We start from the raw sequence: 54,988 nt of genomic DNA, 5'->3' as shown, positions 1-54,988 counted from the left end.
CTATCTCGGCCATCAGAACGCAATGAAAACGGCGCTCAGCGTGACGGAAAACCTGCGCTTCTGGCGCGACTTCAACGGCGGTGGATCCTTCGGCGTCGAGGAGGCGCTGGAGACGGTCGGACTGGGCGGCATCGGCCATCTGCCGTTCGGCTATCTCTCGACCGGGCAAAGACGACGCGCGGCGATTGCGAAACTGCTGGTCAGCCACCGACCGATCTGGCTGCTCGACGAGCCGACGGCGGGTCTGGACAGGGATTCGGAGGCGCGATTCGCGGGATTGATGAGGGGGCATTGTGCGGATGGTGGGATGATCGTCGCGGCAACGCATCTGCCGCTCGGGATCGAGGGGGCGCAGACGTTGAGGATGGGGCAGGCCTTTTGATGACGGCACTCTACGGCGCCCCCCTCTGTCCTGCCGGACATCTCCCCCTCGAGGGGGGAGATCGGCTGCCAGCTTGGCTTTCGCCAATTACAACGGTTGAAAGATTGGCGCGCCACCGAAGCTGCCAATCTCCCCCCTCGAGGGGGAGATGTCCGGCAGGACAGAGGGGGGCGCTCAAGCGCGAGTATCTCATATCATGCTAGCCCTCCTCCTCCGCGATATCCGCCTTTCGATTCGGGCCGGCGGCGGGGCGCTGACGGGCGTGATCTTCTTCCTCGCCGTGATCGCCACCATTCCCTTCGGCGTCGGGCCGGACCTGAGACTGCTAGCCCGCATCGGCCCGGCGATCCTGTGGATCGGAGCACTGCTCTCTTGCCTGCTCGGCCTCGACCGGTTGTTCCAGGCCGACCGCGAGGACGGCTCGCTCGATCTCCTGGTGCTTGGCAACGACCGCCACATGCTGGCGCTGACGGTGCTCACCAAATGCCTGGCGCATTGGGCGGGCAGCGTGCTGCCGCTGGTGGTCGCCGCGCCCCTGCTCGGCCTGTTCATGAACATGGAGCCGGTCGCCATCGGCGCCACGGCGCTTACGCTGCTGGTCGGCACGCCGGCGATCACCTTCATCGGCGCCGTCGGCGCGGCGGTGGCGGTGGCGCTGCCGCGCGGCGGGCTCCTGATTTCGGTGCTGGTGCTGCCGCTGACCATCCCGGTGCTGATCTTCGGGGTTTCGGCGAGTTATGGCGCGACGGCCAATCCCGATCCGTTCCTGCAACCTTTCCTCATTCTTGCCGCGCTGACGTTGTTTCTTGCCGTGCTCGGACCGCTGGCGGCGGCGCTGGCGCTGCGCCATGGCACGGATTGAGGCGGCCATGACCGGCAAGGGCTGCGGCGCGGCGGCCAATTGCGCGGTCACCGGCGCGGGGCTAAGGGAAGGCATGATCGAGCACGGCGGAAGGATCGAATTGGCGGGCGGCATGCCGACGAGGTGGACGGCATGAGCCCGCATGCGCTCTACGTCACCGCCGCCTATGCCGTCACGGCGATTGCGCTGGCCGGGCTGATTGGCTGGATCCTGCTCGATCAACGGGCCCGCAAGCGCGAACTGGCCGAACTCGAGGCGGCGGGCGTGCGCCGACGCTCCGACAAGGGCGGGGAGCGCGTGTCATGAGCACGGATATGCCAACGCCGGCGCCGGCCCGGCGCCGCCTGTTCGTGCTGTTGCCGCTGCTGGTCTTCCTCGGGCTGGCGGGGCTGTTCCTGGCGCAGCTCCTGTCGGGGCGCGACACTTCGGAGGTGCCGTCGGCGCTGATCGGCCTGCCGGCGCCGCCGACCAACCTGCCCCCGCTGGACGGCACGAACCTGCCGGGACTCGATTCGAAATCGTTTGCCGGCAAGGTGACGCTGGTCAACGTCTTCGCCTCATGGTGCGCGCCTTGCCGCGAAGAGCACCCGGTGCTTTTGGGGCTGGCGCAGGACAGGCGCTTCACCATGGCGGCGCTGAACTACAAGGACCGGCCGGAAAACGCCCGCCGATTCCTCGGCGATCTCGGCAATCCGTTCCAGGCGATCGGCGTCGACGAGGCCGGCCGCACGGCGATCGACTGGGGCGTCTATGGCGTGCCGGAAACCTTCGTCATCGGCAAGGACGGCAAAATAGCCTACAAGCATGTCGGCCCGCTGACGGCCGAGACGGCTCGGACGCTGCTGTTGCCGCAGATCGAGAAGGCGCTGGCCGCGCCGAACTGAGGCGACTTGCCGGCCTACTTGCCGGCCTACTTGCTTGCCTTGGCCCGCTCGATCGCGTCGACGATCATCTTCTTGGCGTATTTGGAATCGTGCCAGCCCTCGATCTTGACCCATTTGCCGGGTTCGAGATCCTTGTAGTGCTCGAAGAAGTGCTGCACCTGATCGCGGGTGATCTCGGGCAGCTGCGTGTATTCGGTGACGTTCTCGTAACGCAACGTCAGCTTCGGCGACGGCACGGCGATGACCTTCTCGTCCTGGCCGGCATTGTCTTCCATGATCAGCACGCCGATCGGCCGCACATTGATGACGCAGCCGGGCACCAGCGCGCGCGTGTTGCAGACCAGCACGTCGATCGGATCGCCGTCGCCAGACAGCGTGTGCGGAACGAAGCCGTAATTGCCGGGATAGCGCATCGAGGTGTGCAGGAAACGGTCGACGAACAGCGTGCCGGCCTCCTTGTCCATCTCGTATTTGATCGGCTCGCCGCCGATCGGCACCTCGATGATGACGTTGACGTCCTCGGGCGGATTCTTTCCGGTGGCGATGGCTTCAATACGCATGATTTATCCCTCTCTCGATTGGCAGACCGATAGCGGGCGGCGCAAAATGGTGCAATGCGGCGAATGGTGCTCAAGAACGCCCAGCAAGACGCAATGGCATTCAATGCGTTCAATCATTAGCAGAAGATGTTTCAGTGTCGTGATTGCGTAGGTTGCGCTTCGCGCCGCTTACGCGATCGTTCCTCGCCGGTCATTCCCAGACGAAAGCAACCTTCTTCAGCGCCTTCTGCTCGAATATCTCGACGCCTTCGGCGATATCGCGGCCGCCGGCGCCGGAATAGAAGGCGAGCGCGTTCTGATTGTCTTCCAGCGCCCACACCACCGTGCCCTTCAATCCGTGGTCGGCAAGCCGCGCCCGTGCCGCCTTGAAAAGCCGGCTGCCGAGCCCGATGCCCTGATATTCCGGCCGAAGGTACAATTCATAGATCTCGCCCTGCTGCTTGAGTTCGCGGGCCCGGTTCTTGCCGATCGTGGCGTAGCCGGCAACCGTGCCGCCAATCTCGATCACCAGGACGGTGGCGGCGCGGCGGATGGCATTGGCCCACCAGTCGGCGCCGCGACGGTTGATCATCGATGTCAGGGTGCGGTGCGGGATGATGCCGCTATAGGCGCCGCGCCAAGCCTGCAAATGCACGTCGGCGATCGCCGCGGCGTCGCGCGATTCGGCTTTGCGGATATCGATGCTCAGCGTATTCATGATTTGTTAACCATAAACCCGCATCGCTCGAATGCAAGAGTCCGGGCAGTCCGGAGGACGCTTTCTCACAGGCCGTCATCGCCTGCGCAATGCGCGTTCGAGGCTGTCGGTTGAGCTCAAATCTCGACCAGATGATCGTCGAGCTCGTTGGTGTCGCCCGACGTGACCGGGAAGTGCTCGGCGAGCACCGCTCCAACCGATCGGATCGCCTTGACGAAGCCGTCGGCAAGCCGGTCGTCGCCGGCATGTGCGGTAAGCTCGCGCACCACATCGTCCCAGACATGCTGGCCGACCTTGGCGTCGATGCCTGAATCGGCGACCACCTCGGCGTAGCGCTCGGTGACCGAGACGAAGACCAGCACGCCGGTGCGCGCGGTCGTGCGGTGGACGTTGCGGGCCAGGAACTGCTTCAGTGCGTTGTCATGCGCGGTCTGATAGCGCAGCCGTCTCGGCACCATATGGATGCGCAGCCCCGGAAAGGCCCATAACAGCAAAAGAAAGCAGGCCAGCGCCAGAAGCTGGGCAATGACGAAGTGCGGCAGGCGGATGGTGAGCCACCAGGCCTCGAGCCCATAGGCGACGGCGAGGCTGACCAGCAGCGTGGCGAGAGCCGCCACGAAGGCAGCCGGAAAGAAGTAGTTGCCGCTGGCATGCGCCACCACGCAGTAGATTTCGCCGTCGGTCCTTGATTCGGCGGCGCGGATCGCCCCGGCGATGCGTTCATGGTCCTGCGGACTGATCGGTCGTATCGCCATGATCCCTCTCACCAGCTTCCCGAAGAGCCGCCGCCGCCGGAAGAGCCCCCACCGCCGGAGAAACCACCGCCGCTACCGCCCGAGGACCAGCCGCCGCCGCCCGACCAGCCGCCGCCACCTGACGACCAGCCGCCACCTGACGATCGCCGGCTCGGCTCGAACGTCATGCCGAGCCAGCGGTAACGGCCGGGACCGATCTTCTGGCCGAAGATCGGCGGCAACACCGAGGCCGCTATGCTGCCGAAGAAAATGAGCGCCCAGATGCCGATGAAGATGGCGAAGAACAAATCGTCGGAATTGAACGGCGCCTGCTGGTTGCGCTTGCCGCGTGCTTCCAGCTCCTCGGGATTGCCGTTGAGCACCATGATCATGTCGTCGACGGCCTTGGTGATGCCGCCGGAGAAATCGCCGGCACGGAAGGCCGGCACCATGTCGTTTTCGATGATCAGCTTGGTGTGCAGGTCGGTCAGCGTGCCTTCCAGCCCGTAGCCGACCTCGATGCGCATCTTGCGGTCGTTCGGCGCGACCAGAAGCAGCACGCCGTTGTTCTCCTTCGCCTGGCCGAGTTTCCAGAACCGGTACAGCCGGTTGGCATAGGGCTCGATCTCCTCGCCGCCGAGACTGGGAATGGTGGCGACGACGATCTGATCGGAGCCCTTCGTCTCGAAATCGGCAAGCTTCTGCGTCAGTGCCGCCCTGGTCGCCGCATCGATGATGCCTGCATTGTCGACGACACGGCCGGTCAGCGCCGGGAGCTCGGCGGCGAGGGCCGCAAATGGCACCACGAGAACGAGGAGCAGGACAGCGACGCGATACATGGCGCGTCGTCCCTCATTGGCGAGCAGGATCACCACGTCGGAATCCGGCAATCATCCGCCCTGTTTCGTGCCGAAATCGACCTTCGGCGTCTGCAATTTGTCCTCCTCGACCGTGAAATTGGCGAAGGGCTCGTTGCCGCGGAACCAGAACGTCGCCCACAGCACCGAGGGGAAGGTCCGCAGCGTCAGATTGTAGTCCCTGACCGCCTGGATGTAGTCACGCCGCGCCACCGCGATGCGGTTCTCGGTACCTTCGAGCTGCGCCTGCAGCGCCAGGAAGTTCTGGTTGGCCTTCAGGTCCGGGTATGCCTCCGACACAGCAAGCAGCCGCGACAGCGCGCTGGTCAGCCCTGCCTGGGCATCCTGGAACCTCTTGAGGGCTTCGGGATCCTTCAACGTTTCTGGCGTTACCGTGACCTGCGTCGCCTTGGCGCGCGCCTCGACCACCGCGTCAAGCGTGTCCTTTTCGTGCGAGGCGTAGCCCTTGACCGTCTCGACCAGGTTGGGGATGAGGTCGGCGCGGCGTTGATACTGGTTCAGCACCTCACTCCACGCCGCCTTGGCGTTCTCCTCCGCCGTCGGGATGGTGTTGTAGCCGCAGCCGGCAAGCAGCGGCAGCATGACGGCCATCACCAGCAAGGCGGGCAGCGTGCGGAATGTCGGGAAAGCAAGGCGCTGGGCAAACATGATCGGTCCCCTCGGTAGAAGTTGCATGCGAAGCATTACCACAATCGGCGCGCAAGAAAACGACCTCGGCGCAGACGGTTACCGATGGGGTTACGGTCGGTCGCAAGGCGCTGTAATTGACGGAGCGAACGCGGTAAGGTCGCCACGAAACAGGACAGCATCATGGTGCAGCGCCAGGACAGCGACACCGAATCGCGCCGCATCCTCGAGCGCGTCGCGCGCGAAACCGATCCGGCCGCCACTTCGCTCGCGGCGCGGACCGCGAAGGCCGTTCGCGACCACGTCGCGGCGGCCGATGCCGACCGCGCGGATCCGATCGAAGTCTGGGGCACGCGCATTGGCCGGATAATTGGGCTGCTGCTGGCGCTGGGCCTGATGGTCTGGCTCGTGCTTTTCCTCACCCGGGGCAGTTAGGATTCCAATGAGCACCGAGCAAGCCGACGCGCCGCGCGCGGTCATCGTCATTTCCAGCCATGTCGCACGCGGCTCGGTCGGCAATCGCGCCGCCGTCTTTGCGCTGGAATCGCTGGGTTTCCCGGTATGGGCGGTGCCGACAATCCTCCTGCCCTGGCATCCCGGCCATGGGCGCGCGACCCGCATCGTGCCGCCGCTCGATCAGTTCAAGGCATTGATGGCCGATCTGGAGCGCGCGCCGTGGCTGGGCGAGGTCGGGGCGGTGCTGTCGGGCTATCTCGGCGAGGCCGGCCAGGCCGAAGCCGTCGCCTCGCTGGTCGCCGCGGTCAAGGCGAGGACGCCCGACGCCGTCTATATCTGCGATCCGGTAATGGGCGATTCGGGCGGGCTCTATGTGCCGGAGCCGACGGCGATCGCCATGCGCGACCGGCTGATGCCGATCGCCGACATTGCTACCCCTAACCGCTATGAGCTGGAATGGATGGCCGGCGTGCCGTTGCCCGACCTGAAGTCGGTGATGGCCGCGGCGCTCCATGCGGGGCCTTCAACCATGCTGGTCACCTCGGCGCCGTCGATGATTTCAGGCGGCACCGGGAATCTTCTGCTCGACGGCAGCCAGGCGCTGCTCGCCGAGCACCGCGTCATCGACAAGCCGCCGAACGGTTTGGGCGACCTGACAGCGGCGGTCTACCTGGCGCGCATCCTCTCCGGCCAGCCGGCGATCAAGGCGCTGCAATCGACGACGGCGGCGGTCTACGAGATCCTGGCGCGCACGGCCAAACGCGGCGGCGACGAATTGCAGCTCGAAACCGATGCGCAGAGCCTGTCGCACCCGATGGCGATGGTGCAGCTTCGCCGTCTCACGCATCCGGGGCGGGACCGCCGCGCGTGACATCGGCCGAAGTCGTTGTTGCCGGCGTCGACGGCTGCAAGGCCGGCTGGATCGTCGTTCGACGTGCACCCGGCTCATTGCCCTCCGTCGAAATTTTCGCCAGCTTCGCCATGCTGCTCGCTGCGGTTCCCGACGACGCGATCGTCGCCGTCGACATGCCGATCGGCCTGCCTGAATTTTCGAGCAAGGGCGGGCGCGGACCGGAGGCGCAGGTCAGGTCGCTGCTCGGGCCACGCCAATCCAGCGTCTTCTCGATCCCCTCTCGTGCGGCACTCTACGCCGATACCGCCGAGTTCACTTCGATCGAAGCCTGGTACGCCGCGCACCGCCGGGCGAGCGACGTGGCCAGGACGACATCCGATCCGCCGCGCGGCGTTTCGATCCAGGCATTCGGCATCTTTGGCAAAATACGCGAGATCGATACGTTGCTGATCTCGCGGCCCGAACTGCGTGGCCGCGTCTTCGAATCGCATCCGGAAGTGGCTTTCTGTCGGCTCAACGGCGGGCAGGCCATGCTGCTGCCGAAGAAGGTCAAGGGCAGCATCAATCCGGCCGGCATGGCGGAACGCAAGGCGCTGCTTAGCCGGCACGGCTATGCCATAGACTTCCTCGATCAGGCGCCGCCGCGCGGTGCGGCCGCTGACGATTTCCTCGATGCGGCGGCGATGATGCTGATCGCCGGCCGCATCGCCGCCTGCACGGCACGGCCGTTTCCCGACCCGCCACTTACCGACGGCTTTGGCATACCGGTCGCCATCTGGGCGTGACAACATTGCCCAGCTTTGCGCCTGACGCAGGGCATTTCTCACCAACCCCACAATTCTGCATTGCTCGCGACGGGCTTTTACCGCTAGAGCGTTTTCTCGACCGCAACGAGCTGCCGCCTCCAACCCGGAAAGCCGCCCATGCCTCACCTTCCCGACCACCTTCTTGCCGGCTACCGCAATTTCATGAACGGTCGCTATCTCACCGAGAGCGGCCGCTATCGCGAGCTCGCCCGGGAGGGGCAAGCGCCGGAAACCATGATCGTCGCGTGCTGCGATTCCCGCTCGGCTCCCGAGGCGATCTTCGACGCAGGGCCCGGCGAACTCTTCGTGCTGCGCAATGTCGGCAATCTGGTGCCGCCTTACGAGCCGGACGGCGAGTTCCACTCGACCTCGGCCGCGCTCGAATTCGCGGTGCAGAGCCTCAAGGTCAAGAACATCGTTGTCATGGGCCATGGCCGCTGCGGCGGTATCCGTGCCGCGCTCGACGCCAATTCCGCGCCACTGTCGCCGGGCGATTTCATCGGCAAATGGATGAGCCTGATCGCGCCGGCCGCCGAGACCGTGTCGGCCAGCACCTTCATGACTGCGACGGAGCGCCAGACGGCGCTGGAGCGCATCTCGATCCGCTATTCCCTCGCCAATCTCAGGACCTTTCCCTGCGTCTCGATCCTTGAGGGCAAGGGGCGGCTGTCGCTGCACGGTGCCTGGTTCGACATTTCGACCGGCGAGCTCTGGGTGATGAACAAGGAAACCGGCGATTTCGAGCGCCCGGTGCTGGAGTGACCGAAACGGCACGCCAGGCAATGAACATCCGGCCGGTCATGTTCACCGCCGCCGCACTGCTGATGGCGATAATGGCCGCCCGCGCCGATGACGGCGCCATCATCAGCCGGTGGTATTCGGCCCTGCTGGTCGCCGACCGCACCGAACTTTCCGACCTGCTCGCCGACAATGTGCGCATCGAACTCGATGACCTCGGCATTGTGCAGGGAAAGCAGGAGTTCATCGCCTCGCTCGACGAATGGAAAGGTGCGGTTGCGGGTGCCGCGATCCGACACCGGATCGAGAAGAACGAAGGCGGCGTCACCACGGTGATCGCCTGCTACGACTTCCCCGACAATGACATGCTGATGCATGAGACGTTCGCCATAGCGGGCGACCGCATCACGGCCAGCACGCAGAAAGCGCTTGCGGAAAGCTGCGAAGCCTACTGACCGGCAGCGCTGTTGCGCGCGCCGGACGAGCGCCCTACATCGGTGATTTCAGCCCCTCCCGACCTGCCAGCCCGAAAGACAATCCATGCCCGCCACGAAAGCCGTCGACCTCGCCGCCCATCCGCTGACCACGTGGCAAGGGCCACTCGGCCTGCCCGATTTCGCCCGATTTGGCGACGACGAGTTCGCACCCGTCTTCGACGCGGCGCTGAAGGCGCATGAGGCCGAGATCGAGGCCATTGCCGCGAACGAGGATACGCCGACCATCGAGAACACGCTTCAAGCCCTGGAGCTCGCCGGCGAGGCGCTCGACCATGTCTCGTCGATCTTCTGGTGCCGCGCCGGGGCCCACACCAACGAGGATATCCAGACGCTGGAGCGCGACATCTCGCCAAGAATGTCGAGGCATTTCTCGGCGATCTCGATGAATGAAAGGCTCTTTGCCCGCATCGACGATCTTTACCAGCGCCGCGAGACGCTCAAGCTCGATGCCGAGACGCTGCGGGTGCTGGAAGAGACCTGGAAGGGTTTTGTCCGCTCGGGCGCGAAACTCGACGCCGAGGGCAAGAAGCGGCTGGCAGGGATCAACGAGGAGCTGTCGTCGCTCGGCACCAGCTTCGGCCAGAACGTGCTTGCCGACGAGCGCGACTGGGCGCTGTTCCTGGACGAGGCCGACCTGGCCGGACTGCCGGATTTCGTGAAGAGCTCGATGGCCGAAGCCGCCGAGATGCGCGGCCAGAAAGGCCGCTACGCCGTCACCTTGTCGCGCTCGATCTACGAGCCGTTCTCGACCTTCTCGGAGCGCCGCGACTTGCGAGAGATCGCCTTCCGCGCCTTCACCATGCGCGGCCAGAATGGCGGCGCGACCGACAATACGGCCGTGGTGCGCGACATGCTGAAGCTGCGCGCCGAGAAGGCGAAGCTGCTCGGCTACGGCTCCTTCGCGGCGCTGAAGCTCGACGACACCATGGCCAAGACGCCCAAGGCGGTGCACGACCTGCTCGATCCCGTCTGGGAAAAGGCGTTGGAAAAGGCCGCCGCCGACCAAAAGGAGCTGGAACGGCTGGCGGCGGAAGCCGGCAGCAACGAAAAATTCGCCGCCTGGGATTGGCGTTTCTACCAGGAGAAGCTGCGCGCGGAGAAATTCGCCTTCGACGAGGCGGAATTGAAGCCCTATCTCCAGCTCGACCGGATCATCGATGCCTGTTTCGACGTCGCGACAAGACTGTTCGGCATCACCTTCGAAGAGAGGAAAGGCATTGCCGCCTGGCATCCGGACGCGCGTGTGTTCGTGGTGAAGAATGCCGATGGCAGCGAGCGCGGCCTGTTCCTGGCCGACTATTTCGCGCGGCCGTCGAAACGCTCCGGGGCCTGGATGAGCGCACTGAAATCAGGCTACCGCCTGGGCCCCGGCGCGAGCCCGATCATCTACAACATCATGAATTTCGCCAAGCCGCCCCTGGGCGAGCCGGCGCTGCTGTCGGTGGACGAGGCGAAGACCTTGTTCCATGAATTCGGCCATGCCCTGCACGGCATGCTGACCGACGTCACCTGGCCTTCGGTGTCGGGCACTTCCGTCAGCCGCGATTTCGTCGAACTGCCCTCGCAGCTCTACGAACACTGGCTGACCGTGCCGGCGGTGCTGGAAAAGCACGCTTTGCATGTCAAGACCGGCAAGCCGATGCCGAAGGCTCTGCTCGACAAGATGCTGGCGGCACGCACTTTCGGGGCTGGCTTTGCCACGGTGGAATTCACCGCCTCGGCGCTGATCGACATGGCCTTCCATGCAAGGCCCGACGCGCCTGAGGAGCCACTTCGTTTCGAGGCCGAAACGCTCGAAAAACTCGACATGCCCGACACCATCGCGATGCGCCACCGCACGCCGCATTTCGGCCATGTCTTTGCCGGCGAGGGCTATTCGGCCGGCTACTATTCCTACATGTGGTCGGAAGTACTCGACGCCGACGCCTTCGCCGCTTTCGAGGAGACGGGCGACCCCTTCAATCCCGCGCTGGCCGAGCGGCTGAGAAAGAACATCTATGCCGCCGGCGGCTCGAAGGATCCGGAAGAACTCTACACCGCGTTTCGCGGCAAGATGCCGTCGCCGGAAGCCATGATGGTGAAGCGGGGGCTGGTGTAGGGCGAGCCTTCCCTTCTCCCCTTGTTGTGGGAGAAGGTGGATCGGCGCGCAGCGCCGAGACGGTTGAGGGGTGTTCCAGCGGAGTGAGGCGTGGGTGTTCCCTGGAACGCCCCTCATCCGTCGCCTTCGGCGACACCTTCTCCCACAAGGGAAGAAGGGGGAGCCTTGTCCTTCCACGGATCCGCCACCCTTGGCCAGATCGCCCGCTTCAGTTTCCTGTAATCCGTCACCGCCGGATTGCTGGGATACGCGCTCGGCGCCGAGAGATAGATGATCTCGGCGGCGATCGGTTCGAAGCCGGCGTAGAAATGGTTGGTCGATTTGATCAGCAGCATGTCCTTGGCCAGCGGATCGACGCCGATGTTGGAAAAAATGTCCGGTTCGAAGGTCTGCGTGCGGTTGGTGTTGAGGATGATGTCGACCTCGGTGCCCTCGATGCGGATCAACGCGGCGGGCCCGAGCGTCACCCGGCTCGGCCCGAAGCTCTGCCAACCTTCGGCGAGAACTTTCAGCACCATGACGCGGGCGTCGATCGGCTCGCCGGCCTGGGGACCGGCCTTGCCGCCGAAACGCAGGTCGATGACGGCGCCCTCGCCCGCGGCCCGGCAGAAGGTCACGGCGACCGGATCCCAGATCGTCGCCACGCCGACATTGTCGATGCCGCGGGCCAAAAGCTCCCGCAGCACGATGGTGCCGTCACCCGGCACGCCGCCGCCCGGATTGTCCCAGATGTCGGCGATGACCACCGGCCTGCCGCGCTTTTCAGCGTGCACCGCCAGCGCCCGATCGATGCCATCGCCGGCGCTCAGCATCGTCATCGCCGTCTTTTGGCGCATCGCGTAGAGCTCGCGTCCCAGCGTTTCGGCCAGCGCGTCGCCCTTGGCCTTGTCATTGTCGGTGACGACGAGGATACGCGTGCCCATTTCGGGCACATCCGCCGCCATGAAGCCATGGATGACCGAAACCGACAGCACGCCGTCCCTGCCGTGCAGCGCCTTGATACGGTCGACGAAGGAGCGCATCGGTTCGCGGCTGGTCGGCAGCACCTGGATCATGCGGCAGTCGAAGGTCGAGATGACGGGCTTGATCTCGCCACGCGCCGCGGCGAGGCCAAGCTCGACGACATGTTCGCCGCGTTCGTAGAAATCGGTGTGCGGGAATTCTAGGAAATAAGCCATGACGTCGCACGCTGCCACGCGCTTCGGCGTCAGGTGGCTGTGCGGGTCGAACTCGCAGGCGATCACCACCTTCGGGCCGACGATCCCGCGCACGCGTTCGAGAAGGTCGCCTTCGCAATCGTCATAGCCCTGCGCCACCATTGCGCCGTGCAGTCCGAGGATAACCGCTTCGACCGGCAGTGCCGCCGTGAGCTGGGCGAGGATCTCGTCGCGCAGCTCCTCGTATGTCTGCCGCTGCACCAGGCCGCCGGGTTCGGCCCAGGTGGCGGTGCCCTCGATGACGTCGAGCCCCTCGCCGGCCGCGCGCCGGCGCAGGGCGACGATCGGCGAGGAGCACAGCGTCGGCGTCTCCGGATGCTTGCCCGGCCCGGCATAGAAGGCCATCTCGAACGATGCCCTGTCGGTCGGCACCGGCGAAAAGGTGTTGGTTTCCGTCGCCAGCGAGGCGGTGAAGATGCGCATGAAAGCTCCGTGGACAGGTTACTCTTCGTTCTCGCAATTCCGGACGGAAAACCGCCACACACTTTTTCAATGGAATTGCTATTTCAATGGAATTGCTATTTGACGGCCCCGAGCGCCAGCCCCCGCACGAGGTAGCGCTGCAGCCAGATGAACAGGATCGCCACTGGCAACGTCGCCAGCAGCGTGGCGGCCATGACGTGATGCCATTCGATGGTGTAGCGCCCGGCGACCAGCGAGAACACCTGGATCGGCAGCGTATAGCTCTCCTGGCTGCGCAGCATGGTGAGCGCCACGACGAATTCGTTCCAGGCGTTGATGAAGGTGAAGATGGCGGTGACGGCAATGGCCGGCAGGCAGAGCGGCAGAAACACTTTGCGCAGCGTCAGCCAGCGGCCGGCGCCTTCCATCCAGGCCGCCTCCTCGAGATCGCGCGGGATGGTGTCGAAATAGCTCTGCAGCATCCACACGGTGAAGGCGACGTTGAAGGCCATGTAGATGAAGCCGAGCGCGGTCGTCGATTCGACCAGCCCCCAGGCGGCCATCAACCGGAACAGGCCGAGCACCAGCACGATCGGCGAGATCATCTGCGAGATCAGCAGGAACTGGCGGAAGGCGCTGTAGCCGGCAAAACGAAAGCGCGACATGGCATAGGCCGCCGGCACGGAGATCAGGATAGCCCCGACGGTGGCGATCACCGAGACATAGAGCGAATTGGCGAGCGCCCGGCCGAAGCCGGTCGCCACCCACATGTCGGCAAAATTCGACCAGCGGAATTCGCTCGGCCACCATGTCGGCGACAGCACCTCCTGCCGCGGCTTGACCGCGGTCAGGAACATCACCGCGAAGGGGAAGACCGTCACCACGATCAAAGGCGCCAGCAGCAGCCAGGCGATGACGGTACGTTTCAGCTTGCTCCTCATACGCGCTGCTCCCGCATGGCGAGGCGCACATAGATCATGGTGAAGACCAGCAATATGGCGAACATCACCAGCGACACGGCGGAAGCCTCCCCCAGTTTGCCGATGCGGAAGGCAAGCTTGTAGAGGTGAGTGACCAGGATGTCGGTCGAGTTGGCCGGCCCGCCCTGCGTCATTACCCAGATGATCGGGAAGGAATTGAAGACGTAGATGGTGTTGAGCACGATGGCGATGTTGATGAACGGTTTCAGGAGCGGAAAGGTGATTTCGCGGAACTGCTGTGCCGGCGTCGCTCCTTCGAGCGCGGCGGCCTCGTAGAGATCGTCCGGAATCGAAGACAGGCCGCCGAGGAAGATCGTCGTGGTGAACGGCACCGTCACCAATATGCCGATCAGCACCTGCATCGGGAACGCCGTCTCGGCGCTGGCCAGCCATTGGACATTGTGATCGATCAGGCCGAGGCCGAGCAGCGCCGAATTCAGCATGCCGCTTTCGCCGCTCAGCGCCCAGCGCCAGACCACCGCCGTCATGGTCAGCGACACCGCCCAGGGCAGCATGATGATGACGCGGGCAAGGCCGCGGCCGTAAAAATCGGTGTTGAGGATGATCGCGACCGGGATCGACAGAAGCAGCGCGCCGCCAACCACCAGCACGGTCCATATCCCCGTGCGCCACAGTGCCGCGACGAAATCGGGATCGGTGGTGAGGGCGGCGAAATTGGCAAGGCCGCTGAATTCGCGCAGCTGGCCGAAGCGGTTGACGTCATGCGTGGCGATCTGGATCAGGTCCCAGACCGGCCAGAAGATCACGATTGCCGCCAGGAACAGGCTGGGCAAGGTCAGCAGATAGGGCAAGAAGCGATTTTGCATCGGCTGGCCTGCAACCTCGGCGCACGGGATCGGAAGGTTCTGCTTATGCGGATTTCGGATCGGGAGACCAAAGATGTGGCGCGCCCCGCCTGAGTGGGGCGCGCCACGGGCGCAGGGAGATACGCCCTATTTCTTCAGCACGGCGTTGGCCTTCGCCGCCGCATCCTTCAAACCTGCCTCCGGGTCGCCGCCGAGGTATATCTTCTGGATCGCGTCCGAGGTGATCTGGGCGATCTCTTCCCAGCCCGGGATGACCGGCGCGAAGCGGGCATCGGGCAGAAGCGCGGTGAAGGCGGCGAGGTCGGCATTGTTGACGTAATAGTCCATCTTGGCCTCTTCCTTGTTCACCGGCAGGAAGCCCTCGCCTTGCGTGAACTTGGCGCGCTGTTCCGTGGTGAACAGGAAGTCGAGCAGTTTCCAGGCCTCGTCCTTGTTCTTGGAGTTCTTGAACATGATGATGGAATCGGTGACGCCATAGGTGCCGCGCTCGCCGGTCGGGCCGGCGGGTATAGCCGCCACGCCGTATTTCAGGCTCGGCGCCTCTTCCTTGATCTGGTTGGACAGGAAGGGTGCGGTGATCATCATGCCGACCTTGCCCTGCTTGAACAGGTTCTGAACGTCCTCACGGTTGTTGGAGGTGACGCCGGGCTCCGTCAGGCCCTCGTCGATCATCGACTTGTAGAGCTTGGCGGCTTCGAGCGCGCCAGGCGTGCTCAAGCCCGATGTGCCGTCCTTGTTGAGGATCTCGGTGCCGTATGACCACATCGCATAGTAATAGTAGACGTCGGTCTCGATCTCCTTGCCCTGCAGGCCGAAGCCGAATGTGCCGGACCCCAGCGCCTTGATCTTGCGGGCGTCCTCCTGCAGCTCGGTCCAATCGGCCGGAGGCTTGGCGATGCCTGCCTTCTCGAACAGCTCCTTGTTGTAATACATGGCGCGCGCCGAAGCGGCGATCGGCAGGCCGTAGGTCTTGCCGTCCATGATCGAAGGCGACAGGAACGTGTCGATGAAACGGCCCTTGAAGTCTGGCGTGATGTAGCTGTCGAGCGGCTCGGCGACGTCCTGCTGCACGAAGTCGATCAGCCAGCGCGTGCCGATGATCGAGAGATCCGCATTGGTGCCGGCGGTGATGTCGGTGGTCAGCTTCTGCAAGAGCACATCCCACGGCACCACTTCGAACTTGACCGTGATGCCGGGGTTCTTTGCCTCGAACTCCTTCTTGACCTCCTCGAAGTAGGGGCCGGTCTTGGCGCTGTATTCGGCGACGGTGACGCGCACCTCGCCGGCTTGCGCCTGTGCCGCGAAGGCCAGCATGCTCATTCCGGCCATCAAGCCGACAGTCCATTTCGCAATGCTCATCCGATCTCTCCCATTTTGTTCCGCGCTTTTGCGCTCCTCACGCCGATGTTGGCGCAGGATTATGTGACTTTCCTACATTATCGAGGATCTGGCCGCACGCAAGCAGATTATCGTGTTGCTTAATTACATTCCATTCACTAGCCTGCCGGCATCTACCTAGAGCAGTTCCCCGTTTCACAGAAAACGGAGAACCACTCTAACTCTTTGTTTTGACGCAATTCCGGACGGAAAACCGTATACACTTTTCTGGAATTGCTCTAACTGCCGGAGGAGCAAGCGCCGTGGTTTCGAAAGCCGAATTCGAAGGCCGCACTGTCGTTGTCACGGGCGCCGGCGGTGGCCTCGGCTCGGCGATCGTCGCGTTGCTGGCCGGAAGAGGCGCGCGGGTGGTCGGTTGCGATCAATCGGAGGAGGCGTTGGCAAGCCCGCACCTCGCCTCGCGCCATGTCTTCAACCTTCTCGACCGGGTTTCGGTCGAGGCAGCCGTCGCGGCCGTGCTCGACAAGGACGGCGTGCCCGACATCCTGATCAACAATGCCGGCTGGACGCGCGCGGAGACGCTCGGCGCATTGACGACCGACAGGATAGGGCAGGAAGTCGACCTCAACCTGACCGGCGTGATGACTTTTGCCGACCCGCTGGTCAAGGCGATGGCGGCGCGCGGTTCGGGCAGCGTCGTCTTCATTTCTTCCGTCAACGCCATCGCCCATTTCGGCAACCCCGCCTATGCCGCCGCCAAAGCCGGTATCAACGCCTATGCCAAGGCGATCGCCGTCGAGCTCGGCCGCAGCGGCGTTCGCGCCAATGTCGTCTGTCCGGGATCGATCCGTACCGCCGCCTGGGACCATCGCCTGGCCAAGAACCCCGACATTCTCGGCAAGCTCCAGCGGCTATATCCGCTCGGCCGCATCGTCAATGCCTCGGAGGTGGCGGAAGCCGTGGCGTTTCTTGCCTCCGACCGGGCGTCCGGCGTAACGGGCGTGGTGATGCCGGTGGATGCCGGCCTGACCGCCGGCTGCCTGCCGTTCATCGACGACATAGTGGGAGCGTGACCATGACCGACGTCCAGTTCCGCGGCCTTTCGAAATCCTTCGGCCAGCACAGCATCCTCGAGAATATCGACCTCGACATCGAGAGCGGCGAATTTGTCGTGCTGGTCGGCCCGTCCGGCTGCGGCAAGTCGACCTTGCTGCGCATGCTGGCCGGACTGGAAACGATAAGCTCGGGCGATCTCGTCATTGGCGGCGTGCGCGCCAACGACCTGCCGCCGCAGCAGCGCAACATCGCCATGGTCTTCCAGTCCTATGCGCTGTTTCCGCATCTCAAGGCCTCCGACAATATCGGCTTCGGGCCAAAAATCCGCGGCGAGAGCCGCGCCACGGTCGAGGACAAGGTCAAGAAGGCATCCGGCGTCCTCAACCTGTTCTCCTATCTCGACCGTTACCCCCGGCAATTGTCGGGCGGCCAGCGCCAGCGCGTCGCCATGGGCCGCGCCATCGTGCGCGAACCCTCGGTCTTCCTGTTCGACGAACCTCTGTCCAATCTCGACGCGCAGTTGCGGGTGCAGATGCGCACCGAGATCAAAGCGCTGCACCAGAGACTGAAATCGACGGTCGTCTACGTCACCCACGATCAGATCGAGGCCATGACCATGGCCGACCGCATCGTGGTGATGGATCGCGGCCGGATCCAGCAGGTCGGGCCGCCACTGGAGCTCTATGACCGGCCGGCCAACAAGTTCGTTGCCGGCTTTCTCGGCTCGCCCTCGATGAGTTTCGTTTCCGGGTCCCTCAAGACGACGGCCACGAACAGCTGGTTCGAATCGACCGGCGGCGGAAGGCTTGCGCTTGGCGGCAAAGAGGTGCCGACAGGCGGTGCGGTGGAGGCCGGCATCCGGCCCGAACATTTTGTCATCGGCGAAGCTGCCGACGCGATGACCATCAAGGTGGACGTCGTCGAGCCGACGGGCTCCGAAACCCATGTCTACGGCGCCATCGGCAGCGATACGGTGCGCGTCGTCTTCCGCGACCGGATGCAGGTGAAGCCGGGCGACCGCCTGCCGGTCTCGGTCGAGCCGCGCAACATCCATCTTTTCGAGAAGGCGACGGGCCTGCCTCTATGAAAGCACAAGCGTGAAGACAACGGCATGAAGACACCGGCCGACATCATCACCCGGTTGCAACTGATGTCGCAGGACGGCACCAAGTCGGATCGTCGGCTGGCGGGCCTGGTCCTGTCCGATCTCGATTTCGCCTCCAAGGCGGCGATCTCGGAGATCGCCGCGCGCGTCGGCGTCAGCGAGCCGACGGTGACCCGCTTCTGCCGCAATCTCGGCTGCGAAGGCCTGCGCGACTTCAAGTTCTACCTGGCGCAGGCGATCGCCATTGGCGGACAGTATCTGTCGCCTGAGCCGCTGAGCCGCGACGCCCGTGAGCAGCGCATCGCATCGGCCATCACCGAGGCGGCGATATCGGCCATCCAGCGCGCCAGCGAAAACCTCGACATGACGACGCTGGTCGATGTCGCCGCGCGCATTGCCACGTCAGGCAACGTGCTGTGTGTCGGCTCCGGCGGCATTTCCTCGATGATGGCGACCGAGATGCAGAACCGGCTGTTCAGGCTGGGCCTGCCGGTGCTGGCGCAGATCGACGGGCAATTGCAGCGCATGTACGCCGCCGTGGCCACGCCCGACACCACGCTGGTCGCCTTCTCGGTTTCCGGCTATGCACGGTCGGTCATCGAGGCGGTGCAGGTCGCGCAGCAATATGGCGCCACAACGGTCGCCGTCACCGCGCCGGACTCGGCATTGGCCAGGGCCGCCGACACCGTCATCCATTTGCAGCCGCTCGAGGACGGCAACATCTACAAGCCGACATCGTCGCGCTATGCGCTGCTGGCGATCGTCGACATGATCGTCACGTCGGTGGCCGAGACGCGCGGCCCGAAGGTGCTGGAGAATTTGCGCCGCATCAAGCAGAGCGTGAACACGCTGAAGGTCGACGATCCGCGTTTGCCGCTGGGCGATTGAACTTCAGGCCGAAGCACTGAGCGCCTCGATGCGCTGCATCAGCACCTGGGGTTCGCCCGTCACGCGCAGCGTCTTGAGCCGTGCCGTGCCGCCGACGACAACCGAAACGGCCGAGGCCGGCACTCCAAGCGTCTTGGCGGCCAGCTTCTCCAGCGCTCGATTGGCGGCGCCGTTTTCGGGCACGGCGCGGACCCGTGCCTTCAAATGGCTTCGCCCATCAGCCGATGTCTCTATGCTTTCGAACCTGTCGATGGAAGACTTCGGTGTCAGCCGGACGAACAATTCGATGCCGTTCTCGCGGATGCGGAACGGGGCACTCATGCGAGCATCGGGTTCACAGCACCAGCGGTGCCACGGTGGTGAGCAGGAACTGCCTGAGGAAGAACAGGATCAGCAGCAGGATGATCGGCGAGATGTCGATACCGCCAAGGTCCGGCATGAAACGTCGGATCGGCCTGAGCGCCGGTTCGGTCAGCCGGTAGAGCATATTGCCGATGCTGCCGACAAACTGGTTGCGCGAGTTGACGACGTTGAAGGCATAGAGCCAGGAAAAGATCGCCGAGATGATGATGACCCACCAATAGAGGTCGAGCGCCATGACGATTGTTTGAATGAGGGCGAGCATGCCGGTCTCCAATTGTTGCCGACATGTAGCCATTGCGCGCGAAACCGGCAAGGGCAGGCTTCGGCCGCCAGGATTTCGGCAAAACGTCGCCTTGACAGAAAACTGCCGTGCCCGATAAATGCGCCATCCGCTGGACGGGGCTGTAGCTCAGCTGGGAGAGCGCGTCGTTCGCAATGACGAGGTCAGGGGTTCGATCCCCCTCAGCTCCACCAGCGGGATAGTCGTTTTCTTCTCTTCGCTGCATTGCAACAGCCGAACCCACGTCGGTGGCTACGGTGCGAAATGTCACGACACTGGCGCCCTTTTCCGTCCATCATGAAGGATTGCGAGAGCCTTCCGGGGCAAACGCCTGTCAATTGGACTTATGGCGGTGATCGCTATGGAATCGCGCTATTTTTTTTGGAATCCACCCCATTAGAGTGACATTACCAAATCAGTTTTTTCTGTGTGTTGTAGCAAGGCGTTTCGGTGGGGGCGGCTGACGGCGCTATACGGATTTGGAAGTCGATATGAAGAACCCGCCCGCGGAAGCAAAACGTGTCAATTCGCGAGTATCTCGCTGCAAATCTCAGACGGCTCTGTAAGGAGCATGCCTCGGTAAGCGCGGTATGCCGGGAACTGGGCATCAATCGCACGCAGTTCGAACGCTACCTTCAGGGACAGACCGTTCCGAACAAGGCGACAGCCAAGCTGATCTGCGACTATTTCCGCATCGACGAAGCCGAATTGTACCGGGAACCGGGCGCGCCGAAGCCTGCGGTTCGTGGCCTGCCACCGATTTCCGAAAGCCTGTTCAACCAAATGATCCGGCCGCCCGCCCCGTCGATCGCGGGCGGCACCTACTTCACCTATTTTTCGATCCCGGCCCGCCCCGACCTGTTGATGCGGTCGGTGACCTTCGTGCGGCGCGACGCCGAGCTGGTGACGTTCCGAAGGGTTACCGGATGGTCGGAGCGCCGGGGAACGACATGGGCGCGGGCGCGCGGCAATCATTACGGCGTGGCGATCTCGCGCCTGAACTGGATCTACTTCAGCGGCGTCAATCGCCGCCAGACCGGTGAACCATCGCTGATCTCGGTGCAGTGGGCTCCCATCTCGGAACCGGTACTGATTGGCAAGGCCATGCTTCTGACGGAAGCCGGGCCGGCCTTCGTGTCGGTCATCATGCGGCAGGACGTATCCATCGGCCCGCGGCAGGCGATCCGCATGGCGCACGTCGTCAAGCTCGACGACCCGAGCCTCGACCAGCTCGTGGTCAGCCTCGCTCGGGAGGGGCTGGACTGATCGCGTCAGAATCTTCCCTTTTACGCTAAATAAGAATAACTCTATCCGGAAATAGCGTATGCCGGCAGTCATCTACTCCGTATGTGAGTAAAATCGATTTTTTGTACTTTAGTGCTAAGAAAGATAATTTAGATTAATGCAGTTTTACTACCATTTTAACAAACCATTAACTCTTTCGATCTTACCTTCCGCCCGTGGATCCCGTTTTTGGGGATCTTTTCAACAGATCCCATTTGGGGGTCAGGAAGGGATGAAAATGGCGAAGAAAGTGAACACTGCTCCGAAGCTGACGATTGCCGCAGGCACCCAGACCGTCTTCTTTTCGCAGGGCATGCACTACAACAAGCGCTGAGCTGCCCGAGGCGCCGGCGACGGTTGTTCGTCGGCGCCTCGCCTTCGCAATAACATTTCTGCATTCGGCTTTCGGCATCATGAAAATGCGCTCCGCAAAAACGCTTGTCTTCTACCCCGGCGCCAACAAGGTCACGGCGTGCAATTTCCTGACCAGAAGCGTCTTCGAATGCAGTTCCGAGGTGATCGGTCTTCTCGCATCCTGGGACAAATGGGCATCCGCCGCGGAGATCGCGCGGGACCACGGATGGTCGCGATCAGAGCTGGATGCCGTCATCCCCCAATTGCTCGATTTTTCCGCACTGGTGACCGCCGGGTCGCAACTGGCCGAACAGGAGAGCCAATTCTCGGGACAATGGAACTGGGGCATTCCGACCGCGCTGATGCATTTCTGCGTCCAGGACAGCGAGTTCATGACCATCGAACAGGCAGAGGCACGGCAGATCGAACGCGCCGGTCACACCGTGCAGCCCGACCTCGTGCTCAGGAATTCCGCGGCGGCCATCCGGCTGCCGGACGCGCTGGACGACAATGAACTCATTGCCCTGATGGCGCAGCGTCGCACGAACCGAACGGCGGCGGCGCCCACCATCACCGCGAAACAGCTTTCCGACTGTCTGTTCGCGGGCATGGGCATCACCGGCGAGACCAGCAACTGCGTTGGCGCCCTGCCGCTGGGCATGACCCCTTCCGGCGGCGCGAGAAACCCCTACGAAGCCTATGTGGTCGCGCCGGCGGTGGAAGGGCTGGAGCCCGGCGTCTATCACTACTCGGCTGTCGGACACGATCTTGAAAGGATTTCGGCGAACCACCTGCCGAAAGTCTCCGAGCTGGTCGGCGGACAGGAATGGGCCGACCCCATGCCCTGCCTGGTCCTGCTCTGCGCAAGGCTCGACCGCACCATGTGGAAGTATGAGGACGCCAACGCCTATCGTGTCGTGCTGATCGAAGCTGGCCATATCGGCCAGAACATGATGCTTGCAGCGACCAGGCACGGCCTGTCGGCCTGCCCGACCGCGGCGCTCAGCCACTCGGCGATCAAGCGCCTGCTCGGCCTCGACCGGCTCACCGACGCGCCCATCTACGCCTTGACACTGTCTATCCCGGAAACCGATCCGCGCCCGGCAGCGGGGTCGATCAATTAGCCGATTGATTATGTTCAGAGTGCCCGGTGAGGGGGTCCCCTGAATTCCACCACATCACAGGAGCAGCAAGTGGCCAACCAATCCCTACGCCAGTCCGAGATCGACAGTCTCCAATATATCGCGTCGATGGCCAATGAGCTGGTGCAGATGGCCGAAGCAAGCCGTTTCCCCATGATGTCCTATCTGCTGGGCATGGCTTATGCCGAGGCTTTCGACGTCCTTCGCGGCGCCCGGCCGGCGAGGCATCCGCAGCTCAGCGGCAATTCGATGCACCCCAGGACGCAGGCGAAAGACAATCGCGTCCAGCCGAGGAGAGCATAGCCAGATCCGGCCATCATCTCGGTGCGCAATGGCGTGCCCCGGGACGTGCGCGGCAAGGCCTGCTGCCGTCCTTGAGGAAGGCCGCCGTCGGCTTGACCGCATCGAGATGGCCTATTGGTTTGGTTGGAACACGCGGGCGCAGAGGCAACATCATCCAAGGCCGGCCGGCCGATGTCGCCGCGATCGCTGCAATGATCGCCCGCAGCCCGCCGAACCGGCCTTTATGCACGACGACCTGAGGGGAACCCACAAATGAACATGATCGCAGCCATCAAAAGCGCCGATGCCGGTGAAAGTGTCTTCAGCCGCCTCCATGCCCTGATCGCCAGCCGGCCGGCATCGCCGGATGCGGCGCGCCTTCAAGCGCGCCAACTGGTTTCCACGGCGATAGCCGACACCTGGCACGCCGACAGTCTCTGGGGGGCGGTGGATGCCTTCCATGCCCATTTCGACTTCATGATGCAGACCATCGAGATCAACGGCGCCGACGATCCGAACCTCAGGATCCTGCGCATGAGATGCCGCTTCTACCTCGAGCAGGTCGAGGCCCTGTGTCTGTCGATGAGCTATCGGTAGGCCGACCGTTCGACCTTGCTTTGATCCGTGTATGTCGTTTCTCCTGAACCGGGTTCAGTCTTGGGCGACATGCATCAGTTCCGAAGGCTGAATACGAATGGCGCCGTGCGGCTGACGCGCGAACCCAGCTCCGGCGGCGGCGGCGGCACGGTGGCGCCCTGCAGCACAGCGAGCGCGGCGCGGTCGAGGTCGGGATCGCCCGAGGAGCGGACGACGCGCGCCGACGTCACCCGGCCTGAGGCGTCCACCGTGAAGGTGACGTTCGCATTGCCTTGCGAGCGTCGCGATTTCGCGGCGCTCGGATAGCGCGTATGCCGCTTGATCCATGACAGCAGCCGCGATTCCCACTTGGCCGGGCTGACGCCGGACGCCCCGGACGCCGATTTCGGCGCCGCTGTCCTGGCGGCGGGCTTTGCTTCCGCGCTCGCGGCGGTTACCGTCTTCGGCGGCGGCGCCTTATCCTTCTTCGGCTTGGGCTTCTCGACGGGCTTTTTCACCTTGGCCTGGACGGATTTCTTTTCCCTGGGCGTCTCGACCGGCTTCGGCTGCGGCAGCGGCACGACGACGTCAGGCGCGACCGTCTCGACCATGTCAGGGACGATCTCTTCAAGCGGGGGCTGGTCGGCCGGCTCAGCCCGCGTCGTTTCAGTCGGTTCGGTCGTGTCAGGCGGCGTTGCATCCGGCTCGGCAACGGGCTCCGCTTGCTCGGCCATTTTCTCGGGCTCGGCTTCGGCGGCCTTTTCGGTGTCCTCGACCGGCTCGGCCTGGTCGGGCACAGCGGCGTCCAACATCGCGGCTTGTTCGGGCACGGCCGGCGTCGCGACCATCGGCGCCATCTCGATGGCCAGCGCCGGCGGCGGCCCGCCATCCGCCGGGTCGACCGGAGTGAAGCTCTGTACCGCATAGGCGACCGCAACATGCGCCCCAAGCACCAGCGCGGCCGCAACCGCCCACAGGCCGAGGTCGCGCCAGCCGAGGCGCGACAGCTCCACCGTTGGCGAGGCGGCCGCTTGCCCGGTCATGGACCAGCGGCTCCGCTTGGCGCCACTGCGGGAGCATCGCCGGCGGGCGCAGCCTCCAGGCCGACCAGGGCGATCTTCAGGTAGCCGGCGCCGCGCAGCAGGTTCATCGCCTCCATCAGGTCGCCATAGGCAACCGCCTTGTCGGCGCGAAGGAAGATGCGCGCCTGCTTGTCGCCTTTGGTCCTGCCGTCAAGCGTGGCGGCGAAAACCTGGCGCGGCACGGTGTCGTTGCCGATCGCCAGCGAGAGGTCATCCTTCAACGTCAGGAACAGCGGCGTCTCCGGCCGCGGCGCCGGCGTCGCGGTCGAGCCCGGCAGGTCGACATTGACATCCACCGTCGCCAAGGGCGCTGCGACCATGAAGATGATCAGCAGCACCAGGATGACGTCGATGAAGGGCGTGACATTGATCTCGTGGCTTTCCTCGAGATCGTCGTCCATGGTCTGACGGATGCGGCTGCCCATGGTCTTGCCCCGCTACTGCGCCGCCAGCGCCGTTGCCGGCGCCACCGTGCGGAAATCGAGGTCGCGACTGACCAGCCGTTCGACGCCAGCCGAGGCGTCGGCGAGGATCTGCCGGTAGCCGGCTATCGAGCGCGCAAAGACGTTGTAGATGACGACGGCCGGTATCGCGGCGACGAGCCCCATTGCGGTGGCGAGAAGGGCCTCGGCAATGCCCGGCGCCACCACCGCCAGATTGGTGGTCTGCGCCTGCGAAATGCCGATGAAGGCGTTCATGATGCCCCATACGGTGCCGAACAGACCGACGAAAGGCGCGGTCGAGCCGATCGTCGCCAGCAGGCCGGTGCCGCGCGACATGCGTCGCGCCGCCGCCGCCTCGATGCGTGTCAGGCGCGAGGCGACCCGCTCCTTCAGCCCGTCGCCGCCGGCATGGTCGAGCGCGCCGGCCGAAAGCGCCGATTCTTCCTCCGCCGCCCGCACCAGCAGGGCGCCGGTGCCGCCGTTGCGGCCGAGCGCGCGGCTCGCCTGCTTCAGCGTCGCGGCATTGCCGATGGCCCGCGCGGCGCGACGAGCGCCAAGCTTGCCGGCAAGCACTTCCAGCGACTTGGCCAGCCATATCGTCCAGGTGACGAGCGAGGCGAAGGCCAGCCCGATCATCACCGCCTTGACGATGATGTCGGCAGCCATGAACATGCCCCATGGCGACAGATCGTGCGGCAAGCTCAGCGCCGGCGAGGGCTCGGCCGCCGTACCGGCCCCGGCTTGCGGCTGTGCAGGCGCTAGGGCTCCCACGGGAGCGGCGGGCGCGGCCGGCGATGGTGCTGGCGCCGTAATGGTGGCGGGCGTGCCGCTTGCCGGCTGCTCCTGCGCCGGCGCGCTGGCGGCCGCCAGCATGGCGGATGCAAACAGCGCTGCGACCAAACCGGTTCTCGACATCGTCTTCTTCCTCGTTCTCACAGCCGCCGGTCTCCCCCGCCGTGGCGCTGAAGCGTCACTGGACGTAGCCGACGGGCTGGCCTGTGACGGGGTGCGCGAACACGCCCATCTCGACCCCGAAAATGCCCTTGAGCACATCGCCTTGCATGATTTCGCCGGGCGTGCCGCGCGTCAGCAGCCTGCCGTCCTTCAGGGCAATCAGCTCGTCGCAATAGCGCGCCGCCATGTTGGGATCGTGCAGCACCACGACGACGCAAAGGTCGCGCTTGCGGCTGAGATCCCTGACCAACCCAAGCACCTCGACCTGATGGGCGATATCGAGCGCCGAGATAGGCTCATCGAGCAGCATGACGCCGGCATCCTGCGCCACCAGCATGGCGAGCCAGGCGCGCTGGCGCTCGCCGCCCGACAGCTCGTCGACCAGCCGGTCGGCAAAGCCGGCCATGTCGGTCAGGGCCAGCGCCTCCTCGACATGCCGTCTGTCGTCCTGGCCGAAGCGGCCGAGCGCGCCATGCCAGGGATAACGTCCGAGCGCCGCCAGCTCGCGCACGGTCAAGCCGGTCGCCGCCGGCGTCGTCTGCGGCAGATAGGCAAGCGCCCGCGCCAGTTCGCGCGCACCCCACTGGGCCAAAGGCCGCCTGGCGAAGGTGATGGCGCCAGAGCTTGCCGGCTGCTGGCGCGCCAAAAGCTTGACCAGCGTCGACTTGCCGGACCCGTTGTGGCCGATCAGCCCGTAGACGCGCGCGCACTGCAATTCGAGCGAAACCGGACCGAGCAGCGTCCGCTCGCCCACGGCAAAGCGCACCGCGTCTATGTGGAAAGCAGTCTGGGTGTCAGTTCCGGTCAAGGTCCGTCTCCAGTACGGCTGCGGGCATGTCATCAATCCGGTTTTCGGCAACCGTGCCCGGTTGACTATGAAACATGACTTTACTAGTCAACAATTAAGTTGAGTTTTTGCATCAACAAAACACCGTGACGCCTGATGCCGCTTCGAATTTCAGGCAACGAAGCGTTTCCGTGAAGCGATGAACCGCTCTAAGGTCTTCGCTGAAACAGGAAACCGCGCATGATCAAGGCGACACCCTTCGACTTTCCCTATGACGGCAGGCTGGTGGCCGAGAACACCGCGCTGGTCGTGATCGACCTGCAGCAGGATTTCCTGTCGACGACGGGTTACTTCGCCAGGAAGGGATATGATCCGTCGCCGTTGAGAGCGATCTTGCCCGCGGTGAGCCGGCTGATCGCCGCTGCCCGCGAGGCGGGCGTCAGCATCGTCCATACAAGGCAGGGCTACCGGGCCGACATGGCCGACATGACGCCTTACGAGAAATGGCGCCGCAGGCGGGCCGGCCTCGACGGCACCGAAATCCTGCTTCGTTCGGGTCCGGGTTTTCAGATCGTTCCGGAGATCGACGTCGCGCCGCGGGACATCATCGTCGACAAGACCTGCAACGGCGCCTTCACCTATACGGATTTCGAGCTCGTGCTGCGCGCGCGAGGCATCACGCATCTTCTGTTTTGCGGATGCACTACGGATGTCTGCGTGCACACGACGCTGCGCGAAGCCTGCGATCGCAACTTCCAGTGCTTGACGATCTCTGACGCCTGCGCCAGCGGCGACAGACGGGCGCATGAGGCGGCCCTTCACATGGTGACGGTCGAAGACGGCGTCTTCGGCGTGCTGGCGGATTCTGGTGCAGTCATTGAAGGCCTGTCACGGCTGGGTAACAAGGCGCGTTAAAGGATTAGGTACCGCAGAGCAGCCTCGCACGTCATAGACACGGCAGGATAGCACCCTCCGGCAGGCCAGAGCGGTTGGAAAGGAAAATTTCTCCGCAGTTCAGCCCGTTGCCCGTGTTTCCAGTCCCGTGCGCTGCGCGAAAGCCCCATGCTGGAACTCGCCGCTTTCACGCCGCGCCAGCGAATTGCGCAGCAGCGCGATCGTCTCGCGGCCGACTGTCGCGATCTCGCGCGGCGTGTCGACACCGACGATCATGAATTCATCGATGCCGAGAGCCGCGTAAGCAAGCAGCGACAGGGCGGCCTGGGCCGGCGGACCGGAGACATCGACCGCCTTGTGCCCTGCCGAGGAAATTCCCCGGTGGATGCGGACCGGAAGGGCGAAGCGTAGTCTGGCGGCCCGGCCATGTTCGGCGGCGGCGCCGCGCACACGCTCCATCAACTGCCTGACATCGTCGATCGAACCGGGCGCCAGTTCGAAGACGTCGGCATGCCGGCCGGCCACTTTCAGTGCCGTGCCGGACTGCCCGCCCATGCGGATGACGAGGTCGGCACCATGAGGCCCCTTGCGCGGAACATAGCCGCCCTTGATGCTGTAGAACGCGCCTTCATGGTCGAAAGGCCGCTCGTTCGACCATAGCCGCTTCAACAGAACCAGATATTCGTCGATGCGCTGCCAGAGGACACCGTGTCCGACCGGACGCGCTTCGGCATCGTCGTCGCTTAACGGCTCGCTGATCATCCTGAGCGCCAGGCGGCCGCCGCTGCGGGCGTCGATCGAGGCAAGTTGCCGCGCCGCCACGGTCGGTTCGACCACGCCGGCCCAATGGGTGAGGACCACTTCCAGCGACGAGCTGCGGTCCAGCACCTGGGCGGCAAGATCCATATTGGTCAGCAGGCCGGCCGGATCGTCGACGACGAGGTTGCGGAAACCGCCATCCTCGATCAGCGCCAGCCTGGTCGCCGTCTCGGCAAAGTCGTAGAAAAAGGAAACTGCGCTATCGGCAGGATAGGTCTTGCCGGGCACATGCGTGAATTCGATCGGCATTGCCATCTCCTCCATCTCTGGAATCACGGATGCGGTCAGATACGAATCAATGGCGCACGCGAAAGCGCACCGGGATCCGGTTCATTCAACTCCGATTGCCTGAAGGCGGTGGGTCGTCAGCCTGGCCGGACCACGGCTCAGGGAATGAGGCCCAGAACAACAGCCCCGGTGAACACGAACGCAAGGGCAAAGACGACATAGGCGAAAGCACCGGCATAGGCCGGGCGGAAGCTCTGGGCATTGGCCAGCCTCTGGCCGCTGCTGCGGGTCTCGGTGTTCTGCATATAGGACATGTCGACCTCCGTCTCGCCGGTTAATCTATAAAAGTTGTAGACTTTGTCGATTGCTATTTTTCGGCCATGCGCAGAATTTTTTTCTAACAGCGCCGTGAGAACTGGCGCTGAGTTGCTGCAGAGCGGCATCGGCGTGATCGACGGACATGGCAGCGTCGGTTTCACTTCCGGCGCTCGACGGCACTTCACTTGCCGATCCATTCGTGCATTGGCTGCCCCGCGCGGGCAGGATAGCATCGCGGCAGAGCGACAATGCGAGATCGTCCAAAGGACATTTGGGAGGAGCAAGGAAATGGGAGCAAGACTGGCCGGCAAGGTCGCCATCGTTTCGGGCGGCGCGACGGGAATGGGCGGGGCGGCCTCGGAACTGTTCGCGGCGGAAGGCGCAAAGGTGGCGATCATCGACCGCAATGGCGAAGCGGCGGCAGCCACCGCCGCGGCGATCCGGGCGCGCGGCCAAATCGCGGAGCATTTTGTCGCCGACGTTTCCGACGAGGCGCAGGTCGAGGCGGCCGTGAAGGGCGCGGCCGAGAAGTTCGGCGCGGTTACCGTCCTGTTCAATCATGCCGGCACCATCGTGATAAAGCCGTTCCTGGAGACCAGCGTGCAGGAATGGGACTGGCTGCATGCCGTCAACGTGCGCTCGATGTTCCTGATGACCCGCGCCGTGCTGCCCGGCATGATCGCGGCCGGCGGCGGCTCGATCGTCTGCACCTCGTCGATCTCGGCGGTGGCGGCGACGCCGAACGAAGTGCTCTATGACACCACCAAGGGCGCCTGTCACATGTTCGCGCGCGCCATCGCCGTGGAATTCCGCGACCGCAACATCCGCTGCAACGCCGTCTGCCCCGGCTTCATCCGCACACCGCATGGGCTGCGCGAGGTCGCCGATCTGGGCAAGCTCGGCGTCGATGTCTCCGACGCGGCGCTGGCTGCGCAGCAGGGGCGGATCGGCGAACCGGAAGAGGTGGCAAAGGCGGCGCTGTACCTCGCCAGCGACGAATCGAGCTTCGTCAACGGGGCCCATCTGTTCGTCGACAATGGTTTTACCGCGATGTGAGGTGTCCCAAAGGTCCAGGGTCTTCGTCCCAAGCCCTACTCGTCTATCGTTCTTCCCGTCGAAACGGCTTCAGCAGCGCCGACGGCGCCACCGCGTTGCGCGACATCACCGCCATGGCGACGATGGTGAAGATGAAAGGCAGCATCAGGAACGCCTCGTAGGGAATATGCCCGAGACCACTCGCCTGCATGCGCAACTGCAAGGCATCGACAAAGGCGAATAGCAGCGCGGCGCCCGCCGAGCGCCACGGGTCCCAGCGGCCGAACACGACCAGGGCGATCGCCACCCAGCCGCGCCCCGAGACGACGCCGAAGGTGAAGGCGTTGAACTGCGCCATCGACAGAAAGGCGCCGGCCAGCCCCATCAGCGCCCCGCCGAGAATGACCGCCTGGAAGCGGGTGACAATGACGCTGACGCCGGCGGAGTCGGCGGCGCGCGGGTTTTCGCCGACCATGCGCACCGACAGCCCCCATGGCGTGCGGTAGAGCACGAAGGCGGCGATCGGGATGGCCAGGATCGCCATGTAGACCAGCGCGAACTGGTTGAACACCGCCGGCCCAAGCACGGGAATCTCGGAGAGGACCGGGATCGGCAGCGTCTGAAAACCGTTGATGCTCGGCGGCACCGATTGCTGGCCGAAGATCAGCCGGTAGAGGAAATAGGCCAGACCCGACGCAAGCAGCGTCACGCCGATGCCGCAGACATGCTGGCTTAAGCCCAGCGCCACCGTGAACAGCGCATGCAGCGCCCCCATCAGCATGCCGGTCAGCACCGCCGCCAGGACGCCCAGCCACAGGTTGCCGCTGAGGCTGGCGGCGGTGAAGCCGGCCATTGCCGACAACAGCATGATGCCTTCGATGCCGAGATTGAGCACGCCGGCGCGCTCGGAGAACATTTCGCCAAGCGTGGCGAAAGCCAAGGGCGTGGCGATGCGGATGATGGCGGCCAAGAAGCCGACCTGGAAGATCTGTTCGAACACCGCGCTCATTGGGCGGCTCCGACGCGGCGGATGCGATAGGCGGTGAACAGCAGCGCCACCAGCATGGCAAGCAGTGCCGTGCCCTGGATGACATCGCTGAGGAAGGCCGGCACGCCGGTCGCGCGCGACATCGCCTCGGCGCCGGTCATCACGGCAGCCAGGAAGATTGCCGCCGGCACCACGCCGAGCGGGTTGAGCCGCGCCAGCATTGCAACGACGATGCCGGAATAACCGTAGCCCGGCGAGATGTCGCTCATCACCTGAAAATGCACGCCGCCAACCTCGCCGACGCCGGCGAGCCCGGCTAGCGCACCGGACAGCAACGCCGTCGAGAGCAGCACCCGCTGGACATTGATGCCGCCATATCTGGCCGCTTCCGGATTTTCGCCGGTGACCCGGATCCGGAAGCCGAGCGTGGTGCGCACGATCAGGAACCAGATCAGCGGTGCCGCGATAAGCGCCACGATGACGCCGAGATGCAGCCGCGTGCCCTCGATCAGCACCGGAAAATTGGCCGAATCCTCAATCGGAGGCGAGATCGGATAGCCACTGAAACTATCCTTCCATGGCCCTTCGATCAGCGCCATCAGCGCGTAATAGATGACCGAATTGAGCAGCAGCGAACTGACGACGTCGTCGACCTTGAATTTCACCCGCAGCGTTGCCGGCACGAGCGCGACGGCTGCACCGGCCGCGGCGCCTGCCACTGCCATCAAAAGCATGGCGAGCGGTCCCGGCATCGGGATCGCGCCGACGAAGCAGCTCGCCACCGCGCCGGCAAGCAGTTGCCCTTCGGCGCCGATGTTCCAGAATTTGGCGCGGAAGGCGACAGCCACCGCCAGCCCGGTGAAGATCATGGGCGCGGCGCGCGCCAGCGTTTCGGTGATCGCATAGCTGTCGCCGAGCGACGCCGTGAACATAACGCCGTAGGATTCGAGCACGCCGGCGCCGGCCAGCGCGATCAGGCCGCTGCACAGCACCAGCGCGGCACCGATCGCCAGCAACGGCAGAGCCAGGTTGAACCAGGCGGGCGTCGAGCTGCGGACTTCGAGGCGAAACATCAGCTATGGCCCTCCGCTCCGGTCATCAGCAGCCCCAGCCGTGCGATCGTCGCATCGGCGCTGGGAAGCGTGCCGGCGATGCGGCCCTCATACATCACCGCGATGCGGTCGCAGAGCACGAGCAACTCTTCCAGATCCTCGCCGATGACGATGATGCCGCAGCCCTTGGCGCGCATGTCGAGGAATTTTTCATGGATGAAGCGCGCGGCTCCGATGTCGAGGCCGCGCGTCGGCTGCGAAACGACAAGCACCTTCGGATCGAAGGCGAGCTCGCGCGCCAAAAGCGCCTTCTGCAGATTGCCGCCGGACAGGGCGCCGGCGCGCGTCATCGGCCCGGGGCATCTGATATCATAGGCCTTGATCTGCGCCTCGGCGAAGGCGCGGATCGCATCCGGCTTGAGCAGGCCCTTGCTGCTGAAAGCGGCGGTGCCAATGCGCGGCAGCACCATGGAATCGGCGAGCGGCAAGTTGGTGACCAGTCCCGTCGTCATGCGATCTTCCGGGATGCGGCCAAGGCCCAGCGCCTGCACCTCGCGCGGCGAGAAGCGAGACACTTTCTGCCCCGCAATCGTCATCAGACCGGCATCCGGGGCTCGCACACCCGAGATCACCTCCGCCAGTGCCCGCTGGCCATTGCCGGAGACACCGGCAATGCCGAGGATCTCGCCGGCGCGCACGGAAAGCGACACATCGCGCAGCGGCGTGCCCGAATGGCTCGAGGTGGAAATGCCGTCGAGAGTGAGCACCGCTGCCCCCGGCGTCGATGGCCCCTTGGCCGGCGGCACGATCTCGTGGCCGCACATCAGTCGCGCCATTTCCGCCGATGTGGTGTTGGCCGGATCGTCGACGCGGCCGGCGACGCGGCCATGCCGCAGCACCGTGCAGCGATGGGTGAGCGCGCGCACCTCGTTGAGCTTGTGCGAGATGAAGATGATGCCCAGACCCTGCGCCGCCATCGACCGCAAGGCCGAAAACAGCCCGTCGACTTCGCTCGGCGCAAGCACCGCGGTCGGCTCGTCGAGAATCAGCAGTTTTGCGCCGCGAAACAGCGCCTTGACGATCTCGAGACGTTGCTGCTCTCCGACAGACAGCGCCGAGACCGGCAGGCTGGGATCGAGTGTCAGCCCGTGCTGGCGGCTGATTTCAACCAACCGCGCCAGTCCGCCGGCGCGGTCGATCCGCCCGGATTTGCCTGGTATGCCGATAAGCAGGTTTTCCAGTACCGTGAGCCGTGGCGCCAGGTGAAAATGCTGGTGCACCATGCCGATGCCGGCGGCCAGCGCATCGGCCGAACTGGTGATCCGCACCTTCCGGCCCTGGATGAGGATCTCGCCGGCGTCGGGCGCATAGGCGCCGAACAGCACGTTCATCAGCGTCGTCTTGCCGGCGCCGTTCTCGCCCAGCAAGCCGAGGATCTCGCCGGGCGCCACGCTGAGGTCGACGGCTTCGTTCGCCTTGACGGCGCCGAAACTCTTGGTGATGCCACGCATTTCGATGAGGGGGGCGGGCAAGGGCGCTCCTGCGGAGATGGCTCTGCTTCACCCTCCCCTTGTGGGGAGGGTCGGCTTGCGATCGCAGCGAAGCGAAGATCGTAAGACGGGGTGGGGTGCGGCGCCGACCCCAACCCGCTCCGCTTCGCGGATCGACCCTCCCCACAAGGGGGAGGGTTAAGGAACTCAATCCGAAACCGGTGTGTTCTCGTCCACGTCGACGCGGAAATTGCCTTCGAGGATTTCGGCCTTCTTCTTCTCGACCATGTCCTTGACCTCGGCCGGCAGCGTCTTGTCGAACTTATGGTAAGGCGCCAGGTGAGAACCGCCCTTGGCCATGCGCGAGAAATCGCCATAGTCCTGCGCCGTGAAGACGCCGGCCTTGACCAGTTTTATGGCTTGTTCGACGGTGGGATACATATCCCAGACCGGGCCGGTAATGACGGTGTCGGGGCCAAGGCTCGACTGGTCGGACATGTTGGAGATGGCGTAGATCTTTTTCTCCACCGCCGCTTCGATGACCCCGAAACGCTCGGCATAGATGACGTCGACGCCGGCGTCGATCTGCGCCACCGCCGCTTCCTTGGCCTTGGGCGGATCAAAGAAGGAACCGATGAAGGCGACCTTCTTCTTGATGTTCGGATTGACCTCCTTGGCGCCGGCGAAGAAGGCGTTGACCAGCCGGTTCACTTCCGGAATGCCCATCGCCGCGACGGCGCCGACCGTGCCCGACTTCGACATCTTGCCGGCGATCATGCCGGAGAGATAGGCGGGCTCGTGGATCCAATTGTCGAAGACGCCGAAATTGGGCTCCGCCGGCCCGGCGCCGGAGCCGAACAGAAAAGCAGTCTTCGGGAACTGCTTGGCGGTACGGCGCGATTCACGCTCGGCGGCGAAGGCATCGCCCAGCACCAGTTCATAGCCGCCCTGTGCATATTCGCGCATGACGCGGCTGAAGTCGGCGGTCTGCACCTTCTCCGACCATTTATACTCGATGCCGAGTTCCTTCTCGGCCTTCTGCAAAGCGACATGGATCTGATTGTCCCACGGCTCCTCGATGGGCGTGGCGAAGATCGCCGCTACTTTCAGCTTCTTGTCCTTGGCGAAGGCGCCGCCCGGCAGCATCGCGGCGGCCAGGCCAAGCGCGCCCAGCTCCAGCACGTTGCGCCGCGAAAGGCCTTCGCGCGTTGAATGAGATTTGTTCTTCCGGCTTTCCATTGCAGTCCCCTCTGTTCGACAGCCGTGTCGAGCCGGCCGTTCTAAAAATCAGACGAGGAACTATGGAACGGGTCCGGACTTTTGTCCACATGGTCAAATTTGGCAGATCGATCATATCCACTCTCCTGGACTAGCCGGGAGAGCGGTTGTTCAGACCCGTTCGAGCGCGATGGCGATGCCCTGGCCGACGCCGATGCACATGGTCGCCAGCGCATAGCGGCCGCCGCGTTCGCGCAGCTCCAGCGCCGCCGTGCCGGAGATGCGCGCGCCCGACATGCCCAAGGGGTGGCCGAGCGCTATGGCGCCGCCATTCGGGTTGACGTGCGGCGCATCCACCGCGATGCCGAGCTGGCGCAGCACTGCGATGCCTTGCGAGGCGAAGGCTTCGTTGAGCTCGATGACATCGAACTGTTTTGGCGTCAGGCCAAGCCGTGCGCACAGTTTTTGCGTCGCCGGCGCCGGGCCGATGCCCATGATGCGCGGCGCGACGCCGACGGCGGCCCCGCCGAGGATGCGGGCGATCGGCGTCAGGCCGTATTTCCTGGCCGCCGCTTCCGAAGCGACGATCAGCGCCGCCGCCCCGTCATTGACGCCCGAGGCATTGCCGGCGGTCACCGTGCCGCCTTGCCGGAACGGCGTCGGCAGCTTGGCCAAGGCCTCTATCGTGGTGCCAGCGCGGGGGTGCTCGTCCTTAGAGACGACAACCGGATCGCCCTTGCGCTGCGGAATGGTCACCGCGGTTATTTCCTTGGCCAGCCGGCCATTGGACTGCGCGGCGACGGCCTTGTCCTGGCTGCGCACCGCGAAAGCGTCCTGGTCCGCGCGGGAAACCGAAAAATCCTCGGCGACATTTTCGCCCGTCTCCGGCATGGAATCGACGCCATACTGACTCTTCATCAGCGGGTTGACGAAGCGCCAGCCGATCGTGGTGTCGTAGATCTCGGCATTGCGTGAAAACGCCGTCTCGGCCTTGGGCATGACGAAGGGCGCCCGGCTCATCGATTCGACGCCGCCCGCGATCATCAGCTCGGCCTCGCCGGCCTTGATTGCACGGGCGGCGATGGTCAGCGCATCCATGCCCGAGCCGCACAGGCGGTTGACGGTCGAGCCGGGGATTTCCTTCGGCAGGCCGGCCAGCAGCAGCGCCATGCGCGCCACGTTGCGGTTGTCCTCGCCGGCCTGGTTGGCGCAACCGTAGACAACGTCGTCGACCGCCTGCCAGTCGACGCCGGCATTGCGCTCGATCAGTGCCTTCAGCGGAATGGCGCCGAGGTCGTCGGCGCGTACCGAGGACAGCGAGCCGCCAAAGCGGCCGATCGGCGTGCGGATATAGTCGCAGATATAGGCTTCGGCCATGTCAGTCAGCTCTCCCGTTTCCCTCATGCGCCGCCTTGGTGCGACGCGTGCAGGTCGCGCAATGTCGTAGCTCGGTTCGCTTGGCGCCGGCATTTCGTCAAGCGCCTGCGCGAACTTAACCACCCAGCCACAGCTCTCCTGCCCTGCTGGCGAATCACGCTTGGATGCAGCGCCACGATCAGCCGGTTGGCCGCGAGCTCAATGCTTCATCCGATCCCTCATCGCATACCACAGCATTCCCAGCACATAGAGCGGCCCGCGCAGCGCCGTGCCTCCGGGGAAGGGCATCGGGGTCAGCGTCGAGAACAGGTCCAGCCGCGAGGCGTCGCCGGTGATGGCTTCGGCGAGCAGCTTGCCCGACAGCGTCGACAGGATGACGCCCTTGCCGGAATAGCCGTGCGCGTAATAGACCTCGCCATAGTGCCCGACATGCGGCAGTCGCGACGTCGTCACCGACACCAGCCCACCCCAGGCATGGTCGATCCGGCAGCCCTTGAGCTGCGGAAAGGTGCCTTCCATGTGCGGCCGCACGAAACCGGCAATATCGGCCGGCGGCGACGGCGTGTAGCGCTCGCCGCCGCCGAACAGCAGGCGACCGTCGGCCGACATGCGGTAATAGTTGACGACGAAGCGCGTGTCGGACACCGCGACATTGGCAGGAATGACGTTGCGGGAGCCCTCCAGCGGCTCGGTGGCGACGATGTAGTTGCCGACCGGCATGATGCGGCTGTTGACGCGCGGCTCCAGCCCATTGAGCAGCGCGTCGCCAGCCAGCACGACATGCTTTGCGCGCACCGATCCTTTTGACGTCGAGACCCGGATCGAAGGCTCGCGCTCAAGCCGCACGGCCACCGAATTCTCGTGGATGACGACGCCGGCCGCGCTTGCAGCGCGGGCAAGCCCGAGCGTGTAATTCAAGGGATGCATGTGGCCGCCGAGCGGCTCGTACATCGCGCCGTGATAGGGCGTGTCGACCTTGGCCCGGGCCTGCGCCGCCGACAGGATCTCGACGTCGCGGAATTTCATCACGCTCTCTAGGCATTTCGCCTCTTCCTCCAAATCCCTGAGATCGGAGCCGTTGACCGCGCCGACCAGATGGCCGGTCAGCCTGAGATCACAGTCGATCGTATGGCGCTCGATAATGTCGAGCACCAGGCTGCGCGCCTCGAAGGCGAGATCGAACAGCGCCTTTGCCCGTTCAGGCCCATAAAGCTTGACCAGGCCCTTGGCGCCCTTGCGCAGGCCGGGGATCATCTGGCCGCCATTGCGGCCCGAAGCGCCCCAGCCAATCTTGCCGCCTTCCAGCAGCACCACCTTCAAGCCGCGTTCGGCGGCGTGAAGAGCGGCCGACAGACCGGTGCAGCCGCCGCCGACGACCACCAGGTCGGCCTCGACATCGCCGATAAGTGCCGGATGGTCCGGCGCCGGATTGGCGGTGGCGACATAGTAGGACTTGCCGATGTCGAGACCGGAATTGAAACCCGTTGAAGATGCCATGATCACACCTTCAGCAGCAGGTGGTCGCGTTCCCAGCTCGTCACCACGCTCTGGAACAGGTCGAGCTCGACGCTTTTCACGCGCAGATAGGTCTGGAAGAAGTCCTCGCCGAGCAGTTTGCGCACCGGTTCACAGGCCTCGAAACGATCCAGCGCCTCCTCCATCGTTTTCGGCAGCGTGCTCTTGATCTTGTAGGCATTTCCGGATGCTTCCGCCGAGCGCGCCAGCTTCTGTTCGACGCCCAGATAGCCAGCCAGAAGCGAGCCGGCGATCGCCAGATACGGATTGCAATCGGCACCCGGCAGCCGGTTCTCCACCCGCCGCGCGGCGCGCCCGCCGGCCGGCACGCGCAGGCCGCAGGAGCGGTTGTCATGCGACCATTCGATGTTGGCCGGCGCGCTGTGGTTTGGTCTAACGCGTCGGAACGAATTCACGTTGGGCGCGAACAGCGGCATGATTTCGGGAATGTATTTTTGCAGGCCGCCGATGAAATAACCGAACATCGCGGTATCGGCATCATCGCTGCCGGCAAACAACGTGTTGCCGGCCTCGTCGATGACGGACATGTGCAGATGCATCGAGCTGCCGGCCTGTGCGGCAATCGGCTTGGCCATGAAGGTGGCGTGCATGCCGTCTTGCTGGGCGGCCTGGCGCGTCAGCCGTTTGAACAGCAGCACCTTGTCGGCCAGCGGCAGCGCGTCGCCATGCAGGAAGTTGATCTCCAACTGCCCCGGTCCCGATTCATGAATCAGCGTATCGAGCGGCAGTCCGGCGATCGCAGCATAGTCATAGATGCGCCGAACCACCGGTTCGTATTCCTCGAGCGCCGCCATGTCATAAGGATGCTGCACGGCCTCGGCGCGGCCATTGCCGCCGGTCGGCGCGGTCAGCGGCTTGTCGGGATCGGGATTGGGCGCGGTCAGGTAGAATTCGAGCTCCGGCGCCACTACCGCCCGCCAGCCGCGCTGCCGGTAGAGATCGAGCACGGCGCGCAGAACATGGCGCGGCGAGGCCATCCATGGCCGGCCGTCCATGTGGAAGGCGTCGGCGAAGACGTAGGCCTTGCCAGCGCCGGCGCCCGGCGCCAGGCAAAGCGTCGAGACATCGGGCACCATGCGCATGTCGGGGTCCGAATACGCAAAACCCTCGTCGATGGAACCGGAATAGCGGCCGTCTATGCTGACCAGGAAGGCGCTGCTCGGCAGATAAAGCGCACGGTCTTCCAGCGCTTTGAGGAATTTTGCCGTCGGCAGCGCCTTGCCGCGCAGCACGCCGTTCATGTCGGGCACCAGGCATTCGACCTCGTTGATGCCGTGCTGCGCCAACCATGCCTTGGGATCGCTGAAGGGCGCGGTATTCGTGTTCTTCTCAAGCATTTCGTTCAAGTCCGTATCAGAGAGAGTATGGCTTGCGCGGCCACGTTCTGGGTGTCAGCGCCATCTGGCTGCATTTCCCTTGAGGCGGGCGCGCATGGCGTCGTCGGCCAGCAGGCCGGGAATGGCTCTCTCCAATCCTCCTTCGGTCCAGCCGTCCCGGCCAATATGATCGCCGGTGCCGGTCTCTTCGGCGCGAGGTGCATTGTCGTGGCCGTCCCGGCAATAGGGCATGATCAGCGACGCCACACAGAAGCGCAGCGCCTCGCAAAAGCCGGTGTTGCCGCCGTGGTGGATGAACAAATCCAACTTCGCCACCGCCGAGGACTGCGGAAACCAGGCGCCGAGATAGACATTGTCGGGCACCGCTCGGTAAGCGTCGCGCAGGCCGCCGACATTGACGATGAAGCGCGCCGGCAGCTTGTCGGCAAAGACGCCGGAAAGGCCGGCATGGAAGATGAAGGCGGGGCCCCGCACGGCCCGCGCGATGCCGACGCAATTCAGCGCCGCGCCGAAGCCTGCTTCGGGGAACAGCGCGATGGTCGGGCTGGCTTTACGCGTCAATTATTTCCTCTTCATTCCGGCCGGCTGATCATGCCGAACGGCGCGGGAGCGCCGCGGCCGGCCGCTTGCGGTCGCAGTTTGCGAGAGCCGCAGATGGACGCGAAGCAGATCGGCAGTAACCTAATACTGCCGGCTTTCGAGCTGGTCGAGTATTTTCAGATATTCGCGCAACGATTGCCGCAGCCGAAGACGTTGGCGGCCGCGGCATCCATGCCAGCAGCCACCGCAGCTTGAGGTGATCGGACAAGACATCGGCCACGAAGCGGTTGGCCGCAAACACATGTGAGGCCGGATGCCCCGTCGTTCTTGGCGATGCTAGGGCGTCGGTTGCATTGCAGCGGCCGTCTCGTCGATCTTGCCGGCAAGGACGCCTTGGGCCCAAGCGGTGACCTCGGCGTCGACGGGCTTGTTGGCCATATCGGTCAACGCCGCGTCGAGCGTGGCCGGGTCGGTGCCGACCGCCACCGCGTCGACCACCTCCTGCTGGGCGGCGATCTGGTCCTGCAGAGCCGATATCTGTCCAGGCAGGGCCGCCTGCTCCTCGGGGGTCATGGCGGCGATCTGGTCCGGCGTCAGCGACGTCAGTGCGTCCAGCTGTGAATTCAAAGCGTCCAGCTGGATTTGTGCGACCTTGGCTTTTGCCGACTGCGTCACGAAGGCCTGAAGCGCAGCGAATTTCTTGCTCTTGGAATTCATATAGGCGTTGACGTTGCGCTGCAGCGAGTTCAGCCGGCCGAGCTTGGCGTGGAGGTTCTTTTCCTTGGGCAGGGACGAAACCTTTGTCTTCGTATCGACCGTGATCGTTGCGTCCCTTGTCGCCTTGGCTACCTGCCCGCGGGCCGACGAGGACTTGCCGTGCGCAGCGCCGCTGTTGCCGTGGGCGCCGCCATTGCCATTGCCATTGCCGCCGCTGTGACCACCGCCATGGCCTCCGCCGTGTCCATTGCCGGCCAGTGCCGGAGACGCCAGAAGCGCCAGTGCGGCTAGCGCCGCCAACACAGTTTTCCGGTTTGTCATGTCAGTCTCCTGGGGAAACGCCCTGCGCCCGCTGCTATCGTAAGTTCGTATGAGAAGCCGCTAATTATGCGCAGTAAACTTTAGACAAAGACTGTCTCAATAAGAGAGCTGGGCAACCTGTCGGCACAGTAACTGGTTGACATTAAAAGGAAATCTATGTCTTTGAACGGCTGCGGTACTGAAGTCCCATGCCGGTCGGACCATGGTCCGAACTGCCGGTCAGAGTTGATTTCGGCGCTGCCGGCCGGCGACGCGGCTCTGGCCCAGAACGCGCAGGCGACGGCGCTTTTCACCAATCGGCCGAAGGCCCAGACGGCTGATTCAGCCGATGCTTTCGCCACCGTCGATCACCAACGCCTGGCCGGTCATGAAGGATGACCGATCGGACACGAGGAAGAGGATCGCCTCGGCGATCTCCTCGGCGCTGGCCCAGCGGCCCATCGGGATCTTGGTGCGGACATAGGCTTCGATTGCCTCGCGTCCGCCCATCTGGGCGATGAACGGTCCATTGAACGGCGTGTCGACCCAGCCGGGGCAGAGCGCGTTGACGCGCACATTGTGGCGGGCATAGTCGAGCGACATCTGCCTGGTCATCGCCACCACGGCATGTTTCGAGGTCGCATAGGCGATCATCTCGCGGTCGTAGAACACGCCCGAATTGGAGGCCGTGTTCAGGATGACGCCGCCGCCCTGTGCGACCATCGATGGCATGACGATCCTTGCCGCCAGGAACTGCGCCCGCACATTGACCCGCCAGGAAGCGTCCATGCCGCCGGTCTCGACCTCGGTCAGCGTGCCGCCGACCTGGATGCCGGCGTGATTGTGCAGGATGTCGATGCGCCCATGCCGGTCGAGTGTACCGGCAAGGAGCTGCTCGACCGCATTGTCGTCCGAGACGTCGGTGGCGACCGCCTCCGACCGGCCGCCCGCGGCGCGTATATCTGAAGCCGTCGCCTCGCCGCTGGTCCGATCCCTGTCCGCGATGACGACCACCGCGCCTTCCCTGGCCATGAGCATGGCGCCGGCGCGCCCGATGCCGGAACCGGCGCCTGTCACCACGGCGATGCGGTCTTCGAGGATCATGATGCGACCTTCAGTTTGACGGCTTGCGCTGGCGCAGCTGCCATTGGGCAAGCACCACAAGCAGGACGGACGCGACGAGCACGATCGTCGCGATGGCATTGATCTCCGGCGTCACCCCGCGCCGGATCGACGCAAAGACATAGATCGGCAGCGTCGTCTGCGCACCGGCGACGAAAAAGGCGACGATGAAATCGTCGAAGGAGAAGGTGAAGGCGAGCAGGAAGCCGGCGACCACCGCCGGCAAGATCTGCGGCAGGACGATGGAACGGAACGTCGTCAGCGGCGTGGCATAGAGATCGCTCGAGGCCTCGACCAGATTGCGGTCGAGGCTGCCGAGGCGCGTGCCGACGATCATCGTCACCAGCGCCATCGAAAACAGGCCGTGCGCGGCGATGATCGAACCATAGCCGAGCGACAGGCGCGGCGGCTGATCGTCCGGCCAGATCGAGGCGAGGAACGGATTGACGACGGCAAACAGCTGGACGAGCGCGACCAGTGTCGAAATGCCGATGACGACGCCGGGAACGACGATTGCGGCTCCAAGCAAGGCGTCGAAGACAGCGCGGGTCCGCACCCCGACGCGTGCCAGGCCGAGCGCGGCCGCCGTGCCGGACACCGCCGCCAGCAAGGCGCTGGTGGTGGCGATGAACAGGCTGTTCTTCAGCGCCTCGACCAGGAATGGGTTCGCCAGCGCCTTGCCGTACCATTGCACCGAAAAACCGGTGAACTCGCTGGCGTGGTGACCGGCGTTGAAGGAAAACAGCACGACCAGCGCGATCGGCATGTAGAGGAAGGCGAAAACGGCGATGACGAACGCGCGCATCAGATCAGATCCACCCGGCGAGCGCCCGAGACGCGGGTCGAGATGCGGTTGGCGGCAATCAGCACCACCACCGAAACCAGCACCAGCGTGATCGCGATGGCCGATCCGAACGGCCAGTTGCGCGACTGCAGGAACAGGTCGACCAGCGCATTGCCGATGAAGAACACCTTGCCACCGCCAAGCAGCGTCGGGATCAGGTATTCGCCGAGCAGCAGGATCATCACCAGCGAGAAGCCGGTCATCACGCCGGGCAGCGACAGTTTCAAGGTCACGCCCAGGAAAGTGGAGAGCGGCGTCGCGCCGAGATCGGCGGAGGCCTCCAGCAGGCCGCGATCGAGCCGCTCGAGGCTGACATAGATCGGCAGGATCATCAGCGGCAGATAGCCGTAGACGATGCCGAGCAGGACGGCGCCCGGCGTGTTGATCAGCCTGACGTCCTCGATGCCGGCAAGCGCGAGCAGCGCCGGGATGCCGCGTCCGCCCAGAATGTACATCCAGGCATAGGTCCGCATCAGCAGACTGGTCCAGAACGGAATGACGACCAGCGCGAGCAGGATCAGCCGCCAGCGCTGCGGCGCCCGCAGGGCGAGGTAATAGGCGACGGGATAGGCGACGAGCAGACAGGCGAGCGCGCCCACCGGAGCCAGCACCATCGTGTTCCAGAACGCGGTCGCCCGCGCCGGAAGATTGGCATATTGCGCCAGCGTGAAGGCCGCCTGATAGCCGCCCTCCGGCGCCCGCTCGCCGACGCTGAAGACGGCGATGGCCATGAACGGCAGCACCAGGAACACGACGAGCCAGGCGGCCGCCGGCCCGAGCAGCATGGCCGTCAGCAGATTTTTGCGAATGCCGCGCATCGAAGGATTGCCCTGGTGCCGGCGGGTCTGGGCCCGCCGGTCAAGTTGTCTCGAATGGGATTTGTTGCCCGCCTGGCTCAAGCCGACTTGAAGCGCGCCATCAGCTCGGCGCGGCCCGGATCGGTCAGCGTTGCCGCCGCGCCGAATTCCAGCGGCGTCAACAGGTCGGCCGCCGGATAGAGGATCGGATTGTCCAGCACCTCCTTCGGCAGCAGCTTGTTGACGCGGGCGTCGGTGGAAGGCGCGCCGTTGGCGAGGTGCTCCTTGACCGCGACCTGCGGGTTCATCAGATAGTTGAGCAGGGCGTAGCCGGCCGGCTTGTTCGGCGCGTCCTTCGGGATGGCGTAGAAGTCGGTCCAGATCTCGCCGCCTTCCTTGCCCAGCACATAGGCGATCTCCGGAATGTCGCGATGGAGCTGCGCACCGTCATTGGTCCAGCACATGGTCATCCAGGCATCGCCCGCGCGCATGCCCGGCTGGTAGTCGGAAGACACCGCGAACAGATGCGGCTTGACCTTGAGCAGCAATTCCTCGGCCTTGGCGAGTTCGTCCTGCTTCAGCGAGTTGAAGGAGTAGCCGTAATATTTCAGCGCATTGCCGATGGTGGTCAGCTGATAGTCGTGCACCATAGTGCGGCCGTCGCCCTCGGTCATGGCGGTGTCCCAGAATTCCTTCCAGCTCGTCATCGGCTTGGTCAGCTTCTTGGTGTTGACGGCAAATCCTGTCGTGCCCCAATTCTTCGGCACGGCGTAGATCGTGCCGTCGATCGTGCCTTCCGAGGTGAAGCGCGGGTCTTCCTGCGTGCCGTCGAAATTCGGCAGCTTAGCCATGTCCAACGGCTCGATGATGCCGAGCTTCTTGTAGGTCGAGATGGTGTAATTGGTCGGCACGAACAGGCTCCAGCCCGACGCCCCGGCCTGCAATTTGGCCAGCATCTCCTCATTCGAGCCGAACACGTTGACCTCGACGGCCACGCCTGTGTCCTTCTTGAAATTCTCGAAGGTCTGCGGGTCGTGATAGTTGGGCCAGGTGGCAATCGACATGCGGTCGCCGAGGTTCTCGGCGGCAAAGGCCGGCGTCGGCATGATGCCGATCTCGCGCGCCATCACCGCCGTCGCGATGCCGAGGCCGGTGAGGCCAAGGAAGTCGCGGCGGCCGATCGAGCCGCGCTTGAGGCGCATTAGCTGGTCGACGAAATTCTCGGGGCTTATCGGCAGTCCGTCACGATATGATTTCGACATGTTTTTCTACCCTCTGGTTGGTCCCGTTGTTCTTTGGATCCGCGAACGCCAACGGCGTTCCGGCGGCAAAGCCGATGGCGACGGGTTCACCCGGCTTGAAGAGATTGCCCTGGCCGATCATGTGGTCGGCCTTGGCCAGCAGCGTTCCGATGCCCTGGACCTCGACTGCGTATTCCGCCGTGGAGCCCAGAAAGATCCGGTTGCGGACGATGCCCTTGAGCGGGCCGCTAGTCGGGCCACCGAGACTGAGCGATTCAGGACGCAGGCTGACCGAAACGGTTTCGCCCTGCCGCAAATCCACCCGCTTGCGCGCCGCGATGACGGTGCCATCGGCCAGCTTCACATCCACCAGATCGCCCGAATGCCCTGCGACGGCGCCGCTCAAGAGATTGGTCTTGCCGACGAAATCGGCGACGAACAGGTCGGCCGGTTCGTCATAAATCTCGCTCGGCTGCCCAAGCTGAACGATGCGGCCGCCATTCATGACGCAGACGAAATCGCTCATCGACAGCGCTTCCTCCTGGTCGTGGGTGACCAGCACGAAGGTGATGCCGATCTCGCGTTGCAGGTTCTGCAATTCGATCTGCATGTCGGTGCGCAGCTTCTTGTCGAGCGCCGCCAGCGGCTCGTCGAGCAGCAGCACCGCCGGTTTGTTGACCAGCGCGCGGGCGAGAGCGACACGCTGCTGCTGGCCGCCGGACAGTTCGTGGACCTTGCGGCCGCCATAACCGGCGAGCCGCACCATTTCCAGCGCTTTGCCTGCCCGCAGGCCGATCTCGCGCGACGACAGCCGCGGTCGTGCCTGGCGCAACCCGTAGGCGACATTGTCGTTCACGTCCAAATGCGGGAACAGTGCATATTGCTGGAACACCATGTTGACAGGCCGCCTGTAGGGCGGCGTGTCGGCCATGTCCTGGCCGCGGATGAGCACCTTGCCCTCGCTCGGCTGTTCGAAGCCGCCGATCATGCGCAGGCAGGTCGTCTTGCCGCAGCCGGATGGTCCGAGCAGGGCGACGAAGGCGGAGGGCGGCACGGCCAGATCGATGCCGCTGACCGCGGTCACCGCGCCATAGCGCTTGGTGACGCCGCGAAACTCGATGTCGGGCACTGCGGTCAAGGCTGCGGGCTCCAGCGACAGGACGATGCGATTTCGGGACGCTACCAGAGCCAATGGCAGCTAGTATATACCTCGCAGGTGGTATATCTGACCTATTTTCTTGTTTAAGGGGGTATTGGATGTCCCGCAGCGACGACTACAGCCAGCTCGCCGCGCTGGTCGCGGCGACGCGGGAGACGAGCGGCGACGTCTTCGGCAAGGCGATGGTCGCTTGGCTGCGGCAGCATGTCGGCTTCGACCACTGCGTGGTCTTCGGCTATCGCGGCGCTGCACGCCCGCCGCTGCTGTTCGAGACCTTCTCGTCGGCCGAGAGCCATGTCTTCGTTGCGCTTTACCAGGAAGGCCCATACCTGCTGGATCCGTTCCACCATGCGGCGGTCGAGCGCAAGGAAGGGTTCTGGCGCATGCGCGAGCTGGCGCCCGACCGCTTCTACGCCAGCGAATATTTTCGCTCCTACTACAGCCAGACCAGGCTGGCCGAGGAGGTCGGCTTCTTCGTTCCGCTGCCGGGCAAGGATGCGCTGGTGCTGTCGCTGATGCGGCTGCGCGCTTCAGGTCCGTTCGGGACCGCCGACGCCAGACTGCTGCGCGACATGGCGCCGGCGGTGGTCGCCTTCGCCCGATTGCGCTGGCCCGCCCTTCCCGCCGACGAGCCGGCCGAGGCCAGGCAAGACGATGCATTGGCGGCGGTCAACGAGTTCGATCGCGCCCATATCTGGAAGAGCCTGTCCCTGACGCCGCGCGAAAAGCATGTCGTCGATCTAGTGCTGCAAGGGCATTCCACCGAATCAATCGCCCGGGCCATGCGCATCGTGCCGGGGACGGTGAAGGTCCATCGCCGCAACATCTATCGCAAGCTCAAGATCAAATCGCAGGCCGGCCTTTTTGCCCGCTTTGTCGAAATCATCGACGCGCGGATAAGATAATTCCGACGGCCTTCAACCGCCTTTCGATCAAGGTCTTGCGCCAGCCTCCCAGGAGCCGGTCTCGGCCATCCGTTTCAGCAGCCGCGCCGGCTTGAAAACATCCTTGCCCGTCCGCTGGTGCCAATATTCGAGCCGCTCGACGATCCTGGGCGCGCCTTCGAGGCCGGCCCAGAACATCGGACCGCCCTTGCCGATGGGAAAGCCATAGCCGTTGACCCAGATGACATCGATGTCGGAGGCGCGGGCGGCTATCCCTTCTTCCAGAATCTTGGCCCCCTCGTTGACCATGGGATAGAGCGTGCGCTCGATGATTTCTTCCGCGCTGATTTCGCGCGACGCGATGCCCTTCTCGGCTGCCTTACCGCGGATCAGCGCATCGATCTGCGGGTCCGGGACCGGCATACGTGACCCGTTCTCGTAAAGATAATAACCTCGACCGGTTTTCTGGCCGAAACGCCCCTGTTCGCACAACGTGTCGGCGATCACGGCCGTCTGGCCTCGCGCCTTGCGGTTGCGCCAGCTAATGTCGAGGCCGGCGAGATCGCTCATCTGGAAGGGCCCCATCGGCCAGCCGAAATCGGTGAAGGCCTTGTCGATCTGGCTGGGCGTCGCGCCTTCCAGCAGCAAGGCTTCCGATTCGGAGCCGCGCGCGGCCAGCATGCGGTTGCCGACGAAGCCGTGGCAGACGCCGACGACGACGGCCACCTTGCCGATCCGCCGCGCCAAGTCGACTACGGTTGCCAGCGCGTCGGGCGCGGTCTTGTCGGCGCGCACGATCTCCAACAGCTTCATGACGTTGGCCGGCGAGAAGAAGTGCAGGCCGAGCACGTCCTGCGGGCGCGAGATCGAGGCGGCGATTTCGTCGATATCGAGATAAGAGGTGTTGGTGGCAAGGATGGCGCCCGGCTTGGCCGCGGCGTCGAGCTTGCCGAACACCTCCTTCTTGACCGCCATGTCCTCGAACACCGCCTCGATGATCAGGTCACAATCGGCGAGGTCGGAATAGTCGGTGGAGCCCTTGAATTGAGCGAGGCGTTGGCGCCTGGCATCTTCGGTCAAGGAGCCGCGCGAAACGGAGGCGGCATAATTCTTGTCGATCATGCCGAGCCCGCGCTGCAAGGCTTCCTCGCTGGTCTCCAATAAGGTGACTGGAAAACCGCCATTGGCGAAGGCCATGGCGATGCCGCCGCCCATCGTGCCGGCGCCGATGACGCCGACGCGGGCGATCCTGCGCCGGACAAGGTCCTTGCCCGGGATCTTTGCGGCTTCACGCTCGGCGAAGAACAGATGCCGCTGCGCCCGCGACTGATCGCCGGCAACCAGCTTCATGAACAGCGCGCGTTCGGCAGCCAGAGCTTCCTCGAACGACATCGTGACGGTGTTGCGCACCGCTTGCGCGCAAGCGATCGGTGCGTCGAGGCCGCGCGCCTTCCTGGCGAGATCCGCCGCCTCGGCATCGAAAGCGGCCAGCTCGGTTTTCTTGATCTCGTCATCGCGGTCGCGCACCGGCGTGAACGGCCCGCCCTTGCGAGCGATCTCCCTGGCGAAGTTCACGGCATGCGTGGTCACGTTACTCTCGAAGACAGCATCGACCAGTCCGGCTTCATGCGCCTCATCAGCACCGACCAGCGCACCGGAAACGATCATCCTGAGCGCTTTGATCGCGCCGACGAGGCGCGGCAGCCGCACCGTGCCGCCGCCGCCTGGCAGCAGTCCAAGCTTCACCTCGGGCAGGCCGAGCCTGGCGTCGGCATCGGCAACGCGGAAGTGACAGCCGAGCGCCAGCTCCAGCCCGCCGCCCAGCGCGGTGCCGTGGATGGCGGCGACCGTAGGTTTGGCGATGGTTTCCAGCGTCCCAATGATGGCACGCAGCTCGGGCTGCTGCACGGGCTTGCCGAATTCGGTGATGTCGGCGCCGGCGACGAAGGTCCGGCCCGCGCATGCGACGACGATGACCGCGACGGATGCGTCGTCACGCAAGGCAACCAGCGCCTGCATCAGTGGTTCGCGGACATGAAAGCTCAGCGCGTTGACCGGCGGGTTGTTGATGGTGATGATGGCGACGTCGTTGTCCCTGGCGACGCTGACAAAATTGGACAAGCTGAACCTCCCGAGACCGGCTGCGATCGGGAGGGTTTACTAGGCCGCGCCGCGAATGGGAACCGTGTGTCGCACTGGCACAAGACTTGTCAGGACAGGCTGTAGGGCGGCACGCTGGCGAGTTGCGGTTGAAGTGAGGCGAATATCACCGCACCGCCTTCTCCCCGCCGGCCGCCGTGATCACGCCGACGATGATCAGCCCGGTCAAGAGCAGGCGCACGCCGGCGCTGACGCCGAATGTGTTGAGCATGGTCAAAAGCAGCACCAGGAACAGTGCTGCGCCCCAAACGCCGGGGACATTGGCCTTGCCGCCGGCCACCGAGGTGCCGCCGATGACCACCACGGCGATCGAAGCCAGCAAATACTCGTTGCCGATATCGACATTGGCGCCGCGGAAATAACCGGCGAGCAGCGCGCCGTCGATGCCGCCGAGCGCGCCCGACAGCGTGTAGGTGAGGAAACGGACGCGGCCGACATTGACGCCGGCGAGCCAGGCGGCGCGGATGTTCTGGCCTATCGCCAGCACCGAGCGACCATAGATCATGCGCTGCAAGGCGATGGCTGCACCGATGGTAAACAGCACGGTGAGAACCGCCAGCACCGGAATGCCAAGAACCTGCCGGTTGGCGAAATCGGCAAAGCCCGGCGGCGGCTTGATCTGCAATCCGCGCCCATAGCTGATGTCGACCGACTGGATGATGAAGCTCGCCGACAAAGTGGCGATGATCGGCGGTATTCGCAGCGCCCAGATCAGCAGATAGTTGACGGCACCGATCGCGGCACCACAGGCAAGCGCGGCCAGCAGCCCGACCACGATCATGGCATCGCTGCCGCCCATCACCTTCATGGCCACCGCGCTGGCGAGCCCGATATTGGCCGGTAGCGACAGGTCGACATTGCCCGGCCCAAGCGTGATGACGAACATCTGGCCGACGCCGACGATGACGGTGAACACCGCGAGCGAAAGGGCAGCGGTTACCATGCCGCCGGCGCCATAGCCGCCGGTGAAGGCGATCGTCGCCAGCCACACCACAAGCGCGCCGACGAACGACCAGATCCAGGGTTTGGCAGCCAGCGATCTAACCAGCGTCATCGCTCACCTCTCCTTGCGGCTGATCAGCACTCGCGCCGCCAGCACGATGATCAGGATGGCGCCATTGGCCGCCACCTGCCAGTCGGGCGGGATGTGCATGAAGGTGAGCAGCGGCGATGCCGCCAGCGCCAAGGTCAGCGCGCCGATTACCGCGCCGATCGGCGACACGCGTCCGCCGACGAATTCGCCGCCGCCGAGGATGACGCCGGCGATCGAAAGCAGCGTGTAGCCATTGCCGATATTGGCATCGGCCGAAGTGGTGATGCCGATCAGCGCCATGCCGGACAGCACGCCGAACAGACCCGTCAGCGCGAACAACACGACCTTGGTCTTGAGCAGCGACCAGCCGGCACGTTTGAGCGCAGCCGGGTTGCCGCCCGAGCCGCGCAGGATCACGCCATAGGAGGTGCGCATCAGGCCGAAATGGACAATGAGGCCGATCAGCAGCGCCGCGATGATCGGGAAGGGCACAAAGGGCGGCTTGAACGCCATGATCGCCAGCAGCCAGTCCGGCGCCTTGCCGCCGGGCTTGGGCAGGACGAGAATGGCCAGCCCCTGCCAGACGAAACTCATGCCCAGCGTCACTACGATCGATGGCAAATTGCGCAGGTGGATCAGCGCGCCGAGCAGCGCATAGACGCCGATCGATCCGAGCAGGACGAGGACGCCGATGAGCGGTGCGTCCTTCAACCAGGTCGCGGTTACGCAGCCGACGAAACCGACAAAGGTGCCGATCGACAGGTCGAGCTCGTTGCCCGATATGACGAACATCTGCGCAATCGTCGCCAGCGCGATCGGGATCGCCAGGTTGAGCATCAGGCCGAAGCCGAAATAGCTGATGGCGCGCGGATTGAGCCAGGCGATGGCGAGCAGCACCAGCACCAGCGACAGCGCCGGCAGCAGCCCGCGCAGCAGGCGGGCGCGTGCCGCTCCGCTCCCAAAGGTCTTCGAACCGTTTTGAACAGAGACGGCCGTCATCTCAGGCCGCGTCGCCGAAGGAGGACTGGATGATCTTTTCTTCCGTCAGCTCGTCGCGCGTCAGATTGGCGACGATGCGGCCGTTCTTGAAGACATAGACATGGTCGCAATTGTCGAGTTCTTCCGTTTCCGTGGTGTACCAGAGGAAGGTGCGACCTTTGCCGGCCTCCTCGCGCACGAGATCGTAAACCTCGAGCTTGGTGCCGATGTCGACGCCGCGCATCGGGTCGTCCATGAGCACGATCCCGGCATCGGAGCCGAGAGCCCGGGCGAACAAGGCCTTCTGCTGGTTGCCGCCCGACAGCGAAAAGATGTTGTTGTTCATATCCGGCGTGCGGATGCCGATCTTCTTTTGCCAGAACCCGGCCAGTTCGGCCTCGCGCCGAGGCGAGATCAACAGCCCGTTGCGCAGCCGAGCCAGCGAGCGGATGCCGATATTTTCAGCGATCGACCACTGCGGGAAGATGCCGTCCGCCTGGCGGTCGCCGGCCACAAGCGCCACCGGTGCGGTGACCTCGACGCCGGCCTTGGCGCGCGATGCCGCGGCGAAGATCGCCAGCAGCAGGTCGGTCTGGCCATGGCCGGCCAGGCCGGCGAGTCCGATGATCTCGCCGGCGCGGGCCACCAGCTCCTTGCCGTCCTGCTGCCGCGCCGGCCGTGCGCGCACGCGCAACGGGCCGGCCTCGGCTTTCCGGATTTCGGTGGCGGTCCTCCGATGTCCTTCGGCGCCGCCCATGGTGGCGACCAGCCTATCGCGGTCGAAAGCGTTGGCCGCGTCGGCGGCGACAACCTTGCCGTCGCGCATCACGACGATGCGATCGGCGTTCTGCAGCACTTCGCCCAGCACATGCGAGATGAGAATGCAGCTGCCGCCCGACGCGACGAAGCGGCGCACGAAGGCAAGCAGCTGACCCGCCGTGTGCGCGTCGAGCGAGGACGTCGGCTCGTCGAGGATAACCAGGTGCAGCGGCTCGCGGGTCAGCGTGAACGCGCGCGCCACCTCCACCATCTGTCGCCGTCCGATTGAAAGGTCACCGGCGATGTCGGCCGCCGAAATGCCATGGTCGGGAAAGATTTCGTCCAGCTTGGCCGTGATCAGCTCGGCCGCCTTGCGCCGCCAGCCGAAGCCGGTGAGCGAGGCGTGGTTGATGCGCGTGTTCTCGGCGACGCTGAGATTGGGGCACAGCGACAATTCCTGGAACACGCAGCGTATGCCGAGCTGCTGTGCCCGCGACACCGAGTAGTTCTCCTCGGCCTCACCATGCACGCCGATCGTTCCGCTGTCGGGTGTCAGCGTGCCCGCCACCATGTGCATGAGCGTCGATTTGCCGGCGCCGTTGTGGCCGACGAGGCCGACGCACTCGCCGGGCCCGACAGTGAAGTCGACGCCGCCAAGCGCGCGAACGGCGCCGAAATGCTTTTCGGCGCCGTTCAGTCGAATGATGTCCGCGGTCCCCTCTGGCATGCTCAACGATATCCGGTCGGCGATGCGCACGGCAACGCGTGTGCGACATTCACTTGATATTGGCTTTGATGGCCGCGATGGCATCTTCCTGTGTGTATTCGTGCGTGGCGACCCCGCCCTCCTTGATCTTCGGCAGAGCGGCCTCGAAATCATCCTGGGTGAAGGCGAGATACGGCACCAGCAGGTCGTGGGGAATGTCCTTGCGGCCATCGAGCACTTGCTGCGCCACCCAGAAGGCCAGCGTCGACACACCGGGCGCGATGGAGGCCGACCAGGTCTGGTAGCCGTCCTTCTCCTTCTGCTCCTTCCACCATTTCAGCTCGTCCTGGCGGTTGCCCATGATGATGGTCGGGCGCGGCTTGCCGGCGGCGGCGAAGGCTTGCGCGGCGCCATAGCCGTCACCGCCCTGGTCGACGATGCCGACGATGTCGGGCAGTGACGGCAGAATAGTCGCGACCGCCTTCTGCGCCGTGGTCTGGTCCCAGTCGCCGGTCACCGAGCCGACGATCTTGAATTCGGGGTGAGCGGCGACGCCCTCGAGGATGCCGGCATGGATGGCGTCGTCGATCGACGTGCCCGCGAGGCCACGGATTTCAAGCAGGTTGCCGCCCTTGGGCTGGAACTTGGCCATCTGCTCGACTTCCTGCTTGCCCATGTCCTTGAAGTCGACCACGACGCGGTAGGCGCAAGGCTCGGTGACGGTGCCGTCGAAGGAGACGACGACGATGCCGGCATCGCAGGCCTGCTTGATGGCGCCGTTCAGCGCATCCGGCGAGGCGGCGTTGATGACGATGGCGTCATAGCCCTGCAGGATCAGGTTCTGCACCTGGGCGGCCTGCGTCGGCACTTCCTTGTCGGCGGTGGTGAAAACATCGGCCGCTGCGACGATCTTGTCGTCGACCGCTTTCTTGGTGACGATGCCGTAGCTGTCGAGCATAGCCTGCCGCCACGAATTGCCGGCGTAATTGTTGGAGAAAGCGATTTTCTTGCCGCTGGTGTCGGCAAATGCCGTACCGGCTGCGAGCACCGCTGCAAGGGTGCCCAGAACGAACAATTTCTTCATGTCATACTCCTCCCGAGAGTTGCTGGTCTTGATGGCTGTTGGTGACTATCGCGCTTGCGTACCTGTTTTTTATCTATTGTCAGACAAAAGTGCAGAAGGCCGGCGAGCTGTCAACTGCAATCCATAAGGAGCCGCCGATCACTTTGCGGTGCGATCATTGAAATAGCTTCGGTGGATGGGCTAGGCATGCGGGCAGGAGGCCGCAGACGCATGGCAGTGACGCCGATCGTTCCCCCGGGGGCTCCGGGAATTCCGGCGCGCTGGACGTCGAGCGCCAAAAGCGGCGTCGGCGCGGCGCTTTCGCCCTCGAGCCGCGTCTGGTTCACGCTCAGCCATGGCATCCTGAACGAGATCTATTATCCCGGTGTCGACAGTGCCTGCACGCGCGACCTCGGCTTGATCGTCACCGGCCCGAACGGATATTTCTCGGAAGAAAAGCGCGATGCCGCGCATGGCATCGAACTGTTCGAAGAAGGCGTGCCAGGCTACAGGCTGGTCAACACCGCTGATGACGGTGCCTACCGGATCGAGAAGCGCATCCTGGCCGACCCGGCGCGACCAACCTTGCTGCAGGAGATCACCTTCACGCCGCTCAAGGGCGCGCCGGGCGACGACTTCCGCGTCCACGCCTTGCTGGCGCCGCATCTGGTCAATGCCGGGATGGGCAACACCGCCTGGATCGGCGACCACGAGGGAGAGCCTGTGCTGTTCGCCTCGGGTCGCGGCACCTGCTTGGCGTTGGCCTCATCGCTGTCTTGGCGGAACTGCTCGGCCGGCTATGTCGGCGTCTCCGACGGCTGGCAGCAACTGCGCAACACCGGTCGGCTCGATCCAGCCTTTCAGCGAGCCGAGGACGGCAATGTCGCGCTGACCGGCGAAATCGGGTTTTCCGCCAACAGCACCAAAACGGTACTGGCGCTGGGCTTCGGGGCGACGTCCGAAGAGGCCGCTCGAAATGCCTTCGCCAGCCTCAGGCAGGGTTTCGCGGCGGCGGCGACGTCCTACGCCGAACAATGGCGCGAATGGCAGGCTGGCCTGCTGCGGCTGGACCGCCGTGGCGCGTCCGGAGTGAACAGCTACAGGATCTCCACCGCCGTGCTGGCGACGCATCGATCATCGACCCCGCGGGGTGCGGCGGTCGCCAGCCTGTCGATTCCGTGGGGCTTCGACAAGGGCGACGACGATCTCGGCGGCTACCATCTGATCTGGCCGCGCGATCTGGTCGAGACGGCGGGCGGCTTTCTCGCCGCCGGCGATGCCGCTTCGGCCCTGCAAACCCTCGACTATCTCTGCTCCATCCAGCAGCCGGATGGCCACTGGCCGCAGAACGCCTGGCTCGATGGGACAGCTTATTGGCCGGGCATCCAGATGGACGAATGCGCCTTTCCGCTGCTGCTGGCGGATGCGCTGCGGCGCCAGGGCCATTTGCCGCGCGCCAGGCTCTCTGGCTTCCTGCCGATGATCGAGCGCGCCGCAGCCTATGTCGTGCGCAATGGACCCGTCACCGGCGAGGACCGTTGGGAGGAGGATTCCGGTTACAGCCCGTTCACGCTCGCCGTTGAGATCGCGGCGCTGCTTGCCGCCGCGGATATGCTGGAGGCCTGCGGCAAGCAGGACGCAGCAAGCTATCTGCGCGAGACCGCCGACGGCTGGAACGACCAGGTCGAGCGCTGGACCTATGTCACCGGCACGGCAAGCTGCGAGGCGACCGGCGTCGCGGGTTACTATGTCCGCATCGCACCGCCCGACAGCGCCGAGGCCGGTTCGCCGAAGGACGGCTATGTGCCGATCAAAAACCGCCCGCCTGGCGATGCCGACCGGCCGGCGCAGGAAATCGTCAGCCCGGACGCATTGGCCCTGGTGCGCTTTGGCCTCAGGGCAGCCGACGATCCGCGCATCGTCGACACGGTCAAGGTCATCGACGCGCAGCTGCGCCGGCA

General features: G+C 64.5%; 57 protein-coding genes, 1 tRNA gene and 2 pseudogenes (2 of these 60 running past the window's edge). 24 read left to right on the top strand and 36 right to left on the bottom strand.

What is annotated here, in order from left to right; translation table 11 throughout:
• The 5 genes from ccmA to LB541_RS07840 form a co-directional block, all read left to right on the top strand.
• Positions 1 to 382, top strand: the 3' portion of a protein-coding gene (ccmA, locus tag LB541_RS07860) for a heme ABC exporter ATP-binding protein CcmA (protein ID WP_140554796.1). 227 nt of this gene lie to the left of the window's left edge; 382 of the gene's 609 nt are visible here — the last part of the coding sequence; the start codon falls outside the window, past its left edge; its stop codon occupies positions 380 to 382.
• 196 nt (positions 383 to 578) lie between these two features.
• Positions 579 to 1,244 carry a heme exporter protein CcmB gene (gene ccmB / locus LB541_RS07855; protein WP_140492261.1) on the top strand — a complete coding sequence of 222 codons (666 nt, stop codon included), beginning with the start codon at positions 579 to 581 and terminating at the stop codon, positions 1,242 to 1,244.
• On the top strand, positions 1,231 to 1,380 hold the full coding sequence (locus LB541_RS07850; protein ID WP_181170857.1) for a hypothetical protein: 150 nt from the start codon (positions 1,231 to 1,233) through the stop codon (positions 1,378 to 1,380). The genes ccmB and LB541_RS07850 overlap by 14 nt, the downstream gene beginning before the upstream one ends.
• Positions 1,377 to 1,550, top strand: coding sequence for a heme exporter protein CcmD (ccmD, locus tag LB541_RS07845; RefSeq protein ID WP_140492264.1), 174 nt, complete (start codon positions 1,377 to 1,379; stop codon positions 1,548 to 1,550). The genes LB541_RS07850 and ccmD overlap by 4 nt, the downstream gene beginning before the upstream one ends.
• Positions 1,547 to 2,128: a DsbE family thiol:disulfide interchange protein gene (locus LB541_RS07840; protein WP_140492460.1), complete on the top strand. Its 582-nt coding sequence runs from the start codon at positions 1,547 to 1,549 to the stop codon at positions 2,126 to 2,128. Before ccmD ends, LB541_RS07840 begins: the two co-directional genes overlap by 4 nt.
• Before the next feature lie 26 nt (positions 2,129 to 2,154).
• Here the strand turns inward: LB541_RS07840 and ppa are convergent, their stop codons facing one another.
• From ppa to LB541_RS07815, 5 genes are all read right to left on the bottom strand, one after another.
• Positions 2,155 to 2,688, bottom strand: a complete 534-nt coding sequence (gene ppa / locus LB541_RS07835; protein ID WP_140492463.1) for an inorganic diphosphatase — start codon at positions 2,686 to 2,688, stop codon at positions 2,155 to 2,157.
• Between the two features lie 190 nt (positions 2,689 to 2,878).
• A complete protein-coding gene (locus LB541_RS07830; RefSeq protein WP_140492466.1) occupies positions 2,879 to 3,385 on the bottom strand; it encodes a GNAT family N-acetyltransferase in 507 nt (168 codons plus the stop codon).
• A 116-nt stretch (positions 3,386 to 3,501) separates the two neighbouring features.
• Positions 3,502 to 4,140 (bottom strand): TPM domain-containing protein, encoded by a 639-nt coding sequence (locus LB541_RS07825; RefSeq protein ID WP_140514007.1) that lies wholly within the window; start codon positions 4,138 to 4,140, stop codon positions 3,502 to 3,504.
• A gap of 8 nt (positions 4,141 to 4,148) precedes the next feature.
• On the bottom strand, positions 4,149 to 4,958 hold the full coding sequence (locus tag LB541_RS07820; protein ID WP_181165206.1) for a TPM domain-containing protein: 810 nt from the start codon (positions 4,956 to 4,958) through the stop codon (positions 4,149 to 4,151).
• A 51-nt stretch (positions 4,959 to 5,009) separates the two neighbouring features.
• Entirely contained in the window at positions 5,010 to 5,645 is a 636-nt protein-coding gene (locus LB541_RS07815; RefSeq protein ID WP_140514006.1) for a LemA family protein, read from the bottom strand.
• A 162-nt stretch (positions 5,646 to 5,807) separates the two neighbouring features.
• Here LB541_RS07815 and LB541_RS07810 point away from each other — a divergent pair, with 162 nt between their 5' ends.
• From LB541_RS07810 to LB541_RS07785, 6 genes are all read left to right on the top strand, one after another.
• Positions 5,808 to 6,059 (top strand): hypothetical protein, encoded by a 252-nt coding sequence (locus tag LB541_RS07810; protein ID WP_140492477.1) that lies wholly within the window; start codon positions 5,808 to 5,810, stop codon positions 6,057 to 6,059.
• Positions 6,060 to 6,066: 7 nt separating this feature from the next.
• The gene (gene pdxY / locus LB541_RS07805; RefSeq protein ID WP_140514004.1) at positions 6,067 to 6,951 is read left to right on the top strand and encodes a pyridoxal kinase PdxY; all 885 of its coding nucleotides are present in this window, start codon (positions 6,067 to 6,069) and stop codon (positions 6,949 to 6,951) included.
• Positions 6,948 to 7,718 (top strand): DUF429 domain-containing protein, encoded by a 771-nt coding sequence (locus tag LB541_RS07800; protein WP_140524621.1) that lies wholly within the window; start codon positions 6,948 to 6,950, stop codon positions 7,716 to 7,718. The genes pdxY and LB541_RS07800 overlap by 4 nt, the downstream gene beginning before the upstream one ends.
• A 138-nt stretch (positions 7,719 to 7,856) precedes the next feature.
• The gene (locus tag LB541_RS07795) at positions 7,857 to 8,501 is read left to right on the top strand and encodes a carbonic anhydrase (protein WP_140492485.1); all 645 of its coding nucleotides are present in this window, start codon (positions 7,857 to 7,859) and stop codon (positions 8,499 to 8,501) included.
• Positions 8,498 to 8,932, top strand: a complete 435-nt coding sequence (locus tag LB541_RS07790) for a nuclear transport factor 2 family protein (protein WP_140492488.1) — start codon at positions 8,498 to 8,500, stop codon at positions 8,930 to 8,932. The genes LB541_RS07795 and LB541_RS07790 overlap by 4 nt, the downstream gene beginning before the upstream one ends.
• 85 nt (positions 8,933 to 9,017) lie before the next feature.
• A complete protein-coding gene (locus LB541_RS07785; protein WP_224618134.1) occupies positions 9,018 to 11,072 on the top strand; it encodes a M3 family metallopeptidase in 2,055 nt (684 codons plus the stop codon).
• 113 nt (positions 11,073 to 11,185) lie between these two features.
• On the opposite strand, the gene LB541_RS07780 is transcribed toward LB541_RS07785, so the two are convergent.
• The 4 genes from LB541_RS07780 to LB541_RS07765 form a co-directional block, all read right to left on the bottom strand.
• Positions 11,186 to 12,712, bottom strand: a complete 1,527-nt coding sequence (locus LB541_RS07780) for a M81 family metallopeptidase (RefSeq protein WP_140492494.1) — start codon at positions 12,710 to 12,712, stop codon at positions 11,186 to 11,188.
• Between the two features lie 95 nt (positions 12,713 to 12,807).
• A complete protein-coding gene (locus tag LB541_RS07775) occupies positions 12,808 to 13,632 on the bottom strand; it encodes a carbohydrate ABC transporter permease (protein ID WP_140580200.1) in 825 nt (274 codons plus the stop codon).
• Positions 13,629 to 14,498 carry a carbohydrate ABC transporter permease gene (locus LB541_RS07770; RefSeq protein WP_140580199.1) on the bottom strand — a complete coding sequence of 290 codons (870 nt, stop codon included), beginning with the start codon at positions 14,496 to 14,498 and terminating at the stop codon, positions 13,629 to 13,631. Before LB541_RS07770 ends, LB541_RS07775 begins: the two co-directional genes overlap by 4 nt.
• 126 nt (positions 14,499 to 14,624) lie before the next feature.
• Positions 14,625 to 15,857, bottom strand: a complete 1,233-nt coding sequence (locus LB541_RS07765; RefSeq protein ID WP_224618133.1) for an ABC transporter substrate-binding protein — start codon at positions 15,855 to 15,857, stop codon at positions 14,625 to 14,627.
• A gap of 281 nt (positions 15,858 to 16,138) precedes the next feature.
• Here LB541_RS07765 and LB541_RS07760 point away from each other — a divergent pair, with 281 nt between their 5' ends.
• Genes LB541_RS07760 through LB541_RS07750 form a run of 3 tightly spaced genes read left to right on the top strand, consistent with a single transcriptional unit; the run spans position 16,139 to position 18,885 of the window.
• Positions 16,139 to 16,909 (top strand): SDR family oxidoreductase, encoded by a 771-nt coding sequence (locus LB541_RS07760; RefSeq protein ID WP_140580197.1) that lies wholly within the window; start codon positions 16,139 to 16,141, stop codon positions 16,907 to 16,909.
• 2 nt (positions 16,910 to 16,911) lie between these two features.
• Entirely contained in the window at positions 16,912 to 17,979 is a 1,068-nt protein-coding gene (locus LB541_RS07755; RefSeq protein ID WP_224618132.1) for an ABC transporter ATP-binding protein, read from the top strand.
• 24 nt (positions 17,980 to 18,003) lie between these two features.
• Positions 18,004 to 18,885, top strand: coding sequence for a MurR/RpiR family transcriptional regulator (locus LB541_RS07750; RefSeq protein WP_140492512.1), 882 nt, complete (start codon positions 18,004 to 18,006; stop codon positions 18,883 to 18,885).
• Between the two features lie 3 nt (positions 18,886 to 18,888).
• Here LB541_RS07750 and LB541_RS07745 read toward each other — a convergent pair whose 3' ends face one another.
• Positions 18,889 to 19,206: a DUF167 family protein gene (locus LB541_RS07745; RefSeq protein WP_224618131.1), complete on the bottom strand. Its 318-nt coding sequence runs from the start codon at positions 19,204 to 19,206 to the stop codon at positions 18,889 to 18,891.
• A gap of 13 nt (positions 19,207 to 19,219) precedes the next feature.
• Complete coding sequence (locus LB541_RS07740; RefSeq protein ID WP_140492518.1) at positions 19,220 to 19,510, bottom strand: YggT family protein; 291 nt, start codon at positions 19,508 to 19,510, stop codon at positions 19,220 to 19,222.
• 136 nt (positions 19,511 to 19,646) lie between these two features.
• On the opposite strand from LB541_RS07740, the gene LB541_RS07735 reads away from it, so the two are divergent.
• The 5 genes from LB541_RS07735 to LB541_RS07715 all read left to right on the top strand — a co-directional run bounded on the left by LB541_RS07735 (position 19,647) and on the right by LB541_RS07715 (position 23,187).
• Positions 19,647 to 19,722, top strand: a tRNA-Ala gene (locus LB541_RS07735).
• A 325-nt stretch (positions 19,723 to 20,047) separates the two neighbouring features.
• Positions 20,048 to 20,794: a helix-turn-helix domain-containing protein gene (locus LB541_RS07730; RefSeq protein ID WP_140524635.1), complete on the top strand. Its 747-nt coding sequence runs from the start codon at positions 20,048 to 20,050 to the stop codon at positions 20,792 to 20,794.
• 437 nt (positions 20,795 to 21,231) lie between these two features.
• Entirely contained in the window at positions 21,232 to 22,290 is a 1,059-nt protein-coding gene (locus LB541_RS07725; RefSeq protein WP_224618130.1) for a SagB/ThcOx family dehydrogenase, read from the top strand.
• A gap of 69 nt (positions 22,291 to 22,359) precedes the next feature.
• The gene (locus LB541_RS07720; RefSeq protein ID WP_140513987.1) at positions 22,360 to 22,611 is read left to right on the top strand and encodes a hypothetical protein; all 252 of its coding nucleotides are present in this window, start codon (positions 22,360 to 22,362) and stop codon (positions 22,609 to 22,611) included.
• A gap of 252 nt (positions 22,612 to 22,863) precedes the next feature.
• Positions 22,864 to 23,187, top strand: a complete 324-nt coding sequence (locus LB541_RS07715) for a hypothetical protein (RefSeq protein ID WP_140685393.1) — start codon at positions 22,864 to 22,866, stop codon at positions 23,185 to 23,187.
• 74 nt (positions 23,188 to 23,261) lie between these two features.
• Here the strand turns inward: LB541_RS07715 and LB541_RS07710 are convergent, their stop codons facing one another.
• Genes LB541_RS07710 through LB541_RS07695 form a run of 4 tightly spaced genes read right to left on the bottom strand, consistent with a single transcriptional unit; the run spans position 23,262 to position 26,486 of the window.
• Positions 23,262 to 24,209, bottom strand: a complete 948-nt coding sequence (locus tag LB541_RS07710) for an energy transducer TonB (RefSeq protein WP_140685394.1) — start codon at positions 24,207 to 24,209, stop codon at positions 23,262 to 23,264.
• The gene (exbD, locus tag LB541_RS07705; RefSeq protein WP_224618129.1) at positions 24,206 to 24,673 is read right to left on the bottom strand and encodes a TonB system transport protein ExbD; all 468 of its coding nucleotides are present in this window, start codon (positions 24,671 to 24,673) and stop codon (positions 24,206 to 24,208) included. Before exbD ends, LB541_RS07710 begins: the two co-directional genes overlap by 4 nt.
• Positions 24,674 to 24,685: 12 nt before the next feature.
• A complete protein-coding gene (exbB, locus tag LB541_RS07700) occupies positions 24,686 to 25,606 on the bottom strand; it encodes a tonB-system energizer ExbB (protein ID WP_140654978.1) in 921 nt (306 codons plus the stop codon).
• Between the two features lie 55 nt (positions 25,607 to 25,661).
• Positions 25,662 to 26,486 carry an ATP-binding cassette domain-containing protein gene (locus LB541_RS07695; RefSeq protein ID WP_140662702.1) on the bottom strand — a complete coding sequence of 275 codons (825 nt, stop codon included), beginning with the start codon at positions 26,484 to 26,486 and terminating at the stop codon, positions 25,662 to 25,664.
• A gap of 186 nt (positions 26,487 to 26,672) precedes the next feature.
• On the opposite strand from LB541_RS07695, the gene LB541_RS07690 reads away from it, so the two are divergent.
• Positions 26,673 to 27,347, top strand: coding sequence for a cysteine hydrolase family protein (locus LB541_RS07690; RefSeq protein ID WP_140559240.1), 675 nt, complete (start codon positions 26,673 to 26,675; stop codon positions 27,345 to 27,347).
• Between the two features lie 99 nt (positions 27,348 to 27,446).
• Here the strand turns inward: LB541_RS07690 and LB541_RS07685 are convergent, their stop codons facing one another.
• Both LB541_RS07685 and LB541_RS07680 read right to left on the bottom strand, forming a co-directional pair.
• Positions 27,447 to 28,394: an LLM class flavin-dependent oxidoreductase gene (locus LB541_RS07685; protein ID WP_140554811.1), complete on the bottom strand. Its 948-nt coding sequence runs from the start codon at positions 28,392 to 28,394 to the stop codon at positions 27,447 to 27,449.
• Positions 28,395 to 28,531: 137 nt separating this feature from the next.
• Positions 28,532 to 28,687, bottom strand: coding sequence for a hypothetical protein (locus LB541_RS07680; RefSeq protein ID WP_140492547.1), 156 nt, complete (start codon positions 28,685 to 28,687; stop codon positions 28,532 to 28,534).
• A gap of 292 nt (positions 28,688 to 28,979) precedes the next feature.
• Between LB541_RS07680 and LB541_RS07675 the strand changes: the two genes are divergently transcribed.
• Positions 28,980 to 29,747, top strand: coding sequence for an SDR family NAD(P)-dependent oxidoreductase (locus LB541_RS07675; RefSeq protein ID WP_140492551.1), 768 nt, complete (start codon positions 28,980 to 28,982; stop codon positions 29,745 to 29,747).
• 43 nt (positions 29,748 to 29,790) lie between these two features.
• Here the strand turns inward: LB541_RS07675 and LB541_RS07670 are convergent, their stop codons facing one another.
• The 8 genes and pseudogenes from LB541_RS07670 to LB541_RS07635 all read right to left on the bottom strand — a co-directional run.
• Positions 29,791 to 30,735 (bottom strand): ABC transporter permease, encoded by a 945-nt coding sequence (locus LB541_RS07670; protein ID WP_224618127.1) that lies wholly within the window; start codon positions 30,733 to 30,735, stop codon positions 29,791 to 29,793.
• Complete coding sequence (locus LB541_RS07665; RefSeq protein WP_224618126.1) at positions 30,732 to 31,787, bottom strand: ABC transporter permease; 1,056 nt, start codon at positions 31,785 to 31,787, stop codon at positions 30,732 to 30,734. The genes LB541_RS07670 and LB541_RS07665 overlap by 4 nt, the downstream gene beginning before the upstream one ends.
• Before the next feature lie 239 nt (positions 31,788 to 32,026).
• Positions 32,027 to 33,277, bottom strand: a pseudogene (locus LB541_RS07660) (ABC transporter ATP-binding protein); the annotation flags it as partial.
• Positions 33,278 to 33,463: 186 nt separating this feature from the next.
• Complete coding sequence (locus LB541_RS07655; protein WP_140759166.1) at positions 33,464 to 34,495, bottom strand: BMP family protein; 1,032 nt, start codon at positions 34,493 to 34,495, stop codon at positions 33,464 to 33,466.
• A 150-nt stretch (positions 34,496 to 34,645) separates the two neighbouring features.
• Complete coding sequence (gene pcaF, locus LB541_RS07650; RefSeq protein WP_140759168.1) at positions 34,646 to 35,851, bottom strand: 3-oxoadipyl-CoA thiolase; 1,206 nt, start codon at positions 35,849 to 35,851, stop codon at positions 34,646 to 34,648.
• Between the two features lie 198 nt (positions 35,852 to 36,049).
• Positions 36,050 to 37,348: an NAD(P)/FAD-dependent oxidoreductase gene (locus LB541_RS07645; protein ID WP_181172203.1), complete on the bottom strand. Its 1,299-nt coding sequence runs from the start codon at positions 37,346 to 37,348 to the stop codon at positions 36,050 to 36,052.
• A gap of 2 nt (positions 37,349 to 37,350) precedes the next feature.
• Positions 37,351 to 38,724, bottom strand: coding sequence for a glutamine synthetase family protein (locus LB541_RS07640; protein WP_224618182.1), 1,374 nt, complete (start codon positions 38,722 to 38,724; stop codon positions 37,351 to 37,353).
• Between the two features lie 5 nt (positions 38,725 to 38,729).
• Positions 38,730 to 39,147: pseudogene (locus LB541_RS07635) on the bottom strand (glycosyltransferase); the annotation flags it as partial.
• A gap of 231 nt (positions 39,148 to 39,378) precedes the next feature.
• Between LB541_RS07635 and LB541_RS07630 the strand changes: the two are divergent.
• Positions 39,379 to 39,519 carry a hypothetical protein gene (locus tag LB541_RS07630; protein WP_224618124.1) on the top strand — a complete coding sequence of 47 codons (141 nt, stop codon included), beginning with the start codon at positions 39,379 to 39,381 and terminating at the stop codon, positions 39,517 to 39,519.
• A gap of 81 nt (positions 39,520 to 39,600) precedes the next feature.
• On the opposite strand, the gene LB541_RS07625 is transcribed toward LB541_RS07630, so the two are convergent.
• The 6 genes from LB541_RS07625 to LB541_RS07600 all read right to left on the bottom strand — a co-directional run bounded on the left by LB541_RS07625 (position 39,601) and on the right by LB541_RS07600 (position 45,423).
• Positions 39,601 to 40,302 (bottom strand): hypothetical protein, encoded by a 702-nt coding sequence (locus LB541_RS07625; RefSeq protein ID WP_224618123.1) that lies wholly within the window; start codon positions 40,300 to 40,302, stop codon positions 39,601 to 39,603.
• A gap of 321 nt (positions 40,303 to 40,623) precedes the next feature.
• Complete coding sequence (locus tag LB541_RS07620; RefSeq protein WP_224618122.1) at positions 40,624 to 41,385, bottom strand: SDR family NAD(P)-dependent oxidoreductase; 762 nt, start codon at positions 41,383 to 41,385, stop codon at positions 40,624 to 40,626.
• 10 nt (positions 41,386 to 41,395) lie between these two features.
• Entirely contained in the window at positions 41,396 to 42,208 is an 813-nt protein-coding gene (locus LB541_RS07615) for an ABC transporter permease (RefSeq protein ID WP_224618121.1), read from the bottom strand.
• Positions 42,208 to 43,065, bottom strand: coding sequence for an ABC transporter permease (locus LB541_RS07610; RefSeq protein WP_224618120.1), 858 nt, complete (start codon positions 43,063 to 43,065; stop codon positions 42,208 to 42,210). The genes LB541_RS07615 and LB541_RS07610 overlap by 1 nt, the downstream gene beginning before the upstream one ends.
• 77 nt (positions 43,066 to 43,142) lie before the next feature.
• Positions 43,143 to 44,306, bottom strand: a complete 1,164-nt coding sequence (locus tag LB541_RS07605) for a PotD/PotF family extracellular solute-binding protein (RefSeq protein ID WP_140492580.1) — start codon at positions 44,304 to 44,306, stop codon at positions 43,143 to 43,145.
• Complete coding sequence (locus LB541_RS07600) at positions 44,287 to 45,423, bottom strand: ABC transporter ATP-binding protein (RefSeq protein ID WP_140513973.1); 1,137 nt, start codon at positions 45,421 to 45,423, stop codon at positions 44,287 to 44,289. Before LB541_RS07600 ends, LB541_RS07605 begins: the two co-directional genes overlap by 20 nt.
• 119 nt (positions 45,424 to 45,542) lie before the next feature.
• On the opposite strand from LB541_RS07600, the gene LB541_RS07595 reads away from it, so the two are divergent.
• Entirely contained in the window at positions 45,543 to 46,349 is an 807-nt protein-coding gene (locus LB541_RS07595) for a response regulator transcription factor (RefSeq protein ID WP_140524652.1), read from the top strand.
• A 27-nt stretch (positions 46,350 to 46,376) separates the two neighbouring features.
• Here the strand turns inward: LB541_RS07595 and LB541_RS07590 are convergent, their stop codons facing one another.
• The 5 genes from LB541_RS07590 to LB541_RS07570 form a co-directional block, all read right to left on the bottom strand.
• Positions 46,377 to 48,449 (bottom strand): 3-hydroxyacyl-CoA dehydrogenase NAD-binding domain-containing protein, encoded by a 2,073-nt coding sequence (locus tag LB541_RS07590; RefSeq protein ID WP_224618119.1) that lies wholly within the window; start codon positions 48,447 to 48,449, stop codon positions 46,377 to 46,379.
• Between the two features lie 145 nt (positions 48,450 to 48,594).
• Entirely contained in the window at positions 48,595 to 49,542 is a 948-nt protein-coding gene (locus tag LB541_RS07585) for an ABC transporter permease (protein WP_140554821.1), read from the bottom strand.
• Positions 49,543 to 49,545: 3 nt separating this feature from the next.
• Positions 49,546 to 50,520 (bottom strand): ABC transporter permease, encoded by a 975-nt coding sequence (locus LB541_RS07580; RefSeq protein ID WP_140559250.1) that lies wholly within the window; start codon positions 50,518 to 50,520, stop codon positions 49,546 to 49,548.
• A gap of 1 nt (position 50,521) precedes the next feature.
• On the bottom strand, positions 50,522 to 51,985 hold the full coding sequence (locus tag LB541_RS07575; protein WP_140650139.1) for a sugar ABC transporter ATP-binding protein: 1,464 nt from the start codon (positions 51,983 to 51,985) through the stop codon (positions 50,522 to 50,524).
• Between the two features lie 49 nt (positions 51,986 to 52,034).
• Entirely contained in the window at positions 52,035 to 53,048 is a 1,014-nt protein-coding gene (locus LB541_RS07570) for an ABC transporter substrate-binding protein (protein WP_140650141.1), read from the bottom strand.
• A 210-nt stretch (positions 53,049 to 53,258) separates the two neighbouring features.
• On the opposite strand from LB541_RS07570, the gene LB541_RS07565 reads away from it, so the two are divergent.
• Positions 53,259 to 54,988 carry the 5' portion of a glucan 1,4-alpha-glucosidase gene (locus LB541_RS07565; protein ID WP_140650142.1) on the top strand. Its footprint extends 691 nt past the window's final position, so 1,730 of the gene's 2,421 nt are visible here — the first part of the coding sequence; its start codon is at positions 53,259 to 53,261; its stop codon lies beyond the right edge, outside the window.

This window comes from Mesorhizobium sp. BR1-1-15 (assembly GCF_020165475.1).
In the GTDB taxonomy this organism is placed as follows: Bacteria; Pseudomonadota; Alphaproteobacteria; order Rhizobiales; family Rhizobiaceae; genus Mesorhizobium.
Note: the sequence above shows the minus strand (reverse complement) of the source record. Positions and strands in the feature narration are given on the sequence as shown.

What these genes read in the sequence shown, in the direction of transcription:
- LB541_RS07625 (WP_224618123.1), bottom strand. Translation starts at nt 40,302, where the DNA reads ATGACAAACCGGAAAACTGTGTTGGCGGCGCTAGCCGCACTGGCGCTT.
- LB541_RS07595 (WP_140524652.1), top strand. Translation starts at nt 45,543, where the DNA reads ATGTCCCGCAGCGACGACTACAGCCAGCTCGCCGCGCTGGTCGCGGCG.
- LB541_RS07690 (WP_140559240.1), top strand. Translation starts at nt 26,673, where the DNA reads ATGATCAAGGCGACACCCTTCGACTTTCCCTATGACGGCAGGCTGGTG.
- LB541_RS07675 (WP_140492551.1), top strand. Translation starts at nt 28,980, where the DNA reads ATGGGAGCAAGACTGGCCGGCAAGGTCGCCATCGTTTCGGGCGGCGCG.
- exbB (WP_140654978.1), bottom strand. Translation starts at nt 25,606, where the DNA reads ATGTCGAGAACCGGTTTGGTCGCAGCGCTGTTTGCATCCGCCATGCTG.
- LB541_RS07815 (WP_140514006.1), bottom strand. Translation starts at nt 5,645, where the DNA reads ATGTTTGCCCAGCGCCTTGCTTTCCCGACATTCCGCACGCTGCCCGCC.
- LB541_RS07765 (WP_224618133.1), bottom strand. Translation starts at nt 15,857, where the DNA reads ATGAGCATTGCGAAATGGACTGTCGGCTTGATGGCCGGAATGAGCATG.
- LB541_RS07850 (WP_181170857.1), top strand. Translation starts at nt 1,231, where the DNA reads ATGGCACGGATTGAGGCGGCCATGACCGGCAAGGGCTGCGGCGCGGCG.
- LB541_RS07715 (WP_140685393.1), top strand. Translation starts at nt 22,864, where the DNA reads ATGAACATGATCGCAGCCATCAAAAGCGCCGATGCCGGTGAAAGTGTC.
- LB541_RS07795 (WP_140492485.1), top strand. Translation starts at nt 7,857, where the DNA reads ATGCCTCACCTTCCCGACCACCTTCTTGCCGGCTACCGCAATTTCATG.
- LB541_RS07670 (WP_224618127.1), bottom strand. Translation starts at nt 30,735, where the DNA reads ATGAGCGCGGTGTTCGAACAGATCTTCCAGGTCGGCTTCTTGGCCGCC.
- LB541_RS07640 (WP_224618182.1), bottom strand. Translation starts at nt 38,724, where the DNA reads ATGCTTGAGAAGAACACGAATACCGCGCCCTTCAGCGATCCCAAGGCA.
- LB541_RS07570 (WP_140650141.1), bottom strand. Translation starts at nt 53,048, where the DNA reads ATGAAGAAATTGTTCGTTCTGGGCACCCTTGCAGCGGTGCTCGCAGCC.
- LB541_RS07825 (WP_140514007.1), bottom strand. Translation starts at nt 4,140, where the DNA reads ATGGCGATACGACCGATCAGTCCGCAGGACCATGAACGCATCGCCGGG.
- LB541_RS07750 (WP_140492512.1), top strand. Translation starts at nt 18,004, where the DNA reads ATGAAGACACCGGCCGACATCATCACCCGGTTGCAACTGATGTCGCAG.
- LB541_RS07745 (WP_224618131.1), bottom strand. Translation starts at nt 19,206, where the DNA reads ATGAGTGCCCCGTTCCGCATCCGCGAGAACGGCATCGAATTGTTCGTC.
- LB541_RS07820 (WP_181165206.1), bottom strand. Translation starts at nt 4,958, where the DNA reads ATGTATCGCGTCGCTGTCCTGCTCCTCGTTCTCGTGGTGCCATTTGCG.
- LB541_RS07710 (WP_140685394.1), bottom strand. Translation starts at nt 24,209, where the DNA reads ATGACCGGGCAAGCGGCCGCCTCGCCAACGGTGGAGCTGTCGCGCCTC.
- LB541_RS07680 (WP_140492547.1), bottom strand. Translation starts at nt 28,687, where the DNA reads ATGTCCTATATGCAGAACACCGAGACCCGCAGCAGCGGCCAGAGGCTG.
- LB541_RS07775 (WP_140580200.1), bottom strand. Translation starts at nt 13,632, where the DNA reads ATGAGGAGCAAGCTGAAACGTACCGTCATCGCCTGGCTGCTGCTGGCG.
- LB541_RS07830 (WP_140492466.1), bottom strand. Translation starts at nt 3,385, where the DNA reads ATGAATACGCTGAGCATCGATATCCGCAAAGCCGAATCGCGCGACGCC.
- LB541_RS07610 (WP_224618120.1), bottom strand. Translation starts at nt 43,065, where the DNA reads ATGCGCGGCATTCGCAAAAATCTGCTGACGGCCATGCTGCTCGGGCCG.
- ccmB (WP_140492261.1), top strand. Translation starts at nt 579, where the DNA reads ATGCTAGCCCTCCTCCTCCGCGATATCCGCCTTTCGATTCGGGCCGGC.
- LB541_RS07585 (WP_140554821.1), bottom strand. Translation starts at nt 49,542, where the DNA reads ATGACGCTGGTTAGATCGCTGGCTGCCAAACCCTGGATCTGGTCGTTC.
- LB541_RS07685 (WP_140554811.1), bottom strand. Translation starts at nt 28,394, where the DNA reads ATGCCGATCGAATTCACGCATGTGCCCGGCAAGACCTATCCTGCCGAT.
- LB541_RS07780 (WP_140492494.1), bottom strand. Translation starts at nt 12,712, where the DNA reads ATGCGCATCTTCACCGCCTCGCTGGCGACGGAAACCAACACCTTTTCG.
- LB541_RS07770 (WP_140580199.1), bottom strand. Translation starts at nt 14,498, where the DNA reads ATGCAAAATCGCTTCTTGCCCTATCTGCTGACCTTGCCCAGCCTGTTC.
- exbD (WP_224618129.1), bottom strand. Translation starts at nt 24,673, where the DNA reads ATGGGCAGCCGCATCCGTCAGACCATGGACGACGATCTCGAGGAAAGC.
- LB541_RS07630 (WP_224618124.1), top strand. Translation starts at nt 39,379, where the DNA reads ATGGACGCGAAGCAGATCGGCAGTAACCTAATACTGCCGGCTTTCGAG.
- pdxY (WP_140514004.1), top strand. Translation starts at nt 6,067, where the DNA reads ATGAGCACCGAGCAAGCCGACGCGCCGCGCGCGGTCATCGTCATTTCC.
- LB541_RS07665 (WP_224618126.1), bottom strand. Translation starts at nt 31,787, where the DNA reads ATGTTTCGCCTCGAAGTCCGCAGCTCGACGCCCGCCTGGTTCAACCTG.
- LB541_RS07615 (WP_224618121.1), bottom strand. Translation starts at nt 42,208, where the DNA reads ATGCGCGCGTTCGTCATCGCCGTTTTCGCCTTCCTCTACATGCCGATC.
- LB541_RS07695 (WP_140662702.1), bottom strand. Translation starts at nt 26,486, where the DNA reads ATGACATGCCCGCAGCCGTACTGGAGACGGACCTTGACCGGAACTGAC.
- LB541_RS07785 (WP_224618134.1), top strand. Translation starts at nt 9,018, where the DNA reads ATGCCCGCCACGAAAGCCGTCGACCTCGCCGCCCATCCGCTGACCACG.
- LB541_RS07725 (WP_224618130.1), top strand. Translation starts at nt 21,232, where the DNA reads ATGCGCTCCGCAAAAACGCTTGTCTTCTACCCCGGCGCCAACAAGGTC.
- LB541_RS07655 (WP_140759166.1), bottom strand. Translation starts at nt 34,495, where the DNA reads ATGGAAAGCCGGAAGAACAAATCTCATTCAACGCGCGAAGGCCTTTCG.
- LB541_RS07575 (WP_140650139.1), bottom strand. Translation starts at nt 51,985, where the DNA reads ATGCCAGAGGGGACCGCGGACATCATTCGACTGAACGGCGCCGAAAAG.
- ppa (WP_140492463.1), bottom strand. Translation starts at nt 2,688, where the DNA reads ATGCGTATTGAAGCCATCGCCACCGGAAAGAATCCGCCCGAGGACGTC.
- ccmD (WP_140492264.1), top strand. Translation starts at nt 1,377, where the DNA reads ATGAGCCCGCATGCGCTCTACGTCACCGCCGCCTATGCCGTCACGGCG.
- LB541_RS07645 (WP_181172203.1), bottom strand. Translation starts at nt 37,348, where the DNA reads ATGGCATCTTCAACGGGTTTCAATTCCGGTCTCGACATCGGCAAGTCC.
- LB541_RS07840 (WP_140492460.1), top strand. Translation starts at nt 1,547, where the DNA reads ATGAGCACGGATATGCCAACGCCGGCGCCGGCCCGGCGCCGCCTGTTC.
- LB541_RS07620 (WP_224618122.1), bottom strand. Translation starts at nt 41,385, where the DNA reads ATGATCCTCGAAGACCGCATCGCCGTGGTGACAGGCGCCGGTTCCGGC.
- LB541_RS07755 (WP_224618132.1), top strand. Translation starts at nt 16,912, where the DNA reads ATGACCGACGTCCAGTTCCGCGGCCTTTCGAAATCCTTCGGCCAGCAC.
- pcaF (WP_140759168.1), bottom strand. Translation starts at nt 35,851, where the DNA reads ATGGCCGAAGCCTATATCTGCGACTATATCCGCACGCCGATCGGCCGC.
- LB541_RS07810 (WP_140492477.1), top strand. Translation starts at nt 5,808, where the DNA reads ATGGTGCAGCGCCAGGACAGCGACACCGAATCGCGCCGCATCCTCGAG.
- LB541_RS07605 (WP_140492580.1), bottom strand. Translation starts at nt 44,306, where the DNA reads ATGTCGAAATCATATCGTGACGGACTGCCGATAAGCCCCGAGAATTTC.
- LB541_RS07580 (WP_140559250.1), bottom strand. Translation starts at nt 50,520, where the DNA reads ATGACGGCCGTCTCTGTTCAAAACGGTTCGAAGACCTTTGGGAGCGGA.
- LB541_RS07740 (WP_140492518.1), bottom strand. Translation starts at nt 19,510, where the DNA reads ATGCTCGCCCTCATTCAAACAATCGTCATGGCGCTCGACCTCTATTGG.